This window comes from Mycolicibacter longobardus (assembly GCF_002102265.1).
Classification (GTDB): Bacteria; Actinomycetota; Actinomycetes; order Mycobacteriales; family Mycobacteriaceae; genus Mycobacterium; species Mycobacterium longobardum.
On sequence record NZ_LQPG01000025.1, the window covers coordinates 1 to 57,671 of the forward strand.

At 67.6% G+C, this 57,671-nt stretch carries 50 protein-coding genes and 2 tRNA genes (1 of these 52 running past the window's edge); 21 read left to right on the plus strand and 31 right to left on the minus strand.

What is annotated here, in order from left to right:
• The coding region (locus AWC16_RS13440; protein WP_234812264.1) for a VldE C-terminal domain-containing protein at positions 1 to 481 on the plus strand (481 nt) is incomplete at its 5' end.
• A gap of 29 nt (positions 482 to 510) precedes the next feature.
• On the opposite strand, the gene AWC16_RS13445 is transcribed toward AWC16_RS13440, so the two are convergent.
• The gene (locus tag AWC16_RS13445) at positions 511 to 1,740 is read right to left on the minus strand and encodes a L,D-transpeptidase (protein WP_085265259.1); all 1,230 of its coding nucleotides are present in this window, start codon (positions 1,738 to 1,740) and stop codon (positions 511 to 513) included.
• A gap of 157 nt (positions 1,741 to 1,897) precedes the next feature.
• On the opposite strand from AWC16_RS13445, the gene AWC16_RS13450 reads away from it, so the two are divergent.
• Both AWC16_RS13450 and AWC16_RS13455 read left to right on the plus strand, forming a co-directional pair.
• Positions 1,898 to 1,970: transfer RNA gene (locus tag AWC16_RS13450), tRNA-Lys, on the plus strand.
• 501 nt (positions 1,971 to 2,471) lie between these two features.
• Complete coding sequence (locus tag AWC16_RS13455) at positions 2,472 to 3,473, plus strand: hypothetical protein (protein ID WP_085265260.1); 1,002 nt, start codon at positions 2,472 to 2,474, stop codon at positions 3,471 to 3,473.
• 103 nt (positions 3,474 to 3,576) lie between these two features.
• On the opposite strand, the gene AWC16_RS13460 is transcribed toward AWC16_RS13455, so the two are convergent.
• A complete protein-coding gene (locus AWC16_RS13460; RefSeq protein ID WP_085265261.1) occupies positions 3,577 to 3,804 on the minus strand; it encodes a DUF3618 domain-containing protein in 228 nt (75 codons plus the stop codon).
• A gap of 92 nt (positions 3,805 to 3,896) precedes the next feature.
• On the opposite strand from AWC16_RS13460, the gene bcp reads away from it, so the two are divergent.
• The gene (gene bcp / locus AWC16_RS13465; protein ID WP_085265299.1) at positions 3,897 to 4,370 is read left to right on the plus strand and encodes a thioredoxin-dependent thiol peroxidase; all 474 of its coding nucleotides are present in this window, start codon (positions 3,897 to 3,899) and stop codon (positions 4,368 to 4,370) included.
• Here bcp and AWC16_RS13470 read toward each other — a convergent pair.
• The 4 genes from AWC16_RS13470 to AWC16_RS13485 form a co-directional block, all read right to left on the minus strand.
• The gene (locus AWC16_RS13470; RefSeq protein WP_085265262.1) at positions 4,367 to 5,728 is read right to left on the minus strand and encodes a dipeptidase; all 1,362 of its coding nucleotides are present in this window, start codon (positions 5,726 to 5,728) and stop codon (positions 4,367 to 4,369) included. The two genes, bcp and AWC16_RS13470, sit on opposite strands and share 4 nt — an antisense overlap.
• Before the next feature lie 82 nt (positions 5,729 to 5,810).
• Positions 5,811 to 6,200, minus strand: coding sequence for a holo-ACP synthase AcpS (gene acpS / locus AWC16_RS13475; RefSeq protein WP_085265263.1), 390 nt, complete (start codon positions 6,198 to 6,200; stop codon positions 5,811 to 5,813).
• 11 nt (positions 6,201 to 6,211) lie between these two features.
• Positions 6,212 to 15,454, minus strand: coding sequence for a type I polyketide synthase (locus AWC16_RS13480; protein WP_085265264.1), 9,243 nt, complete (start codon positions 15,452 to 15,454; stop codon positions 6,212 to 6,214).
• A 430-nt stretch (positions 15,455 to 15,884) separates the two neighbouring features.
• Positions 15,885 to 16,607 (minus strand): DUF1906 domain-containing protein, encoded by a 723-nt coding sequence (locus AWC16_RS13485; RefSeq protein WP_085265265.1) that lies wholly within the window; start codon positions 16,605 to 16,607, stop codon positions 15,885 to 15,887.
• A 107-nt stretch (positions 16,608 to 16,714) separates the two neighbouring features.
• Here AWC16_RS13485 and AWC16_RS13490 point away from each other — a divergent pair, with 107 nt between their 5' ends.
• The gene (locus tag AWC16_RS13490) at positions 16,715 to 17,986 is read left to right on the plus strand and encodes an MFS transporter (protein WP_085265266.1); all 1,272 of its coding nucleotides are present in this window, start codon (positions 16,715 to 16,717) and stop codon (positions 17,984 to 17,986) included.
• Here AWC16_RS13490 and AWC16_RS13495 read toward each other — a convergent pair.
• Together AWC16_RS13495 and AWC16_RS13500 are read right to left on the minus strand one after the other, a co-directional pair.
• A complete protein-coding gene (locus AWC16_RS13495; RefSeq protein ID WP_085265267.1) occupies positions 17,975 to 18,349 on the minus strand; it encodes a DUF732 domain-containing protein in 375 nt (124 codons plus the stop codon). The genes AWC16_RS13490 and AWC16_RS13495 overlap by 12 nt on opposite strands.
• Positions 18,350 to 18,538: 189 nt before the next feature.
• Positions 18,539 to 18,626: transfer RNA gene (locus tag AWC16_RS13500), tRNA-Leu, on the minus strand.
• Between the two features lie 407 nt (positions 18,627 to 19,033).
• On the opposite strand from AWC16_RS13500, the gene AWC16_RS25145 reads away from it, so the two are divergent.
• From AWC16_RS25145 to AWC16_RS13515, 3 genes are read left to right on the plus strand one after another with little or no spacing between them, the layout of a single operon-like run.
• Positions 19,034 to 19,438 carry an LAGLIDADG family homing endonuclease gene (locus AWC16_RS25145; RefSeq protein WP_234812265.1) on the plus strand — a complete coding sequence of 135 codons (405 nt, stop codon included), beginning with the start codon at positions 19,034 to 19,036 and terminating at the stop codon, positions 19,436 to 19,438.
• A gap of 34 nt (positions 19,439 to 19,472) precedes the next feature.
• Complete coding sequence (locus AWC16_RS13510; RefSeq protein WP_085265268.1) at positions 19,473 to 19,847, plus strand: hypothetical protein; 375 nt, start codon at positions 19,473 to 19,475, stop codon at positions 19,845 to 19,847.
• Positions 19,844 to 20,185 (plus strand): DUF3817 domain-containing protein, encoded by a 342-nt coding sequence (locus AWC16_RS13515; protein ID WP_085265269.1) that lies wholly within the window; start codon positions 19,844 to 19,846, stop codon positions 20,183 to 20,185. The genes AWC16_RS13510 and AWC16_RS13515 overlap by 4 nt, the downstream gene beginning before the upstream one ends.
• Positions 20,186 to 20,198: 13 nt before the next feature.
• Here AWC16_RS13515 and rdgB read toward each other — a convergent pair whose 3' ends face one another.
• The 4 genes from rdgB to AWC16_RS13535 form a co-directional block, all read right to left on the minus strand.
• The gene (rdgB, locus tag AWC16_RS13520) at positions 20,199 to 20,819 is read right to left on the minus strand and encodes an RdgB/HAM1 family non-canonical purine NTP pyrophosphatase (RefSeq protein WP_207572320.1); all 621 of its coding nucleotides are present in this window, start codon (positions 20,817 to 20,819) and stop codon (positions 20,199 to 20,201) included.
• Positions 20,816 to 21,595 carry a ribonuclease PH gene (gene rph, locus AWC16_RS13525; protein WP_085265271.1) on the minus strand — a complete coding sequence of 260 codons (780 nt, stop codon included), beginning with the start codon at positions 21,593 to 21,595 and terminating at the stop codon, positions 20,816 to 20,818. Before rph ends, rdgB begins: the two co-directional genes overlap by 4 nt.
• A gap of 68 nt (positions 21,596 to 21,663) precedes the next feature.
• Positions 21,664 to 22,053, minus strand: a complete 390-nt coding sequence (locus AWC16_RS13530) for a nitroreductase family deazaflavin-dependent oxidoreductase (RefSeq protein ID WP_085265272.1) — start codon at positions 22,051 to 22,053, stop codon at positions 21,664 to 21,666.
• Between the two features lie 3 nt (positions 22,054 to 22,056).
• Entirely contained in the window at positions 22,057 to 22,581 is a 525-nt protein-coding gene (locus AWC16_RS13535) for a methyltransferase family protein (RefSeq protein ID WP_085265273.1), read from the minus strand.
• Positions 22,582 to 22,671: 90 nt separating this feature from the next.
• Here AWC16_RS13535 and AWC16_RS13540 point away from each other — a divergent pair, with 90 nt between their 5' ends.
• Positions 22,672 to 23,268, plus strand: a complete 597-nt coding sequence (locus tag AWC16_RS13540; protein WP_085265274.1) for a TetR/AcrR family transcriptional regulator — start codon at positions 22,672 to 22,674, stop codon at positions 23,266 to 23,268.
• 21 nt (positions 23,269 to 23,289) lie between these two features.
• Here the strand turns inward: AWC16_RS13540 and AWC16_RS13545 are convergent, their stop codons facing one another.
• From AWC16_RS13545 to clpS, 6 genes are all read right to left on the minus strand, one after another.
• On the minus strand, positions 23,290 to 24,066 hold the full coding sequence (locus AWC16_RS13545; protein WP_085265275.1) for a cyclic nucleotide-degrading phosphodiesterase: 777 nt from the start codon (positions 24,064 to 24,066) through the stop codon (positions 23,290 to 23,292).
• Positions 24,067 to 24,144: 78 nt separating this feature from the next.
• On the minus strand, positions 24,145 to 24,951 hold the full coding sequence (gene murI / locus AWC16_RS13550; RefSeq protein WP_085265276.1) for a glutamate racemase: 807 nt from the start codon (positions 24,949 to 24,951) through the stop codon (positions 24,145 to 24,147).
• Entirely contained in the window at positions 24,948 to 25,595 is a 648-nt protein-coding gene (locus tag AWC16_RS13555; protein WP_085265301.1) for a rhomboid family intramembrane serine protease, read from the minus strand. Before AWC16_RS13555 ends, murI begins: the two co-directional genes overlap by 4 nt.
• Before the next feature lie 7 nt (positions 25,596 to 25,602).
• Positions 25,603 to 26,673, minus strand: a complete 1,071-nt coding sequence (locus AWC16_RS13560) for a P1 family peptidase (RefSeq protein ID WP_085265277.1) — start codon at positions 26,671 to 26,673, stop codon at positions 25,603 to 25,605.
• 5 nt (positions 26,674 to 26,678) lie between these two features.
• Positions 26,679 to 27,266, minus strand: coding sequence for an oxidative stress transcriptional regulator AosR (gene aosR, locus AWC16_RS13565; protein WP_085265278.1), 588 nt, complete (start codon positions 27,264 to 27,266; stop codon positions 26,679 to 26,681).
• A 30-nt stretch (positions 27,267 to 27,296) separates the two neighbouring features.
• Positions 27,297 to 27,611, minus strand: a complete 315-nt coding sequence (clpS, locus tag AWC16_RS13570; RefSeq protein WP_085265302.1) for an ATP-dependent Clp protease adapter ClpS — start codon at positions 27,609 to 27,611, stop codon at positions 27,297 to 27,299.
• A gap of 55 nt (positions 27,612 to 27,666) precedes the next feature.
• On the opposite strand from clpS, the gene AWC16_RS13575 reads away from it, so the two are divergent.
• The gene (locus AWC16_RS13575) at positions 27,667 to 28,977 is read left to right on the plus strand and encodes a nicotinate phosphoribosyltransferase (protein ID WP_272937813.1); all 1,311 of its coding nucleotides are present in this window, start codon (positions 27,667 to 27,669) and stop codon (positions 28,975 to 28,977) included.
• A gap of 18 nt (positions 28,978 to 28,995) precedes the next feature.
• Here AWC16_RS13575 and AWC16_RS13580 read toward each other — a convergent pair whose 3' ends face one another.
• A complete protein-coding gene (locus tag AWC16_RS13580) occupies positions 28,996 to 29,262 on the minus strand; it encodes a YdeI/OmpD-associated family protein (protein ID WP_085265280.1) in 267 nt (88 codons plus the stop codon).
• 44 nt (positions 29,263 to 29,306) lie between these two features.
• Between AWC16_RS13580 and AWC16_RS13585 the strand changes: the two genes are divergently transcribed.
• The gene (locus tag AWC16_RS13585) at positions 29,307 to 29,735 is read left to right on the plus strand and encodes a nuclear transport factor 2 family protein (RefSeq protein WP_085265281.1); all 429 of its coding nucleotides are present in this window, start codon (positions 29,307 to 29,309) and stop codon (positions 29,733 to 29,735) included.
• A 336-nt stretch (positions 29,736 to 30,071) separates the two neighbouring features.
• Here the strand turns inward: AWC16_RS13585 and AWC16_RS25575 are convergent, their stop codons facing one another.
• Complete coding sequence (locus AWC16_RS25575) at positions 30,072 to 30,203, minus strand: hypothetical protein (protein WP_264017220.1); 132 nt, start codon at positions 30,201 to 30,203, stop codon at positions 30,072 to 30,074.
• 53 nt (positions 30,204 to 30,256) lie between these two features.
• Between AWC16_RS25575 and AWC16_RS13595 the strand changes: the two genes are divergently transcribed.
• Positions 30,257 to 32,236 (plus strand): ATP-dependent DNA helicase, encoded by a 1,980-nt coding sequence (locus tag AWC16_RS13595; RefSeq protein WP_085265303.1) that lies wholly within the window; start codon positions 30,257 to 30,259, stop codon positions 32,234 to 32,236.
• A 28-nt stretch (positions 32,237 to 32,264) separates the two neighbouring features.
• On the opposite strand, the gene AWC16_RS13600 is transcribed toward AWC16_RS13595, so the two are convergent.
• Positions 32,265 to 32,657, minus strand: a complete 393-nt coding sequence (locus tag AWC16_RS13600; protein WP_165759225.1) for a PIN domain-containing protein — start codon at positions 32,655 to 32,657, stop codon at positions 32,265 to 32,267.
• 1 nt (position 32,658) lies between these two features.
• A complete protein-coding gene (locus AWC16_RS13605) occupies positions 32,659 to 32,895 on the minus strand; it encodes a CopG family ribbon-helix-helix protein (RefSeq protein WP_085265283.1) in 237 nt (78 codons plus the stop codon).
• A gap of 142 nt (positions 32,896 to 33,037) precedes the next feature.
• Between AWC16_RS13605 and AWC16_RS13610 the strand changes: the two genes are divergently transcribed.
• Together AWC16_RS13610 and AWC16_RS13615 are read left to right on the plus strand one after the other, a co-directional pair.
• Positions 33,038 to 33,388, plus strand: a complete 351-nt coding sequence (locus AWC16_RS13610; protein ID WP_133055938.1) for a hypothetical protein — start codon at positions 33,038 to 33,040, stop codon at positions 33,386 to 33,388.
• Between the two features lie 161 nt (positions 33,389 to 33,549).
• Positions 33,550 to 36,321: an AAA family ATPase gene (locus tag AWC16_RS13615; RefSeq protein ID WP_085265285.1), complete on the plus strand. Its 2,772-nt coding sequence runs from the start codon at positions 33,550 to 33,552 to the stop codon at positions 36,319 to 36,321.
• 30 nt (positions 36,322 to 36,351) lie between these two features.
• Here the strand turns inward: AWC16_RS13615 and AWC16_RS24365 are convergent, their stop codons facing one another.
• Positions 36,352 to 37,911, minus strand: a complete 1,560-nt coding sequence (locus AWC16_RS24365) for a DUF4179 domain-containing protein (RefSeq protein ID WP_165759226.1) — start codon at positions 37,909 to 37,911, stop codon at positions 36,352 to 36,354.
• A 165-nt stretch (positions 37,912 to 38,076) separates the two neighbouring features.
• Here AWC16_RS24365 and AWC16_RS13625 point away from each other — a divergent pair, with 165 nt between their 5' ends.
• The gene (locus tag AWC16_RS13625) at positions 38,077 to 39,519 is read left to right on the plus strand and encodes a neutral zinc metallopeptidase (protein ID WP_085265287.1); all 1,443 of its coding nucleotides are present in this window, start codon (positions 38,077 to 38,079) and stop codon (positions 39,517 to 39,519) included.
• Between the two features lie 35 nt (positions 39,520 to 39,554).
• Here AWC16_RS13625 and glgP read toward each other — a convergent pair whose 3' ends face one another.
• Positions 39,555 to 42,137 (minus strand): alpha-glucan family phosphorylase, encoded by a 2,583-nt coding sequence (gene glgP, locus AWC16_RS13630; RefSeq protein ID WP_085265304.1) that lies wholly within the window; start codon positions 42,135 to 42,137, stop codon positions 39,555 to 39,557.
• Positions 42,138 to 42,223: 86 nt separating this feature from the next.
• On the opposite strand from glgP, the gene AWC16_RS13635 reads away from it, so the two are divergent.
• Both AWC16_RS13635 and glgB read left to right on the plus strand, forming a co-directional pair.
• The gene (locus AWC16_RS13635; RefSeq protein ID WP_085265306.1) at positions 42,224 to 44,263 is read left to right on the plus strand and encodes an alpha-1,4-glucan--maltose-1-phosphate maltosyltransferase; all 2,040 of its coding nucleotides are present in this window, start codon (positions 42,224 to 42,226) and stop codon (positions 44,261 to 44,263) included.
• Positions 44,264 to 44,268: 5 nt separating this feature from the next.
• The gene (gene glgB / locus AWC16_RS13640; protein WP_085265305.1) at positions 44,269 to 46,476 is read left to right on the plus strand and encodes a 1,4-alpha-glucan branching protein GlgB; all 2,208 of its coding nucleotides are present in this window, start codon (positions 44,269 to 44,271) and stop codon (positions 46,474 to 46,476) included.
• A gap of 105 nt (positions 46,477 to 46,581) precedes the next feature.
• On the opposite strand, the gene AWC16_RS13645 is transcribed toward glgB, so the two are convergent.
• Positions 46,582 to 47,502 (minus strand): tetratricopeptide repeat protein, encoded by a 921-nt coding sequence (locus tag AWC16_RS13645; RefSeq protein ID WP_085265288.1) that lies wholly within the window; start codon positions 47,500 to 47,502, stop codon positions 46,582 to 46,584.
• A 156-nt stretch (positions 47,503 to 47,658) separates the two neighbouring features.
• Positions 47,659 to 48,840 (minus strand): acetyl-CoA C-acetyltransferase, encoded by a 1,182-nt coding sequence (locus tag AWC16_RS13650; protein ID WP_085265289.1) that lies wholly within the window; start codon positions 48,838 to 48,840, stop codon positions 47,659 to 47,661.
• Positions 48,841 to 48,921: 81 nt separating this feature from the next.
• Between AWC16_RS13650 and mce the strand changes: the two genes are divergently transcribed.
• Positions 48,922 to 49,413 (plus strand): methylmalonyl-CoA epimerase, encoded by a 492-nt coding sequence (gene mce / locus AWC16_RS13655; protein WP_085265290.1) that lies wholly within the window; start codon positions 48,922 to 48,924, stop codon positions 49,411 to 49,413.
• A 4-nt stretch (positions 49,414 to 49,417) separates the two neighbouring features.
• Here the strand turns inward: mce and AWC16_RS13660 are convergent, their stop codons facing one another.
• From AWC16_RS13660 to nucS, 3 genes are read right to left on the minus strand one after another with little or no spacing between them, the layout of a single operon-like run.
• Positions 49,418 to 49,714 carry a hypothetical protein gene (locus tag AWC16_RS13660; RefSeq protein WP_085265291.1) on the minus strand — a complete coding sequence of 99 codons (297 nt, stop codon included), beginning with the start codon at positions 49,712 to 49,714 and terminating at the stop codon, positions 49,418 to 49,420.
• A 14-nt stretch (positions 49,715 to 49,728) separates the two neighbouring features.
• Positions 49,729 to 50,823, minus strand: coding sequence for an NADH:flavin oxidoreductase (locus AWC16_RS13665; RefSeq protein ID WP_085265292.1), 1,095 nt, complete (start codon positions 50,821 to 50,823; stop codon positions 49,729 to 49,731).
• A 45-nt stretch (positions 50,824 to 50,868) separates the two neighbouring features.
• Complete coding sequence (gene nucS / locus AWC16_RS13670) at positions 50,869 to 51,540, minus strand: endonuclease NucS (RefSeq protein ID WP_085265307.1); 672 nt, start codon at positions 51,538 to 51,540, stop codon at positions 50,869 to 50,871.
• Between the two features lie 47 nt (positions 51,541 to 51,587).
• On the opposite strand from nucS, the gene AWC16_RS13675 reads away from it, so the two are divergent.
• Positions 51,588 to 53,192, plus strand: a complete 1,605-nt coding sequence (locus AWC16_RS13675) for an adenylate/guanylate cyclase domain-containing protein (RefSeq protein ID WP_085265293.1) — start codon at positions 51,588 to 51,590, stop codon at positions 53,190 to 53,192.
• Between the two features lie 6 nt (positions 53,193 to 53,198).
• Here AWC16_RS13675 and glsA read toward each other — a convergent pair whose 3' ends face one another.
• On the minus strand, positions 53,199 to 54,473 hold the full coding sequence (gene glsA / locus AWC16_RS13680; RefSeq protein ID WP_085265294.1) for a glutaminase A: 1,275 nt from the start codon (positions 54,471 to 54,473) through the stop codon (positions 53,199 to 53,201).
• A gap of 94 nt (positions 54,474 to 54,567) precedes the next feature.
• On the opposite strand from glsA, the gene AWC16_RS13685 reads away from it, so the two are divergent.
• Positions 54,568 to 56,085 (plus strand): DNA-3-methyladenine glycosylase 2 family protein, encoded by a 1,518-nt coding sequence (locus AWC16_RS13685; RefSeq protein WP_085265295.1) that lies wholly within the window; start codon positions 54,568 to 54,570, stop codon positions 56,083 to 56,085.
• The gene (locus AWC16_RS13690; protein WP_085265296.1) at positions 56,082 to 56,573 is read left to right on the plus strand and encodes a methylated-DNA--[protein]-cysteine S-methyltransferase; all 492 of its coding nucleotides are present in this window, start codon (positions 56,082 to 56,084) and stop codon (positions 56,571 to 56,573) included. The genes AWC16_RS13685 and AWC16_RS13690 overlap by 4 nt, the downstream gene beginning before the upstream one ends.
• Here the strand turns inward: AWC16_RS13690 and AWC16_RS13695 are convergent.
• Positions 56,570 to 57,671: the 3' portion of a PE-PPE domain-containing protein gene (locus tag AWC16_RS13695; protein WP_234812267.1), read on the minus strand. Its footprint extends 50 nt past the window's final position; the window shows 1,102 of its 1,152 coding nt (coding positions 51–1,152); its start codon lies off the right edge, out of view; its stop codon occupies positions 56,570 to 56,572. The two genes, AWC16_RS13690 and AWC16_RS13695, sit on opposite strands and share 4 nt — an antisense overlap.

Consider the following 57,671-nt stretch of genomic DNA (forward strand, 5'->3'; position numbering starts at 1 on the left):
ATGCCATTTCGCGCTCCTCCCGCCCCCGCCGGAGGACTGGGGGGCGCCCGCACCCGACCTGGCGACCAACTGGTCTATGCCGGCGCCGCATGCGCTGCCGCCGGGCGTCGTCAACGAACGCGGCATGCAGGTGAAGACCATCCTGGTCGCGCGCAGCATCAGTGAGGTGTTCCCGCAGATTCACAACATGATCGGCGTGCGCCCCGACGGCCAGCGCTGGCATCCGTCCGGCCTGGCGATCGATGTGATGATCCCCAACCCCGGCAGCCCGGAGGGCATCGCCTTGGGTGACCAGATCGTGGCGTACGTGCGGCAGAACGCCGATCGGTTCGCCATGCAGGACGCCATCTGGCGCGGCACCTACTACACGCCGGCCGGACCCAGCGGCCGCGGCAACGGCCACTACGACCACGTGCACATCACCACGTTCGGCGGGGGTTACCCCAGCGGCAACGAGGAGTACATCCGCGAGGACGGCTGACCGCCTTCGCCTGAAAGCCGCCTACGGCGTCAGCGCACCGGCTCTCTGGCGTTGCCGGCCTGCCACTGCGACCACGGGATGTTCCAGTCGCCGAGGCCTTCGTTGCCGGGCAGTGGCGGCCCGATCGTGTTGCTGATCTCCACCACGTCGCCGCGCTTGACGTGGTCGTAGAACCACAGCGCGTTGCTGGGGCTGACGTTGATGCAGCCGTGGCTGGCGTTGGCGTATCCCTGGACGCCCACCGACCACGGCGCCGAGTGCACGAAGATGCCGCTGTAAGAGATCTGCGTGGCCCAGTCGACGTCGGTGCGATACCCGTTGGGCGAGTTGACCGGCACCCCGTACGTCGACGAGTCCATGACGATGTGCGGGAACCGCTCGCCAACGATGTACGTGCCATTGTTGGTCGGGGTGCTGTCCTTGCCCATCGAGACCGGCATGGTCTTGACCACCTCGCCGTTGACGCGCACCACCATCGACTTCGTGTTGTCGTCCACGGTGGCGATGACCTCGTCACCGATGACGAAGTGACTGGCGGCGTTGTCCTGCCCGTAGACCCCGTTGCCCAGGTCCACCCCGTAGGTGTTCACCGCCACGTCGACATTGGTGCCCGGCTTCCAGAAATCCCTTGGCCGCCAACGCACGTCGCGATTGTTCAACCAGTAGAACGCGCCGACCACCGGGGGGTCGGTGGTGATCTTGATCGCCTTCTCGGCCGCCACCCGGTCGGCGATGTTCTCGTCGAACTTGATCGTCACCGGCTGACCCACGCCGACGACCTCGCCGTCGCGCGGCACGACGTAGGGCATGGTCAGGTTCTGCGGTGAATGGGTCTGAAACGTCATCTGCCGACTGGTCACGCCGCCGAGTCCGAGAGACTTCGCGTTGAGCGTGTAGCGCTTGTTGTAGCCGAGCTGCTCAGTGGTGGACCAGGTCAGCCCGTCGGGGCTGAGCTTGCCGTCGACCACCGCGCCGTATTCGTTGACCATGGTGACCGAATCCAGCACGCCGTCTTCTGCGGTCACCCGCACCGGCGCGTCCACCGCCACACCGACGGACTTGTCGGTCACCGAAGCGGTGAGTTTGGGGATCAGCAGGTCGGCGAACGGAGTGCCCTTGTCCGTGATGATCTTGGCCGCTTCCGCGTCGGCGTTACCGCCGCAGGCGCTGAGCCCCAGCACCGCGACCGGCACCATGAGCAATGCCGCCACCCGGGTTCTGAACCCCGGGCAGCGGTACGTCGAACCAACCTGACCCATGCCTTTTCCCACCTGACCGTGCCCAAACTGCTCGCAGGGCAGTCTAGTGGGTAATCGAGCAGACCGCTGTGCCGTGCGACCGCCCGCGCACGCAGCAGCTGATTTCGCCTCGTGGTGCAGCGCCTGTTATTGTCTGGGTCGCGGTCTTGACCGCTTAGCGCCGTTAGCTCAGTTGGTAGAGCAGCTGACTCTTAATCAGCGGGTCCGGGGTTCGAAACCCTGACGGCGCACAGCTCAGAGGATGTTTCCCTCTCCTCTGCCTCCGAATCCGACATATTCGTCGACGTCAAACGCGCTCCATATCCCCGGGCCGGCGGCGATTGTGGCCATCATCCTGTGAGACATCGGCATCCCCGCCTGTGTCCATCCTCACATCCTTCTCAGACGCTCCAACTGGACCCTGAACGGCGACTGCGTTCGCCAGCCACCTCCTTTCACATCTGCACCGGGAACCGCGAAAAATGCAGTTTCGAGCCAGCAAGTAGCGCATTTCGGGGCCGGGACGTGTTCCGACGCAGGCCATGATGGCTCGCAACATCGTTTGCCAGGTGCCCTGAACGAGCCCCAGCCACAGAGCGCGCGGCGGCAGACGCCTGGCGTTACCTAATGTTCATCTAAGTTTGCGTGACCTATGTTAGGTTTGCCTATGATAACCGCTATTCTCTGACTCGCAGGGTTCTGTTCCCTAACCCTGGGGTGCAGTACAGCAAATGACTACAAAGGAGCTACCTGTGGAACTCGTCTCACATCCCGATCCGACCACGCTCGCCAGCGGACGTGCGACCCGGATCGCGGCCGCCGGGATCGCCTTGGCGGGAGCGGGCATGATCGCCGTCAACCCGATTGCCCCGGCCCTGCAGGACTTCCGGCACCAAGACGTGCAGCTGGTCTCGTGGGAGTCACTGATCGAGCGGACCAATGAGAATCTGGCCGCGCTGACGGAAAACTCCAACGTCAACACGCTGCTGGAGCAGTACGCCAGCAACCAGAGCGACTACCTCCAGCTGATCATCGGAATGGAGGACGTCCCGCTGGACCACCGGGAGGGCATGTCCCCGCGCTTCGTCACCTCCGGCTTCGCCGGCATCAACGAGGCGCTCGACAAGATGATCAACGGGGCCGACGGGACCGTGGGCGGCGACCACGACAGGTACCCGGGTCTGGAACAGCTGATGAGTCAGATCTCCGAAGCCCTCCAGAACGGGAACGCCTTCGAGGCCTTCAACCACTTCAACATCTGGCTGCTGTACGGCCTGGAGGACATCGGCAAGGCCTTGGGTCCGGTGCTGTCCATCCCCGCGCTGGAGGCGATGAACCAGTCCAGCCTGCTGAACGAGTTCATCGGCCCCCTCGACGGTTGGACGCTCATCAAGCAGGCCAGCGATGCGCTGATGGCGCCGACAATCGGTGCCCTGTACCAGCTGACTCAGAGCCTCACCGCTGCATCCGGCGGCGACTTCGAGGCGCTGTTCAACCTGCCTGCTGACCTGCTGAACAGCTATCTCAACGGGTACGTCGTGCCCGAGACCGGTGACGTCTTCACAGGTCTGCTCACCGAAGGTGGCATCTACGACCTGCTGACGAACGAGTGGGCGGCGCGGGCGGCCGAGGCGCTGACGGTCGGCACCGCGCATCTGCCGGTCAACGTCGCTGAGTCTGCGGACGCCGGAGCTGACCTGTGGGGTGGGGACTTCCTGTCGAGCCTGTTCGACGGCAGTCTCTGGGGCGCCTGACAGTCACAGCGCACGACGGCCGGGAGGGACTTGGACCCTCCCGGCCGTTGCGCGTTTAGCACTATGCCGCGCAGGCGAGGCACCGCCGCCCCGCGGCGCGAGCTCAGCGGTTGCGGACTCTGCGTATCGCCAGGACGACGAGCAGGCCCCCGACACCGGCCAACGAGGCAATCACGGCGGGTTGCTTGACGATCTCCACTGCCCGGGCCTTGGCACGGTCGGCCAGGTGACGAGGGTTGGCCCGGTCCGCGAGAATGTCGACCGTCGACGCCAGCTGCTCGCGGGCCTTGTCGATGTCCTTCTTGATCGTGTCGGGATCGCGTTCCGCCACTGTCGTCCTCCCTGTCCGATGCTGCCCCTGCCGAACTACCCTAGAGCAGCCGGAGTCGGCCTCACGCTCCGGCGAGCAGAAAGGGGCAGTTGTTGACCGAGACCGCACGCCTGGCGCCCGGCGATAAGGCGCCCGCGTTCAGCCTTCCCGACGCAGACGGCAACATCGTGTCGCTGGCCGACTACCGGGGACGACGGGTCGTCGTCTACTTCTATCCCGCGGCATCCACCCCCGGCTGCACCAAGCAGGCCTGCGACTTCCGCGACAACCTGCGTGACTTCAACGGCGCGGGCCTGGACGTCGTCGGCATCTCCCCGGACAAACCGGCCAAGTTGGCCAAGTTCCGCGACGCCGAGGGGTTGACGTTCCCCCTGTTGTCCGACCCCGACCGCGCGGTGTTGGCTGCCTGGGGCGCCTACGGCGAGAAGAAGATGTACGGCAAGACCGTGCAAGGCGTCATCCGTTCGACGTTCGTCGTCGACGAGCAGGGCAAGATCGCCGAGGCCCAGTACAACGTGCGTGCCACCGGGCATGTCGCGAAACTGCGGCGGGATCTGGACATCTAGTCACGCTTCGCGCCCGCGAGATCGGTCGCGATCTCGCGTAGGGAGTCCAGCAACAGCGCTTCGGCGGTGGCGGCACGTTCCAGCACACCCAGGTGCAGGCTCTCATTGATGCTGTGCGCCTGGGTCCCCGGATCTTCCACGCCGGTGACCAGGATGGTTGCCTGGGGATAGGCGGCGGCGAACTCCGCGATGAACGGGATCGATCCACCCATGCCCATATCAATCGGCGGAACGCCCCACGCCTGCGTGAACGCGGCCCTGGCAGCGTCGTACACCGGCCCGGCGGCATTTATCGCGTAGGGCTGGCCCACATCGCCGGGGGTGACGGTCACCTGCGCACCCCACGGGGCATGTCGCTGTAGGTGTGCGGTCAGGGCGTCCAGGTGGGCGGCGGCGTCGCCACCGGGAGCCACCCGCAGGCTGATCTTGGCGCGTGCCCGTGGAATCAGCGTGTTCGACGATGCCGCAATGCTGGTGGTGTCGATACCGATGACGGTGATGGCCGGCTTGGCCCACATCCGCTGCGGCACCGACCCGGAGCCGATCTCGGTCACCCCGTCCAGCAGGCCGGTGTCGGCGCGCACTCGTTCCGGCGGGTAATCGACTGGTGCCGCGGTGCTTTCATGAAGGCCGGCGACCGCGACGTTGCCGTCGTCATCATGCAAACCGGCCAGCAGTCGCACCAGCGCGCTCAGCGCATCAGGCACCACTCCGCCCCACAATCCCGAGTGCAGACCGTGGTCCAGGGTGGCGACTTCCACCACGCAGTCGGCCAGCCCGCGCAGTGACACCGTCAGCGAGGGGATGTCGGTGCTCCAGTTGTCGGAGTCGGCGATCACGATCACATCAGCGCTCAGCGCGTCCCGGTGCGCAGCGAGCAGCGCCCCCAGCGACGGCGATCCGGACTCCTCCTCGCCTTCGACGAAGACCGTCACCCCGACCGGTGGATGGCCGCCGTGTGCCCGGAATGCCGCCAGATGCGTTGCGATACCGGCCTTGTCGTCGGCGGTGCCGCGGCCGTAGAGGCGCCCGTCGCGTTCGGTCGGCTCGAACGGCGGCGACGCCCACTGACCGGCGTCGCCTTCGGGCTGCACGTCGTGGTGGGCATAGAGCAGCACGGTCGGCGCGCCTTCAGGTGCCGGATAGTGTGCGATGACGGCCGGTGCACCCCCCTCAGCGACAATGCGTACCTCGGGAAAACCGGCCTGGCTCAGCAGATCTGCGGTCAGTTGCGCGCTGCGGTGTACCTCGGGCCGCCGCGCGGGATCCGCCCACACCGACTCGATGCGCACCAGGTCCTCCAGGTCGGCACGCACCGACGGCAGAACCTCGCGGACTCGCTGCACCAGATCGCTCATGGGTCACCCTTTCGCGCGAGCGTGCATAGAATGCCAGCTTTGGGCGGCGTGTCGTGTGCAAACACGCACGCTCGCGGGAACGTTAGGCCTCGAGGATGGCGACAGCTGCAGCGGTGTCGGCCTCGTGGGTCAACGACACGTGGATCGTCACATCCGCCAGGTGGCGGGCGATCTCACCCGACAGCCGCACCTTCGGGCGCCCCCACATGTCGGTGACCACCTCGATGTCGCGGTGAATCGCCTCCGGCAGCACCGGTTTCTGGGCGAACCGCGACCCCGACCACGCCTTGATCACCGCCTCCTTGGCCGCCCACCGGGCCGCCAGGTGCCGCGCCGCCGACGAACTCTTGTCGGAGGCGTCCCGGCGCTCGCCGGGGGTGAACGTCTCGGCGAACACGGTCCCCGGCTGGTCGACCTGCGCGGCGAAGTCGGGGATCGAAACAAGGTCGATCCCGACACCAACGATGCCCATAACCCGCGAGGCTATCCGATGTAGACGTCGCCGTCGCCGAGCCGTGCCGCCGGGTTGAGCAGCATGGCCGACTCCTGACGCTTCTCCGGGGAGTCGTGGTCGAATCGCCGGTCCGCGGGGCGCTCGTACATCGGCGTACCGCCGGCGATCGCCGAGGCCAGCCGGCGCTGACCGGCCAGCACACGCTCGGACGCCTGCTGCAGGTAGGCCTCACGCTGGCTCGGGTCCAGAGCGGCCAGGAACGCCTGCGGGTGCACCAGGGCGACCAGACCGGACACGTGGCCGAATCCGAGGCTGGTGACCAGCCCGGCCTTGAGCGGGAACTTCTCCCCCAACTCCAGGGTCTCCCGCACCCACACGAAGTGCCCCGCGGTCGCCAGCTCGTCGTCGACGCAGTCCAGGCTGCGGTTGGGCGGGATGACCCCGTCCCGCAGTACCTGGCACAGCCCCATCAGCTGGAAGACCGCCGCGCCGCCCTTGGCGTGCCCGGTGAGGCTCTTCTGGCTGATCACGAACAGCGGCGCGCCATCGGAGCGGCCCAGCGAGTCGGCCAGCCGCTCGTGCAGCTCGGTCTCGTTGGGGTCGTTCGCCAGCGTCGAGGTGTCGTGCTTGGAGACCACCGCGATGTCGTCGGCGCCTACGCCCAGTTTGGCCAGCGAGCGGGCCAGCATCGAGTCCTTGCCGCCCCGCCCGGCGCCCAGGGCACCCAGGCCCGGAGCCGGGATGGAGGTGTGCACGCCGTCGGCGAAGCTCTGCGCGTAAGCGACCACCGCCAGTACCGGCAGACCCATCTTGGCCGCCAGGTCACCGCGGGCCAGCAGGATGGTGCCGCCGCCCTGGGCCTCGACGAAGCCCAGGCGGCGCCGGTCGTTGGCCCGGGAGAACTTCGAGTCGCTGATGCCCCTAGCGCGCATCATCTCGGTGTCGGCGGTGGCGGCCATGTCACCGAAGCCGATGATGGCTTCCAGGGTCAGGTCGTCGTAGCCGCCGGTGACCACCAGCTCGGCCTTGCCCAGCCGAATCTTGTCGACACCCTCCTCGACCGAGACCGCCGCGGTGGCACAGGCGGCCACCGGGTGGATCATCGCGCCGTAGGACCCGACGTAGCTCTGAACCACGTGCGCGGCAACGACGTTCGGCAGAACCTCCTGCAGGATGTCGTTGGGCTTGGACCGCCCGAGCAGGTTGCCGTGGTACATGGTCTGCATCGAGGTCATGCCGCCCATGCCGGTGCCCTGGGTGCTGGCCACCAGCGACGGGTGCACCCAGCGCATCAGCTCGGTCGGGGTGAAGCCGGCGGACAGGAACGCGTCGACGGTCGCGACGATGTTCCACAGCGCCACCCGGTCGATGGAGGTGGCCATGTCCTGGCTGATCCCCCACACCGTCGGGTCGAACCCGGTCGGGATCTGGGCACCCACGGTGCGCGACAGCTTGCTCTTGCGCGGCACCCGGATCTCGGTGCCCGCTTTGCGGATCACCTGCCAGTCGGAAGAGTCCGGCACCGGGCGCACCACGGTGTGCTCCGGGTCGAACTCCACGAACGCCCGCGCGTCGGCCTCGCTGGACACCACGAACGAGAAGTCCTTGTCCAGGAACACACTGACCAGCAGCGGCGAGGCGTGGTCGGGGTCGATCGCGCCGTCATCAACAAATTCGCGAACTCCCACTCTTTCCACCACGGCGTCGTGGTAGCGCTCCACCAGCTCGGCCTCGTCGACCAGCTCACCGGTCGCGGTGTCGTACCAGCCCGGGGTCGGGTCGTCCTCCCACTTGACCATTCCGGTGGTCCAGGCCAGCTCCAGCACCCCGGCGGCCGACAGCTCGCCGGAGACCTCCATCTCGAAACGGGTGCGCGAGGAGCCCAGCGGGCCGAGTTCGGCGCCGCCGACGATGACCACCAGATCGGCCGGGTCGACGTCAAGGTCGTCCCAGGCCGGCGGGGGCGCCGGGGTGTAGCCGCGGGGCGGGCTCGGCAGCGCCGCAATGGTGTTCGCGGCGTCCTCGGAGTCCTCATCAGCTGACGCCTCGGCCGTCATCTCCTCGCGGGCCTTCGCGGCCAGCTCGGCCATGTCCAGGTTCGCCTCGGCCAGTCCGCCGGTCAGGTCGGCTTCGATCGGCGCGTTGGCCGCGGCCACCTTGGACTCGACGTTGCAGAGGTCCAGCAGCATGGCCGCCATCTGCTCGGTCGAGTAGGTGGTGACCCCGGCCTCCTCGACCGCGTCGACGATGACGTCGTTGTGGCCCATCAGTCCGGTGCCGCGGGTCCAGCCGATCAGCGCGTGCGCGAGGCTGACCCGCGACGCCCACGACGTCTCGGCCTTCCAGCGCGCCACCACCGCATCCAGCGAGGCCTTGGCCTCGCCGTAGGCGCCGTCACCGCCGAACATGCCGCGGTTGGGCGAGCCGGGCAGCACCACGTGCAGCCGCGAGGCGATGTCGCGTTCGGCGCCGATCTTCGACAGGCCGCCGATCAGCCGCTGCACCGCCCACAGCAGCACCTTCATCTCCATCTCGGCGCGTGAACCGGCCTCCGAGAGGTCGCCGGCCACCCGCGGTGCCGCGAACGGGAACAGCAGCGTCGGGGTCTGCGCGTCCTTGAGGTGAATCGACTGCGGCCCAAGGCTTTCGCTCTGCTCGTTACCGACCCACTCAACCAGTGCGTCGATGTCGGCGTAGGAAGCCATGTTGGCCGGTACCACCCACAGCGCCGCACCGAACCGGGCGTGGTCGCGGTAGAGGTTGCGGTAGAAGCCCAGCCTGTCGTCGTCGAGCCGGGAGGTGGTCGCGATGACGGTCGCACCGCCGTCGAGCAACTGCCCGACCACCGACGCGGCGATCGAGCCCTTGGACGCGCCGGTCACCACCGCCACCTCGTCGCTGTAGCGGCCCCGGCCCGGGTTTTCCGCGCCGGCGGCGATCCGGGCGAACAGCGAGGCGTGAATCTGCCGGCCGGAGGCCAGCGCCCGGCCCTGCCACCAGGTCGCCTGGGTGGCCACGACGTGGCCGGCGCCCTCGAAGCGCTCGGCGAGCCGCGGCCAGTCGGCGTCGATGTCACCCTCGTCGGTCAGCCACAGCCGGACCAGGTCCTCGCGGGCACTTGCCCAGCGGTCGTCGAACAGCACCGCCTTGCGCCCGTCGAACGCCGGCGCCACCAATCGTGGCCAGTCCGAACCCAGTTCGGCGGTCACCAAGTCGATCAGCTCGCCGTCGGTGGCGCCCGCCGGGGCACTCACCGCGTCGTCGAACCCGAGCTGACCCAGCACCAGCCGGGCCGCTGAGGCGAGCACGCCGTCGCGGCCGGTGATCTGTGCGGTGAACTCACCCAGCGCGGCGGCATCCACCGTCGCACCGCCGCCACCGCCCGCCGACGGCAGGCTCACCGCGACACCGTGACGCGCAGCGACCGCACCCACGGCAGCGTCGATGGCCTTGTCGACGGCGGCGCCGTCGGCCAGCGCGCCCTCATGCAGCCCGCCCAGGGGACCGCCCCGGACACTGCTGCCCTCGCGGGTGCCCAACGCCACCTCGACGGTGACGTGCTTGGCCCAGCCGTCGCCGAGTTCCCAGGTCTTCTTCACCCGCTCGGCGATGGCGCCGGGCCGCTTGCCCGACGGCCCGAGGATGGTGCGGAGCTGGTCGTTGATCGCGTCGCTCAGCACCGGGCCATACGGCTTGTAGGTGCGCGCCAGCTTGGTCACCTGCGACTTCAGCCCGGACAGGTCGGCCTCGGCGGCGCCGTCGATGGCACCCAGGTTCAGCTCCGAGCCCAGGTCCACCAGCAGCTGGTTGCGTCGTGACGACGCCCCGTCGGTGATGGACTCGATGGAGTCCAGCGCCTCGATCTGGTCGATGCGCATCTTGGCGCTCAGCGCGATCAGCGCCAGGGTGGCGTCGGCGGCGTCGAACGCGATGTCGTCGGGACGCGGAGCACCCGACGGAGCTGAGGCGCCAGCCGAAGCGACGGCGGGGGCGACATCAGGCTCAGTCCGCCCTTCCGGCGCGTCAGCGTCGGAATCCTCCGCGACCGGCTCATCTTCCGGCTCCGGGTCTTCATCGGTGGCGAACAGCACCGCGGCGTCGCGCTCGGCGTTGAGCACCTCGACGGTGCTGTGGGCGTACTCGGGCAGCTTCAGGGTGTTGGTGGCCAGCCCGGCGACGGTCGGGGCGGACTTCACCCCGATCTCGACGAACCGCTCAACGCCCAGGCCGCCGGCGGCCTGCTCGATGAACAGCAGGTCCTGCGTCTCGATCCAGCGCACCGGGCTGGCGAACTGCCAGGCCAGCAACTCGATGACGATCTTGCGGCACAACTCGCGCGGCTTCTCGCTACGCCAGGTGTCGTAGTCGGCCAGGATCTCGTCGAGCGGCTCGGCCGGAACCAGGTCGCGGATCTCCTGGATGAACTCACGGTCCAGGCTGAACGGCTTGGGCACCAGGTTCGGAATGTAGCGGCCGACGATCAGCTCGGGGTCCTTGTCCCGCGGCATCACCCGTTCCAGCGAGCGCCGGAAGTCATCCACGCCGATACGCAGCACCTCGGAGTGGAACGGCACGTCGATGCCGGGCACCAGGATGAACGACCGCTTGCCTCCGGTGATCTCGCGGCGCCGCTCCACCTCCTCCTCCAGGGCCTCCAGACCGGCGACCGTGCCGGCGATCGCATACTGCGAGCCGCGCAGGTTGAAGTTCACGATCTGCAGGAATTCCCCGGTGCGCTCGGCGATCTCAGCGACGAACGCGGTGACGTCGGCGTCGTCGAGGTCGATCTGCGACGGCCGGATGGCCGCCAGCCGGTAGTTCGAGCGCCCCATGGCATCGCGCGGCACGATGTCGTGCATCTTCGAGCCGCGGTGGAACACCACCTCGAGCAGCCCCTCCAGTTCGTACACGCCGCTGACACATGCCAGCGCGGTGTACTCACCCACGGAGTGACCGCAGGCGATCGCACCCTCGACGAACGCGCCCTGCTCGCGCATCTCAGCGACCTGCGCGGCCGCGACGGTGGCCATCGCCACCTGGGTGAACTGCGTCAGGTACAGCACGCCCTCGGGGTGCTGGTAGTGCACGCCGGAGGCGATCAGGCTGGTCGGGTTGTCGCGCACCACGTGCAGCACCGAGAAGCCCAGGGTTTCGCGGGTGAACTTGTCCGCGGAGTCCCACACCTTGCGGGCGGCCTTGGACCGGGCGCGGACCTCCATACCCATGCCCTTGTGCTGAATGCCCTGGCCGGGGAAGGCGTATACGGTCTTGGGTGCGGTCAGCCGTGCGGTCGCCGACATGACGAGATCCGAACCGATCCGCGCGCTGACCTCCAGAACCTCTGCGCCCAGGTCGATTCCGACCCGGTCGACTCGGAAGTCGACCTCGTCGCCGGGCTTGACCATGCCCAGGAAGCGTGCGGTCCAGCCGACCAGGCGGGCCGGCGGGCGGGCCTGCCCGTCGGTGGCGGTCACCACGTGCTGGGCCGCGGCTGAGAGCCACATGCCGTGCACGATGGGAGATTCCAGGCCGGCCAGCAGCGCGGCGGCCCGGTCGGTGTGGATCGGGTTGTGGTCTCCGGAGACCACCGCGAACGGCCGCATGTCGACCGGTGCGGTGACTGTGACGTCGCGCCGGCGGCGGCGCGGGGTGTCGGTGGCGTTGTCGGAGACCGCGCCGCCCGCCCGGACCGGGTCGGTCAATTCCGCGGCGCCGGTGCGTCCACGGATCGCGAACCGCTCCTCGAGGGTGGCCAGCACCGTTCCGTCGGCCGCCGACACGGTGACCGAGACCGGGACAACGCGGCCGACCTCGGTGTCGGTGGCCGCCGAAGCCGTTGCGGTGACGGTCAATTCAGCCGGCTCCGCGGGCAGCGGGGCCAGCAGGTGCGCCGCGTGGTCCAGGTGCACCAGCGACAGCAGTCCCTCGACCACCGGGAATCCGGTATCGGTGGTGGCCGAGCCGATGGCGGCGAACACCGCGGGCCAGCACCGGCCGACCAAGGCGTCGGGCACGGTGGACAGTCCCGGCGCCAGCGGCGCACCGAAGGTGGCGGTCACCCCGGTGTGGTCGGCGACCTGCTCGGGGTTCCATCCCACCGTCACGGTGGCCGCGCCGTTGGTCACCGGCGGCAGGGCGTCCGGGCCGTCCACGCCGGCGGCGATGGCCAGCACCGCGCGCATGGCGGCGGCGGCGTCTTCGGTGGAGACCAGCGGGGTGGCGCCGTCGACGACGGACGAGGGCACCGTGAAGCGGATGTTGATCCAGACGCCGGACAGCGGCACGCTGAGCACGACGTTGGAGTCCCCGACGACCTCCAGGCGCGCCCCGGTCGACGGGTGGGTGGCGGTGCGGTTCTCATGCACCTGCCACTCGTCGGAAGCCGCGATCCGGTGCACCGGGTTGGTGGCGGTGCGCCCCGCCCACAGCACGTCCGGGGCGTCGAGCAACACAGCCAGCGCGCCGGTCACGTCGGTGCGGCCCTGACGGCGCGCCGACACCGGGCGCGGCTGTACACCAGCCGCCAGCGCCTGGTCGATGGCGGCCTGCTCGAAGCGGTCCAGCAGTTCGCCGACCGGCTCGTCGACCCGGGTGATGCCCGCGACCGCGGTGATGCCCGGAATGATGCAGACCTGCTCGGCGGTGTAGCGGGCGTCGTGCGCCTGCCACAGCGAGTCGCTGCGCCACCAGCGGCGCACGTCCTTGTCGATCACCGGGACGAAGTTGACCGGCTTGCCCGGCGTCTTGCACAGCTGGGTGAAGAAGGGCGCGTCGGCCGGGTGCAACCGGACCGTCTCAGCCTCGGGGTAGCGGGCCAGCAGCGCGGCGATGGCCTCAGCCGGGCGCTCCAGAATCGCCTGTCCCTCTTCGGAATCGGCGAACAGTGTCTCGATCGGGCCGGATTCGAGCTCGTGCAGCCGGGCTTCGGCGCGCTGCAGCATCGAACCGAACCGCTCCCGCCAGGTGTCGGCCAGCCACGGGCTGTCCGGTGAGGCGGTGTCGGCGGTCGAGTCGCCCGCACCGATCGCCAGCTCCACGTAGCGGCGCAGCCACTGCGCATAGGTCATCTCGGTGACATCACCGAAGTACGGCTTGGCGGTGAGTGCCAGCGCGGCGATGATCTCGTCACGGCGCGCGGCGACGGCGTCGCCGTCACCGGCGACCTCGTCGAGCAGGCGACCGCAGCGCGAGGCCACGTTGTCGATCTCGTGGATGTCGGCACCCAGCTGGCTGCGAGAGGAAGCCATGCCGCCCTGGGCTTTTCCGGCGCCGATCCAGTGATCGGTGCCCTTGGTGTCGACCAGCATCTGCTTGACCGCCGGCGAGGTGGTGGCCTCCTTGGTGGCCATCGCCGCGGTGCCGACCAGGATGCCGTCAACGGGCATGGTCGGGAAGCCGTACTCTTGCGACCACCGGCCCGACAGGTACTCGGCCGCCCGCTCGGGAGTGCCGATGCCGCCACCGACGCAGAGCGTGATGTTGGGCTGCGAACGCAACTCCGAATAGGTCGCCAGCAGCAGGTCGTCGAGGTCCTCCCACGAGTGGTGGCCGCCGGCGCGACCGCCTTCGACGTGTGCGATCACCGGCGTGGTGGGCACCTCGGCGGCGATCCGGATCACCGACCGGATCTGCTCGACAGTGCCGGGCTTGAACACCACATGGCTGATGCCGGCCTCGTTGAGCTCGGCGATCAGCTCGACGGCCTCTTCCAGCTCGGGGATGCCGGCGCTGATCACCAGGCCGTCGAACGGTGCTCCGGACTGACGGGCCTTCTGCACCAACCGCTTTCCGCCGACCTGCAGCTTCCACAGGTAGGGGTCCAGGAACAAGGAGTTGAACTGGACGGTGCGGCCCGGTTCCAGCAGTGCGGTCAGCTCCGCGACCCGGTCGTTGAAGATCTCCTCGGTGACCTGCCCGCCGCCGGCCAGCTCCGACCAGTGCCCGGCGTTGGCGGCCGCGGCGACGATCTTGGCGTCGACGGTGGTCGGCGTCATGCCGGCCAGCAGGATCGGCGACCGGCCGGTCAGCCGGGTGAACTTGGTGTCGAGCTTGACCCGGCCGTCGGGCAGCTGGACCACCGACGGGGCGTAGCTCGTCCAGGGCCGGGCCACCTCCGGCACGGCGCCGATGGTGAACAGGTTGCGCTGCCCGCCGCGAGTGGCCACCGGCACGATCCCGATGCCCAGGCCGCGAATCACCGGGGCGGTCAGCCGGGTCAGGATGTCGCCGGGCCCCAGGTCCAGGATCCAGCGGGCGCCCGCCTCGTGCAGCGTGGTGATCTCTTCCACCCAGTCGACCTGGCCCACCAGGATCGAGTCGGCCAGTTGGCGGGCCAACTCCACGTCGAGGCCCACCTTGGCGGCCCAACCGGCGACGATCTCGACGCCGTCGGAAAGTCGCGGCGAGTGGAACCCGACCTCGACCTGCACCGGCTCGAAGACCGGCGCAAATACCGCACCGCCGCGCAGCTTGTTCTTGCGCTCGGCGGCCTCCTTCTCGGCGATCTGCTCGCAGTACAACTCGAAGCGCGACAGCTGCTCGGGGGTGCCGGTGATGACGACCGAGCGCCGGCCGTTGCGGATGGACAGCACCGGGGGCAGCACGGTGCGCACATCCTGGGCGAACTCCTCCAGCAGTTGATGGATGCGCTCCGGGTCGGCGTTGGTGACCGACACCATGGGCGGGCGGTCACCCAGGATCGAGATGCCGCGGCGCCGGGCCACCAGGGTTCCGGCGGCCCCCACCAGCTGGGCGATCGCCAGCAGCTGCACGTCGGCAGCGCCGCCGGCCTTCAGCGACTCGACGGCCAGGATGCCCTGCGAGTGCCCGGCCGTGGCGACAGGTGGGTTGGCCGACAGATCCAGCCCCTGGCGCTCCAGCGCCCGCATCGCGGCGATCTGGGTGAGCAGCACCCCCGGCACCGACACCGCGGCGGAGGTCAGCTGCTTGGCCGACGGGATCGGGTCCTCGACGGCCAGCGCCCGCACCCACTGCAGCGGTTCGAAGCCGATGGGCCGGACCACGACCAGTTCCTTGGCGATCGGCTCCAGCCGCAGGTCAGCCTCACCGGCCAGCGTGGCCAGTTCGGTCTCGATCCCGGCCGAGGACACCAGCTCTTCGAGCGACTCCAACCAGGCGCTGCCCTGACCGCCGAAGGCGACAGCGTACGGCTCGCCGGCCGTCAGGCGATCCACCAGGGCGGACGAGGCGCTGGCGAACGGACCCGAACCAGCGCCGTCGGCGGACACCCGGTCGTGTTCGTGGATCGTCACGTTATATATCTCCCCTGCTCTGGTTACGTCGCGTCTGTGTCGCCCACCGGGATCACACCGGTCTGGGCCGCGGGCTTTCGCGTCGTCGCGGCCGCGCTACAGCCGTAAGAGTGTCATAAGAACCTGTGCCGTTTCGGCAGCAAATTGGTTACTGGTGAGTTCTACGCTCGGGTAACCCACCTGCGGATATCACGCCGTTCGACGGCGCTCACAAACATCCGGTACAAACGTCCTGCATGCGCGGGGTTACGGTCGAGTAGCCACAACAATGCAGATCAAGGCTGCATTGTTATCTAATCGTTATGTTCGATTTTGGTGGGCCAACAGCCGTCGGCGACGACCACCGCCGCGATGCCGACCGGACACCGCGCTGCCCGCCACCCGGGAGCCAATCGGACCCTGGTTTGCCGGACCGTCCGCCCCGGCCCCGTCAGGCCCACTGGCCGAACTGGGGTTTGAGAATCTCGTTGACGTCCACACCGACGTTGCCGACTTGGCGCCGGTCGATCTCCACCTGGTGCAGATTGGCCGCCGGGTGGGCGACCCCGCCGGGCGAGCCGAAGTTGTGCTGCCAGAAGCAGGAGCCCAGACCGTCCTGTATCGCCCACTCGATGGTCTTGGAGTTGGCGTAGACACCGGTGCGCTGCGGGCCGATCACCGATGCCCAGCCCCGCAGGTAGGGGGCGACCTGCTCCTTGTACTGCTCGTATGACGGGTTGTCGTCGATGGAGGCGTAGATCGGGGCACTGTCTGGGCCGCCGGCCGCGGCGTGCAGCTGCGCGCCACGCTTGGCGTGCTCGACGCCGGCATCGTGGCCGCCCAGCCAGTCGGCGGTCGCCTGTTTGCCGAACTGGTAGCAGGAGACGATCGTCAGGCCGTTCTCGTGCAGGTCGCGCGCCTCGGCCAGCTGAATCGGCTTACCCAGCATCCAGTCCGCGCCGGGTCGGCGGTCCGAGACGTAGCGGATGGCGCCGGCTGCCCCGGCGGCCCGGATCTGGGCGGCGGGCAGGACCCCGGCCGAATAGTCCAGCAGGATGCCCAGCGGCGCCGCGTCGGCGATCGCGGCCAGCCATGCCGACGCCGCGGCACCGAAGCCGACCGCAGCGGGGGCCGTCGCAGCGAGTTTGAGCACGTCACGGCGTGATATCGACATGCGTCACAGCCTAGGACAGACCAGCCAGCGGCGGACCCGTGTGCGACCATGGCTGTGCTCCCAATGCCCCCGACGCCCCGAGAAGTTCCAAGAAGATAGGCCTGAGATTGCGACCCTGGATCGTGTGGGGCACCGGGCTGCTGTCCTATCTGGTGGCCGTGCTGGACCGGACCACTTTCGGGGTATCGGGCCTGGACGCCGCCGAACGTTTTCACGCGGGCCCGGGAATGCTGTCGTCATTCGTGATCTTGCAGCTGATCGTCTACGCCGCCATGCAGATTCCCGCCGGAGTGCTGCTGGACCGCTTCGGGCCCCGGGCGATGATCGCCACCGGTGTCGCCCTGCTCTCCGCGGCCCAGCTGACGCTCTCGCTGACCCATTCGCTGCCCACCGCGGTCGGCGCATACGGCGTCGTCGGCCTGGGTGATGCGTTCGTGTTCATCTCGGTGATCCGCCTGCTGCCCAATTGGTTTGCACCGCAGCGTGTTCCGTTGCTCACCCAGCTGACCGGGATCTGCGGCCAGTTCGGCCAGTTCCTTTCGGCGGTGCCGTTCCTGGCGATTCTGCTGCATGGCGGCTGGACGGCCGCCTACCTCTCGGCGGCGGGCCTGGGTTTGTTCGCGGTCGCACTGACGCTCGCCGTGGTGCGCGACGCGCCGGCAGGGGCGCCGGCCACTGTGCAACCGCGGACGTTTCGCGACGCGTTCGGTGAGGTCAAGACGGTCTGGTCCCGGCCCGGAACCAAGGTGGGCTTCTTCACCCATATGGGTACCCCGTTCTCGATCAGTGTGTTCGCGCTGATGTGGGGTGTGCCGTACCTGACTACCGCACAAGGCCTTTCGCGCGGTGTGGCGGGTGCTGCGCTGACACTGTCGGTGCTGACCTTCGTCGTGGTCGGACTGCTGGTCGGGACCGTCTCGGCGCGTCGACCTCAACACCGGTCGAGGATCGCACTGACGATGATGGCCTTGACCGCCTTGATCTGGACGGTGCTGCTGGCGCTGCCGCACCCTGCGCCGCACTGGTTGCTGGTGGTACTGATCTTGGTGATCTCCTCGGGCCAGCCGGTGTCGATTCTGGCCTTCGATTTCGCCCGAAGCTACAACCCGCCCGCCACGCTGGGCACCGCGCAGGGCATGGTCAACACTGGAGGTTTCATCGCCACGCTGTTGGTCATGCAGGTGATGGGGGTTGTGATCGCGATGGCCGGCGGCTATTCATTTGCGGCATTCCGGCTGGCCTGGACCGTGCAGTACGCCGTGTGGGCGGTGGCCGCGGTGGGTGTGGTGATCAACGCCGGCAAAGCCCGGCACTCGGAGGCTCTCGGTGAAACACACACGCTGGTGTCGCACGCGAGCCCCGACGGTTCAGCCGATTAACGAATACGGATCCGGCAACTGCGGACAATATGCTCGTCGGGCCGCATTGATGATGGCACGCGCTTCGCCGGGCGTCAGCTTCAGATTCGCGGTCACCGAATGCGGCACCACCCGCGGGGACCTGCCCAGCGCCGAGCAGATTATCCGGCCTTCCAGCACTAAGGTTTGGCGGAGCGACGCGCATCTGCCGGAACGGCAGATCTGCTTGTCGTAGTCGGGGCGCAGTCCCTGGTGTTCCAGTTCGTCGAAGAACACCTGGTCCTCATGACTGGGCTGGCCAGCTGCCACGGGCGCGGGTGCAACAGTCACGAAGCCGCAGACCAGTAACGCGCTCAACGCGGTTACGACCAGTCGCTTGATCATCGCGTTGCACCAATCCGGTTGGGACTATGCCTGCAATTCTGGCACCGATGAGCCCCCTGGCGATATGGCGTTACCGGTTCAAAATTCGGTTGCCGGAGCCTACCCCGGATTCGCTCGTCCCACGGCGGGGACGGCAGGGTGTTGTGCCCGGTGCGCCAACAACGGCGCCGACACTCATCGCAAAAAAATTGGTGCGGGCGGAGGGACTCGAACCCTCACGCTCTTTCGAGCAATGGCACCTAAAGCCATCATGTCTGCCTAATTCCATCACGCCCGCCGACGCAGAAATCGTACCCGTCCGGCAGACGGAAAACTCTGTCGGTGTCCCGAACTACGTTGGGATACAACGCGCGGAAAGGCACGATCATGCGATCCACGGAGGAATTCGTCGCTGTACAGCGGCTCATCGCCGCGGGCCTAAACGACTGCGCTATCGCACGACAGACCGCTATTCCGCGGCGCACCGTGTGTCAATGGCGACACGGTCCCAAGACTCGGCGCGCCGCCGCGAGTCACGGCCATGATTTCTCTCGCCTGCCCGCAGCTGCATACTGCTACCTCCTCGGTCTTTACCTCGGCGACGGTTGCATCTCCCAACACGCCCGAGCGTGCCGCCTGAGGATCACCCTCGATGCCAAGTACCCCGGAATAGTCGAGCGGTGCCGCAAGGCGATCGACGCCCTTATGCGAGGGCAACGCGCGGCGACCTATCACCGGTCCGACCATTGCGTCGAGGTTTACCTCTACTCCAAGCACTGGCCCTGCCTCTTCCCCCAGCACGGGCCCGGCAAGAAGCACCACCGACCGATCCGGCTGGAACCGTGGCAGCAAGCCCTCGTCGAGCAGGCCGCCGAGGAATTCATCCGCGGGCTGATCGACAGCGACGGTTGCCGGGTCGTGGCCAATGACCGCGGCGTGCGAAGCGTGCGCTACCACTTCTCCAACCGCTCCGACGACATCCGCGGCCTGTACTGCGCGGCGCTGGACCGCCTAGGAATCCCGTGGACTCAGAACAGCACCTACCAGATCGCCGTTTACCGCAAGGCCGCCACGGCGCGGCTCGACGAGTTCGTCGGCCCGAAGACCTGACGGAACTCCCACCACGGCGCGGTACCGTCAAGGGGTGTCCACTACACGGCGTCGGAGACCAGCACTGGTCGTACTGGTGATCGTCGCCTCCTGCTCCTGCCTGGCGCTGGGCTGGTGGCAGTGGACCCGATTCCAAGAGGTCAACGGCACGTTCCAGAACCTGGGCTACGCGCTGCAATGGCCGCTGTTCGCCTGGTTCTGCGTCTACGCCTACCGCAAATTCGTCCGCTACGAAGAAGCGCCGCCGGAGCCGCATCGAGCCGATACGGTGACCGAGATACCGGACGGGCTGCTGCCCGAGCGCCCTGCGGCCGCCGCCACCCCCACCGACGACCCCGCGCTACGGGAGTACAACGCCTACCTGGCGAAGCTGGCCGACAACGACCCACAGAAGAGGAACACCGTATGACCGAGACACCCGCCCAGGCAGCCCTCGCCGACAAGGTTCGCAGCGCGCTCCTGCCTTACCGGGTGATGGCGTGGGCAACGGGTATCTGGCTGATCGCACTGTGCTACGAGATCGTGGTGCGCTACGTGGTCAAGGTGGACAATCCGCCGACGTGGATCGGCGTGGTGCACGGCTGGGTGTACTTCGCCTATCTGCTGGCCACTTTCAACCTGGCCGTGAAGGTTCGCTGGCCGCTCGGCAAGACGATCGGGGTGCTGTTGGCCGGCACCATCCCCCTGCTGGGCATCATCGTCGAGCATTTCCAGACCCGGAACGTCAAAGCTCAGTTCGGCCTCTGACAGTCACGCCGAGTTACGCCAACGAACGCAGCGCCGGCAGCAGCAACTCCAGCGCCCGGCCGCGGTGCGATTCGGCGTCCTTCTCCGTAGGACTCAGCTGCGCGGCGGTACGGTCGCTGCCCGTCGGGACGAACACCGGGTCGTAGCCGAATCCTCCGTCGCCGTGCGGTTCCCGGGCGATGTAGCCCGCCCACTCGCCGCGCACCACCACCTCGTGGTCGGCTCCGGCGCCCCAGACCAGCGCGCACGCCGACACGAACGCCGCACCGCGGCGGTCGTCGGGAACGTCACGCAACTGGGCCAGCAGCAGGGCGGTGTTGGCCGCGTCGTCGCCGTGGGCACCTGACCAGCGTGCCGACAGCACCCCCGGCATGCCGTTGAGGGCATCGACGGCTAAGCCGGAATCGTCTGCAACACAAGGTAATCCGGTGGCAGCATAGCCGTCACGGGCCTTGGCCAGAGCGTTCTCCTCGAATGTCGCCCCGGTTTCCGGGGCTTCGGGATACGGTGCCACCTCATCCAGCGAGACGAGATGCACACCCGAGACCCCGGCGTGTTCCAGCACCCGGCTCAACTCAGCCAGCTTCTTGCGGTTGCGGCTGGCCACCAACAGCTGAGTCAACGGCGCGGTCAGCTTCCGAACGCCTTCTTCGGCGCCGGCCCCTCCGGCAACACTCCCGGATACGGCAGCGCCAATGCTTCACGTTGCACCACGAACAACTTCTCGCAGGCGCCCAACGCGGCATCCAGCATCTTGTCCAGGGTGGAGCGCGGGAACGTCGCGCCCTCACCGGTGCCCTGGATCTCCACCAGGGTTCCGGTGTCGGTGGCGACGACGTTCATGTCGACCTCGGCGCGCGAGTCCTCCTCGTAGGGCAGGTCGACGCGGACCCGGCCGTCGACCACACCGACGCTGACCGCCGAGATGGCGCACGACAGCGGGCGCGGGTCCGACAGCTTGCCGGCGGCCGACAGGTAGGTGACCGCGTCGGCTAGCGCCACATAGGCACCGGTGATCGCCGCGGTGCGGGTGCCGCCGTCGGCCTGCAGCACGTCACAGTCGATCGCGATGGTGTTCTCCCCCAGTGCAGCCAGGTCGATGCAGGCGCGCAGCGAGCGACCCACCAGCCGACTGATCTCCTGGGTGCGCCCACCGACCCGACCCTTGACCGATTCGCGGTCCGACCGGCTGTGGGTGGCCGCGGGCAACATCGCGTATTCGGCGGTCAGCCAACCGCGACCGGAACCCTTCCGCCAGCGCGGAACGCCCTCGGTGACGCTGGCCGTGCACATGACCCGAGTGTTGCCGAATTCGACCAGCACCGACCCGGCCGGGTTCGAGGTGAATCCGCGGGTGATGACCACCGGACGCAGCTCGTCGTCGAGGCGACCGTCTTCTCGTTTGGACACGCGACCAACCCTAATGGGTACCGATCAGCGAGTCCTGGTTCGGTGACTACTCGATCGGGATGCTGATCTCAGCTGAACGCGGGCTGCGCGGTGAAGTCAATGAAATCTGCGACATCCACGACACCCAGCACGCGGCTCTCCAAACGCCTGACACCCCTGCGGGCTGGGTCGTGCACCACCCTGGGCTCGGTGAGCGTCAGTTCGCGGCTTCGCGTTCGCAACCGACAACCACCGGCGACGAGAACGTTCTTGACCCAGTCCGCGTCGGCTCCGTAGGTCAGCGCCACACGGACGCCGGTCGCTGTCATGAAGACATTGACGGGGGTCTCATACACTCGCCCGGAACGGCGGCCCTGATGCCTGATGACGCCGAATCCCGGTGCCCACGAAGCAATATGGCGGGTGATCCGGTTCAGCCCGACCCGATTCCAGCGGGCAAGCCTTTTCGAGAACGGCATCGTTCACTCCTTCACTGAAGCCGGTACCCACGCGGTCACGCGTGGAATCCAACGCGGCACGTGGCGACGGTAGGTCTCGTACTCGGCGCCGAATCGCTTCACCAGATGGGGTTCTTCCAGGACAGGTATCGCGATGAGGACGGCGGTGCAGAACACGGCGAACCAGGCGAGCAGCCACGGGGACGCCGTGAGCGCAGCTGTACCGAGCTGGAGGCAGAACACCGCGGTCATCATCGGGTTTCGGACATGCCGATAGGGTCCGCGCACCACCAGGTTGACCGGCGACCCCACCGCCAGTGCGCCCTCACCGACACGGTCGAACAGCCAAACCGTCCAGGCCAGAAACGCCAGTCCGATACCGATGAACGCAACACCGATGAGGATCAGCAGCCAGCCGGTCGCGGTACCGCGATCGGGTAGCGCGACTCCGGTGACCGCCAGGATCACCGCCGGGATGAACACCGTCATGGTGGCGGGCGCAATCAGTACCGAGATCAGATGGTTCGCCCACAATGGTCGCTTCGACATGCCCAACCCCTTTCTTCAACATATGTTCAACATCGACCGTAGGCCGTCGGATACCAATACGTCAACAGGTGTTGAAGTAAGCTGCGTGTCGTGACGGAGCCCGGACGTGCCGGTCGTTGGCGCAGCGGACAGCAGAACAAGCAGCGCATCGTCGAGTCCGCGCGCGAGCACTTCATGCGCGACGGCTACGAGCGGGCCACGGTACGACGGATCGCCGCTGACGCCGGGGTGGATGTCGCGATGGTCTACTACTTTTTCGGCAACAAAGAAGGCCTGTTCAACGCTTCGGTCATCGACGTTCCGGAGCATCCACTGCACCAGTTGGCCGCACTCCTCGAAGAGGGGCCGGAAGATGTCGGCGCACGGCTGGTGCGACACTTCTTCCGGAGATCCGACGAAGGCACCCTGTTTGATCCGCTACTGACCGTGTGGCGTTCGGCGGCCATCCAGCCGTTGGCGCGCAAGCTTCTTCACGACACACTGGCCGGCCCGGTCGCAGAGCGCATAGCGGCGACGTACGGAGTGGACAACGCGGAACTGCGCGTCGAGTTCGTCGCGGCACACCTGGTGGGTCTGGCCTTCGCGCGGTACCAGCTCAAGATCGAACCGCTGGCCTCAGCCGGCGTCGAGGATCTGGTGAGATGGATCGGCCCGACCGTGCAGCGCTACCTCGCCGAACCGGACTGACGAATCGGTGTCCGGCCGAGTTCAGGCCCGCCCGATGTCGAACGACTCGTCGCACACCACCGCATGCACCGGACCGTCGAACTCGGCTTTGGCCTCGCCGATCACGTCCTCACGCGAGGTCCAGGGCGGGATGTGGGTCAGCAACAGCTGACCCACGCCGGCGGCTGCGGCGATGCGCCCGGCCTCGGTGCCGGACAGGTGCAGGTTCGGCGGGCGATGGGACTCGTGGGTCCAAGATGCCTCGCACAAGAACGCGTCGGCGTCCCGGGCCAGCTCGATCACCGCGTCGCAGTAGCCGGTGTCACCGCTGTAGACCAGCGTTGTGCCGGAGGGATCGGTGACCCGCATCCCGTACGACTCGGTCGGGTGACATACCAGCCTGGGCTCCACGCTCAGCGTCCCGAACGTGACCGGTTTGCCATCCACCCAGTGGTGGACGTCGAAGATGTCGGTGATGTCGTCGATCTCGCCGCCGTACGGAGAGGAGGCGGCGCCCATCCGCGACCAGGTGTCGCTGGGCCCGTAGAGCAGTCCCTTGTCGAAGGGCTTGGTCGCCACCGACGGGTGGTAGCGGCGCCAGACGAACAGGCCCGGCAGATCCAGGCAATGGTCGGCATGCAGGTGTGACAACAGCACGTGCACCGAACCCGGGTCGACGTGCCGCTGCAGCGCGCCGAGCACGCCTCCCCCGAAGTCGATAACCAGCGGCGGCGAGTCCGGCGCCTGCAGCAGGTATCCCGATGCCGGCGAATCCGGACCCACCACACTGCCGGAGCAGCCCAGTACGGTCAGTCGCACATTGCCTACTGTGCCATGTTCGCCGCGACCATGACGAAAACACCGGCGCTTTGCCCACGATTCGTCATCGAAATGCAGCTAACTCGACGGGGCGTGGTGATGGACGGCTCCGACGCCGGTGATGGCCGGGCCCAGGAACCGGGTGGCCAGTTCGGCAAACGCCTCCGGGTCACCGGTGGCCTCGAACACCCGAGTCGCCGGAGCAGCCTCGTGTGGGCGCAGCAGGTCGCGCTCGGTGAGCACCCGCAGCAGCTCCTTGGCGGTCTCCTCCGCGCTGGACACCAGCGTCACCTGCTCACCCATTGCCAGCTGGATCAACCCCGACAGCAACGGGTAGTGAGTGCAGCCCAGCACCAGGGTGTCGACCCCGGCGCGCTGCAGCGGCTCCAGGTATCCCTCGGCCAGCCCCAGCACCTGGCGGCCACTGGTGATGCCCCGCTCCACGAAGTCGACGAAGCGCGGGCAGGCCACCGCGGTGACCTCGGTGTCTCGGGCGGCGGCGAACGCATCCTGGTAGGCGTGGCTGGTGATGGTCGCCTGCGTCCCGATCACCCCGATGCGGCCGTTGCGGGTGGTGGCCACCGCCCGGCGCACCGCAGGCAGGATCACCTCGACGACAGGCACGTCGTAGCGCTCCCGCGCATCACGCAGGCACGCCGCCGACGCGGTGTTGCAGGCGATCACCAGCGCCTTGATCCCGCGCGCCACCAAGTCGTCGCCGATGGCCAAGGCATGCGCGCGGACCTCCGGGATGGTCAGCGGACCATACGGGCCGTTTCCGGTGTCACCGACGTAGATGATGTCCTCGTCGGGCAGCTGGTCGATGATCGAACGCGCGACGGTCAGCCCGCCGACACCGGAGTCGAAGATTCCGATGGGGCTCACGCGGCTGACCTCCGGCGCCGTTCACGGGCCTTACGTTCCGGGCCCGACAGCAGGTAGGCGGCCAGTACCCCGGCGAGCGCCCCGCACAGGTGGCCCTGCCAGGACACTCCGCCACATACGTTGAGCACCGGCACCGCGCCCCACAGAATTCCGCCGTAGAGAAACAGCACCACCACCCCGACCAGGATCTGCCAGACGCTGCGGATGAACCACCCGAACACCACCAGGAAGGCCAGCCAGCCGAAGATCAGGCCGGAGGCGCCGATGTGGTTGGTCGGCCCGCACGACGACCCGACGTTGCCGATCAGCCAGGTGCCCAATCCTCCGACGATCCACACGATCGCGGTGGCAAGCACAAACCGGGACATACCGAGCAGGGTCAGCAGAAAACCCAGCACCAGCGCGGGACCGGTGTTGGCCAGCAGGTGCCCCCAGTTGGCGTGCAGCAGCGGGGCGAACAGCACCCCCCACAGGCCATCGGTCTCCAGCGGCCGGATGCCGTTACGGTCCAGCCGGTTCCCACCGACCTGGTCCAGAGCCTCGACCAGGTAGAGCAGCGCGACGAACACCAAGATGGTGGTCCCGCCGGTGCGCCAGGTGGGCTTTCCCTCGGGCCGCGGCGCCGTCTCGCCCGGGGGGATCATGCTCACGTCACGACCTTTCCACGTTGTCGGTGGGCCTGGTGGCGAACGCCCCCGGCAACGTGCCCCGGTAGGTCGGTATGCCGGCCACCGGATCGGCCGCCAGCAGTCCCAGCAACACCGCGCGAGCCATACAGTCCGCCGCGGCGGCCCCGACCGCGGTGATCAGACCGGTCTCCGGGGACATCGCCGCGGGCGTTCCCGGCAGCGGCGGCACTTCGACGGCTCCGGTCGCCAGCGCGAACACCGTGTCGCCGTCCACCGGGGTGTGGGAGGGCCGGATGGTGCGGGCCAGCCCGTCCTGCGCGGCGATCGCCACCCGCCGGCACCCGGCCGGGCTGAGCGCGGCGTCGGTGGCCACCACCGCGATGGTGGTGTTGAGCGCCAGCGATTTGGGTTCCAGTCCGGCGAGCACCGTCAGCTCCTCCGACGGCGGCGCCGACATGCCGAATTCCTCGATCAGCAGGGCCGACCACGGCAACCCGGTGGTGGAGTCGATGAGTTCGCCGGTGGGGTTCACCACCACCAGCGCCCCCACCGTGACCCCATGTTCCCCAAGCTCCAGCGTGGTCGATGCGGTGCCCACTCCACCCTTGAAAACCCCGGCACGCGCTCCGGCCCCGGCGCCGACACTGCCCGACGCCGGACGGTCGCCGTGCGGGCCGGCAGCCGCAACGGCGGCCGCGTAGCCGAACTCCGCGGTGGGCCGTCTGTCCCAACCACCGACCGGCAGGTCGAAGATGACCGCGGCCGGAACGATCGGCACCACGCCGCCGTCCAGCTCCACCCCGCGGCCCTGCTCCTCCAGCCAGGTCATCACGCCGTCGGCGGCCGCCAGGCCGTACGCGCTCCCACCGGAAAGCACCACCGCGTCCACCCAACGCACGCTGTTGGCCGGATCAAGCAGGTCGGTCTCCCGGCTGCCCGGTGCGCCGCCGCGGCCGTCGACGGCACCGACTGTCCCCGGTGGCGTCAGCACCACGGTGACCCCGGTGGCCCAACCCGACCCGAGCGTGGCATCCGGATCGATCCGCTCATGGTGGCCCACCCGGATACCGGCGACATCGGTGATCGAACCCATGCCCGTCATCGTCTGGACCGTCCCATCAGGGCTACGACGAGGTATTCCTGCAGCACCGTGAGCCACTGATACACGTTGAGCTGACCGGCCCTTGGGTCACCGGGCGGCAACCGATCGGGTCCCTCCGGGCCGATGTCGAGCACCGTGCCCAGCGCGAGCCGGACATCATTGACCGCGGCGATCCAGGCGTTCGCCTGCTCCTCGGTCAGCTCGAAACGGCCGCCCTGCTCGGGCACGGTGGCCAGTACCTGCTGCGCGGCCTCGCGTTTGGCGTCGATGATCGCCGGTTCGTGCAGGCTGCGCAGCGCAGCGTTGAGAACCTCGGCATCGACCGGGGCGCCTTCGCCGCACTCCTCGGGGCGGTGGAAGTCCGGCAACAGCCGACGGGTGGTGGCGTCCTCCGGCGGTCGGGTGTTGCCGGGCCGCATCCCGGTGATCTGTTCGAGCTCGTCTGGCGGAGAAGAGAACTCCCGTGCATCGAGCATGCCGACCAGGGAGCCGACCAGACTCCGGAGCAACGTGGCCTCATGGACGGCCAGCGAGGATCGGAAGCGCGGGCCGCCCCCGGTTTCGACCCGCTTCCATTTGTGCACGGTGAAGTCCCGGTTCCCTTCGGTTGAGGCTCAGCGGTCCTGCTGCATGGTCGCCCACAACCCGGCGGCATGCAGTTTGGACACGTCGACCTCCATCGACTCACGGCTTCCGGCCGACACCACGGCTTTGCCCTCGTGATGCACCTGCAGCATCAGCTTGGTCGCATGCGGTTCGCTGTAACCGAACAGCTTCTGGAAGATGTAGGTCACATAGGTCATCAGGTTGATCGGGTCATCCCAGACGATGGTCACCCACGGCGACGCGGTCTCCTCGACCGGCTCGGCATGCCGCTGGCCGGTGCCTTGCGGTTTCACCGGGGTGGACGTCGCTGCTGACGTGGCCATACCGCTCAGGATACCGAGCCGAGGTGGGGTTGAGTCCAGTCGATACGGTTGGCGGGTGAACTCCTCGGCCCGGGGCGGCGGGCTGCTCACCGACAAGTACGAGCTGACCATGCTCGCCGCGGCGCTGCGCGACGGAACGGCCGGCCGGCAGACCGGCTTCGAGATGTTCGCCCGGCGGCTCCCCGAGGCGCGCCGCTATGGCGTGGTCGCCGGCACCGACCGGTTCCTCGCGGCGCTGCCCGGATTCGGGTTCGACGACGCCGCGCTGAGCCTGCTCTCGCAGTTCCTGGATCCGGAGACGGTGCGATTCCTGGCTGATTTCCGCTTCCGCGGCGACATCGACGGCTACCCCGAAGGCGAGTTGTACTTCGCCGGGTCCCCGGTGCTCAGCGTGCACGGCACCTTCGCCGAATGCATCGTGCTCGAGACACTGCTGCTGTCGATCTTCAACCACGACACCGCGATCGCCTCGGCGGCCGCTCGGATGGTCAGCGCGGCAGGCGGTCGGCCACTGATCGAGATGGGCTCGCGCCGTACCCACGAGCAGGCCGCCGTGGCCGCGGCCCGCGCCGCCTACCTGGCGGGGTTCGCCGGAACGTCCAACCTGGAAGCGCACCGCAGCTTCGGTGTGCCGGTGCTGGGCACCAGCGCGCACGCCTTCACCCTGTTGCACGCCGGAGCCGGCGGTGACGGCGAGTTGGCGGCGTTCCGCTCCCAGATCGCCGCGCAGGGTCTCGACACCACGCTGCTGGTCGACACCTTCGACGTCGCCACCGGGGTGGCCAACGCGGTCGCCGCGGCCGGGCCGGGACTCGGCGCGGTCCGCATCGACTCCGGTGAACTGGGAATGTTGGCCCACCAAGTGCGCGAACAGCTGGACCGGCTGGGCGCCACCGGCACCAAGATCGTGGTCTCCGGCGATCTGGATGAGTTCGCCATCGCGGCGCTCCGGGCCGCGCCGGTGGACAGCTACGGCGTGGGCACCGCACTGGTGACCGGCTCGGGCGCACCGACCGCCGGCTTCGTCTACAAACTGGTCGAGGTGGACGGCGCGCCCGTGCACAAACGCAGCACCGGCAAGGAGACGGCAGGCGGACGCAAGCAGGCACTGCGGGCCGCCCGGCCCAGCGGCACCGTCGTCGAAGAGGTGGTCTACCCCACCGGTCACCCGCCCGCCGTGGACGGCCCGGCGCGGGTGCTGACCGTTCCGCTGGTACGCGGCGGCGAGTTGGTGACCGAGACCGCGGCGACGGCGCTGGCCGCAGCACGAGAGCGCGTCGCGGCCGGGCTGGAAAGCCTGCCGTGGGAGGGACTGAAGCTGGCGCACGGTGAGCCGGCGATCCCGACCCGGCTGGCCCTCGGGTGACGGCTGGCGGTCGCCGCCCTACTTGCCGTTTCGCTCCCGGTGCTTGCAGCCGGGCCAGCAGCAGGGGCGCCGCTTGCCTTCCTCCAACTCCTCGCGAGTCCGGCGGATGCGGCGCTCGCGGGTGGCCTGCTGCTTGGCGTCTTCGACCCAGCAGATGAACTCGTTGCGCGCCAACGGGGTAATGCTGTGCCACGCGTCCAGTGCCGTGGGGCTGACCATCAGCCCGTCACGCAGGTCTGCGGGTAGTTCATGCACCGCCCCGCCGGGCAATTGCCGGCTGCTCATGGCCTCAGGGTAGTGGCGTTCCGCGGGAAATCCAGTGGAGCCGAGTGCGCCGGTGTCGCTACCGTGCGCGGGATGAACCTCGATGCGACGCGTTCGGCCACCGGTGGGCGCAAGCGTGGAACAGCCACGATGTGCAAGCGGTCCTGGCGCACCTTCACGACGACGTGCTGTTCACCTCCCCGGTGGCCGCGACGATGTTCCCCGAGACGGCGGAGGTGCTCCGCGGGAAAGACGCGCTGCGCCACTACTGGAAAGGCGCTTTGCGGCGCATGCCGGATCTGCGTTTCGTCGTCGAAGACGTCTACCGGGGCATCGACACCATTGTCATTAACTACCGCAACCAGAACGGCGGACTCGTCAACGAGGTCTTGCGATTCGGCGACGACGGCTTAGTCATCGAGGGGAACGGAACCTATCTCATAGGCGATCCGCCAGCAGCGCCGACACAAACCGACGCCACCGACTGGGTCTGACATACGGAATGTAGGGATTACCCGGCAAATCCGTTTCCGCCAGCTCTTCGAGCCACGGCTCAACCGGGCGCCCGGTTATCTTGCTGGCCTTCACCGCAACCCGGGCGGCGGCTACCCGAGTCTCAAAACTTCGCTCGGGCTTGCGTCCGTCCTCCGACGCCGCCGTCCCCTCTGCCGACACGGCTGCCCTCCTAACCACTCTCGCCCTCGACCGCACGCCTTGCGATCACCTGAACGATCTGGGCATCGTCGGCGGTGACCAGTGCAGATTCCAGCGACACATCCAAGATCTCCCAGCCCAACCCTACCTGGAATCCATCGTCGCTGAAGGTGCGCTCAAGCGACCAGGTCGTCCGCCGCCACCATTTCGCTGCGCCGATCGGCCCGGTTCTTCTGCCGCCACGTGACGATGACGCCGACTGCCGCCAAGCCACTGACGATCAACGTCACCCACGCTTGTGCCGGCATACCCGCTAATCTCCCAGCATGGGTTCGTTGGCGCACTTCACCCTGTGCACAACATGACTGACCCATCCGTTCCCGAACTGCTGGCCGCCGCGGTAGCCGCACTCGGCGGCAGCGAACGCGAGGGCCAGGTCCGCATGGCCGAGGCGGTCGCGAACGCCTTCGACACCGGAGAGCACCTGGCGGTGCAGGCCGGCACCGGCACCGGCAAGTCGCTGGCGTATCTGGTTCCGGCGATCGCGCGGGCGGTGGCCGACGAGAGCCCGGTGGTGGTGTCGACCGCCACCATCGCCCTGCAGCGCCAGCTCGTAGACCGCGACCTGCCCCGCCTGGCCGACGCCCTGGAACCTGCGCTGCCCCGTCGGCCCACCTTCGCGCTGCTCAAAGGTCGCCGGAATTACCTGTGCCTGAACAAGATCCACAGCGGTTCGGCCGAGGACTCCGATGAGGCGCCGCAGGAAGAGCTGTTCGAACCGTTCGCGGCCAGCGCCCTGGGCCGCGACGTGCAGCGGCTCACCGCATGGGCGTCCGACACCGACACCGGCGACCGGGACGACCTCAAACCCGGTGTCCCGGAACGGTCTTGGTCTCAGGTCAGCGTGTCAGCGCGGGAATGCGTGGGTGCCGTCCGCTGCCAGTTCGGCACCGACTGCTTCGCCGAGCGGGCCCGCGCCGTGGCCGCCGAAGCCGACGTCGTCGTCACCAACCACGCCCTGCTGGCAATCGACGCCATCTCGGAGACCAGCGTGCTGCCCGAGCATCAGCTGCTGGTGGTCGATGAGGCACACGAACTGGTGGACCGGGTGACGTCGGTGGCTACCGCCGAGCTGACCCCGGCCGCACTCAGCGTCGCGGTGCGTCGCGTCACCCGGCTGGTCTCGCCCGGACTGGTCCAGCGCCTCGATGCCGCGTCGCTGACGTTCGGCTCGGCGATCCACGACGGCACCCCGGGCCGGATGGACTACCTCGACGACGAATTGGCGACGTATCTGACTGCGCTGCGTGACGCCGCCGGCGCGGTCCGCTCGGCGATCGACACGGCGCCCGCCGATCCCAAGGCCGCGGCCGCGCGCAAGGAGTCCGTGGCCGCGTTGTCCGAGATCGCCGACACCGCAGCCCGGATCCTGACCTCGTTCGAACCGGCCATCCCGGAGCGCTCCGACGTGGTCTGGCTCAGCCACGAAGACAACCGCGGCTCGGTGCGGCCGGTACTGCGGGTGGCACCGCTGTCGGTGGCCGGCCTGCTGCACGACCGGCTGTTCGCCCGCGCGACGACGGTGCTGACCTCGGCGACGCTGACCGTCGGCGGATCTTTCGACGCGATGGCCGGCGCCTGGGGTTTGACCATCTCGGACTCCCCCGCCGCGCGCTGGCGGGGGCTGGATGTCGGCTCGCCGTTCCAGCACGCCAAAGCGGGCATCCTCTACGTGGCCGCGCACCTGCCTCCGCCCGGGCGCGACGGCACCGGAACCGATGCCCAGTTGGACGAAATCGCCCAGTTGATCACCGCGGCCGGCGGGCGGACCCTGGGGTTGTTCTCGTCGATGCGCGCGGCGCGGGCGGCGGCCGAGGCCATGCGCGAGCGGCTGGACACCCCGGTGCTGTGCCAGGGCGACGACACCACCGGTGCGCTGATCGAGCAGTTCGCCGACGACGCCGAGACGTCACTGTTCGGCACGCTGTCGCTGTGGCAGGGCGTCGACGTGCCGGGGCCGTCGCTGTCGCTGGTGCTCATCGACCGTATCCCGTTCCCGAGGCCCGACGATCCGCTGCTGACGGCTCGGCAGCGCGCGGTCAGCGCCCACGGCGGCAACGGATTCATGGCGGTGGCCGCCAGCCACGCGGCGCTGCTGCTGGCCCAGGGCGCCGGCCGACTGCTGCGCGGCATCGACGACCGCGGCGTGGTGGCCATACTGGACTCGCGGATGGCCACCGCCCGCTACGCCGGATACCTGCGAGCGTCACTACCGCCGTTCTGGGCCACGACCGATGCGGCAACAGTCCAGGCAGCGCTGGGTCGGTTGCGCTCGCCGTAGCAACCCGAAATTCCAGGGAATCCAGCCGTCACCGGCCGACGGGCCAATGTTCGACCGTGATGTCGGCCATGGGAAAGTCGCCGGGATTGCCGGTCGCCAAGCGAGCCTCGATTCCGGCCGTGGCGGCGGCGATCAAACAGTCTGCCTGGTGCAAAGTGACCCCTTGGCCGGCGAACTGCCGGCGCCACTGCCCAGCACGAATGCCTTCCGAGGGGCCCAGCGGAGCACACCGCAAGCCACGAAACAACCGTCGTGCGGCATCCTCTTCGCCGGGAAGCAGTCCACGCCAGATCTCCTCGACAGAGATAGCACAGGTCCACGGTTCATCGCCCTGGCGGCGCAGCGCACGCAGGCGGTCGCCGGCAGGACGGCCACGAAGGGCGTCGATGAGGACGGTCGAGTCGAGCAGGATCCTCGCCACGTCAGCCGACGCGACGTTTGTCGGCGCGCTGGCGGCGGACCCAGTCACCGGGATCGTCGTCCCATTCGTGGCCCTCGTCGGGGATGGCGCCGAGCGCGGCCTCGATGTCGTCCCACCTTCGCTCGTCATCGAGCCCGCGACGAATCAACTCCGCGATGAACGCGCTGCGTCGCCTGCGCCCGGCACGCTGATCGAGCTCGGCAACGAGCTCGTCATCCACCGTAATGTGCAGTCGCATGTGCTAACGATAGCCCACTCTGCCACTGCGTCGGTTGCGCTCCGTAGCGACCGGAAGTCGAGGGAAAACCCTGTATCGGGCCACCACTTTCGGCTACTAGCGTGCCATTTTGACAGTTTCCGTCAACGAAGGAGCGGCAACCATGAATCGCACTCCGCACCCGGCAACCGCCGCGGTCCTTATCGGTCTTATCAGCACTGGGGTGGCGATGGCCGCCCCGGCATCGGCTGAAGAACCTACCGGCACCTACTCAGTCGCGAGAACCGTCGTGCACAACGGGAAGACAGACCACGGAAAATGGTCGTTCACCCCCTGTGGCGAGGGCTGCGTCAACAGAAGCGACGGCATGGAAATGCATCTCCAGGGCGATACCTGGCGCGCCAATTTTGGCGAGAACTGCTGGGAAAGCATCGACGCGACCACTCTGGCCAGCGGCGACGGCGGCTGCGATGGGCACGTCGTCGTGACATACCAGCTGACCAAGACCGGCTGAACCCGGCGGTTCAGCGAGGCTCGAACCGCCGCATAGACCCGGCGGGGGCGGGCCACAGTGGCACGGCTCAGACCACCATCCCGCTGTGATCAAGATCGCGTATCGCCACCTCGCACCAAATCCGACAGCTTGCCGAGTATTGGCTGTTAACTTACTGACTTGTGGCGGATTCAGCGAAGGTGCGCGAGGCGCAATCGCGCGCGGTCTGCGCCTTCCTGGCGCAGATCGGCCCGGACCCGGCGGGCCTGCTGATCGAGGGCGAGCCCGGTATCGGTAAGACCAGACTATGGACCCACGCAGTAGCGTCGGCAACCGCAGCGGGTTTCCGGGTGTTGTCGGCGCGGGTATCTGACGCCGAGGCGAAACTGTCCTTCGCCACGCTGGCCGACTTGCTCGACGACGTCGATCCGATGCTGCTGGAGCAGCTACCGCCCGTCCAGCAAATCGCACTGAACCGAGTGCTGCTGCGCGGCGATGAGGGCCCCGCAACCGATCACCGAGCCGCGGCGACGGCGTTCCTGTCGGTGCTCAAGCTGTTGGCGAGCCAGACGCCGGTTCTGGTGGCAATCGACGACATCCAGTGGTTGGATTCGGCGAGTTCTGCCGCGGTGAGTTTCGCTGCGCGCCGGCTCAAAGGACCCGTCGCGATCGTGGCAACCTCACGCACCGGCGATCCCGACTGCCAGGACATATCGTGGCTGAACGCAGCCCTTCCGACCCAACTCACCCGGATCGTATTGCACCCGATTGGTTTGGGTGAAACCCGCACGTTGATCGCACACCAGCTGGGCCGCAACCTGGCGAAGTCGACGGTCACCCGAATCCACGATATTTCGGGCGGCAACCCGCTCTACGCGCTGGAACTCGCGCGCATGCTCGATGAGCAGCCCTCTCACGACCAGTGGGGCATGCCTGGCTCATTGACCGCGCTGGTGAACCAACGGTTGGCCACGGTTGACGACGACACCGCGCAGCTGTTGTTGGCGGCCGCCTGTATGGCAGCGCCCAGCGTTGCCGAATTGTCCCAGGCAACCGGCACTGCGTTGGAGCGGGCGATCGAGCTTCTCGAAGATGCCGAAGGAAAAGGCATCATCACGCTGGACGGCAACCGGGTAGCGTTCACGCACCCGTTGTTGTCCCACGGCGTCTACACCCAGGCCGGCGCGGCACAACGCCGCGCGATGCACCGCACACTGGCGACGCTGACCGAGCTGCCCGAGTTGCGCGCACGCCACCTGGCACTGGCCACCGTCAGCGCCGACGAAGCCACCCTGCAGGCCCTCGACGCCGCCGCCGATGCCGCTGCTGCCCGTGGCGCCCCGAGTGCCGCCGCCGAACTGATCGACTTGGCCATCGGCCTCGGCGGGGACACCCCGCTACGACAGCTGCGTGCCGCCGAACAGCATTTCCGGGCAGGCTCCTTCGACGAAGCCCGAATCGGTGTGCAATCGGTCATCACCACCCTGGAGCCCGGCGCACTGCGGGCGGCCGCACTGCTGCGGCTCGGTGCCATCGACGGGTACAGTGACCGGTTCGACCAGGCCGCCGATGTTCTCACCCAGGCGATCGCCGAGGCCGGCGATAACCCGGCGCTACGGCTGCGGGGTCTGATGCTGCTGGCCCTTGCCTTGGGCATGACCGGTGACATGGGCGCGTGCGTCGACCATGCGCGTCGCGCGGTCGAGGCCGCCGACCAACTCGACCACCAAGCACTGCGCAGCCAAGCGCTGGCGCTGTGGATCCACGTCGGCTTCATGTACGGGCTGGGCACCGACAAAGCTGCCCTGCAGACCGCGCTGGCGTTGGAGGATCCCAACATCCCCGCGCCGGTTACCGTGCAGGCCAGCGCCGTCGCGGCGGTCAACTGCGCGTGGACCGGCAATCTGCACGAAGCCCACACCCGCTTGACCGCACTGTCGCGACGCTGCGTGAACGCCGGCCAGGAAATGGACGTGGTGTGGACAGCCCAGTTCACCACAATGGTCGACCTGTGGCTGGGCCGCTTAGAGGACGCGTCACACGTCGCCGACGACGCCCTGGAACGCGCCGAACAGATCGGCAGCCCCATCAGCCTCATCGACGCATGGAGCTGCCAGGCCTGGGTAGCGGCCTACCGCGGTCGCGAAGGCGACGCCCGCCGAGCCGTCGATACCGCGCTCACCACCGCGCGCGACAACAAGATCGGCTTCAAGACAGCGGCCATCACTGCGGTCCTGGCCTTTCTGGAGGTGTCACTGCACCACTACGAGGCCGCGCTGAGCGCCCTCGAACCGCTGCTGGCGGCGTTCGACCCCGCCCACGACACCGAGATCATGGTGGGCGCTTGGCTTCCCGACGCAGTGGAGGCGCTCACCGCCGCCGGACGGCTCGATGAGGCCGAAGCACTGGTGGCAGCCCTGGAGACCAACGGGGCCAGGTTGAACCGGGCGTGGATGCTGGCCGTCGGCGCCCGAGCCCGCGCCCTGCTGCTGTCCGCACGCGGCGACCTGGAAGCCGCCACACACGCCGCCGAGCAGGCGATGATCCATCACGAAGCCCTGCCGATGCCCTTCGAGCGTGCCCGAACTCAGCTATTGCTGGGTCAGCTGCAACGCCGCCGCCGTCAGCGTGCGAACGCCGGGCGCAACCTGGCCGAAGCGTCAAGCAGCTTCGAGGCGATCGGCGCTCCGATCTGGGCGGCACGGGCCCGCGCCGAGCTGGCGCGGCTATCCGGCACATCTGCGCAGTCCATCGACTTGACGCCGACCGAACAGCGTATCGCCGAACGGGCGGCCGCCGGTCTGTCCAATCGCGACATCGCCGCCGAGTTGTTCCTGGCGCCCAAGACCGTGGAGCTACACCTGTCGCGCGCCTACCGCAAACTCGGCATCCGTTCCCGCACCCAGTTGCATTCCCGACTCAACGCCGCCAACGCTCCCCGGGTTTTGCCTTGATCCACCCGATGAACCGGGCGGATCAAAGGCTCAGCCGAATAACCCAAACCAGGGAATCGATATCAAATCCGGGCCACTATCGACCCACCAAGCGGGTGGATCGATACCAGTCCAGCCAATAGCGACATCCCAAATACCACCACGGATACTCTCATTCGCCGAATCAATGCCATCTAATAGTCCAGCCAATGCCTGATCCGGGTTCATAACGTTATTCTGCATAACCAACCATATGTTTGATAGGCTGAAGTCATCGCGGTTATTCAGGATCATCTCAATAGTATCTTTATTCACCTGCAACGCGACGGCGGCAGCATAGCCCACGGCGGTGGCTTTAAGTCCCAGCCCGGCAATTTGACCGTCGCCGAGTATCGAACTGAGGGTGGCGACTAGATTAGTACCGCCTACATAAAACTTAATTCCGTTGGAAAGTACGTCTATGAGCTCGCCATAATTATTGAACAAATAGCGCCCGATATCGTCGCCATAGTTGGAGAATAAGCTGTTGATCAACCCGTCGAATCCGATGGGCGCAAGGGGATACTTGGCAAGGTTCTCCAACAGGATTTGCAGCTGCTCGGGCCCCAGGTACGGAGCCAACGCATCCAAGATCCGCTTGAGAGCTTCCGGTATGCCTGAATCGGGATCTCCCGGGCCACCAGGATCGCCAGGGCCACCAGGATCTCCCGGGCCACCAGGGCCGATATCGGCACAGATGAGTCCACCGAAAAGCGGGCCGTTGCAATCGAGCTCGTACAACTGCACGCGGAGTGCATCAAGCAAATAGCTGTAGTTCTCCGTAAGGCGAATAAAGTTTCGCGCTACGGCCAACCCCTCGCTATAATGATCCAAATACCAACCGAGCTCTTTGTCGTAAGGAGTCTGATCCATTGCTAATTTGTACACGTAAATAGGGATATCAACGCCGAGATAACGCCAACTGAGATCATAATCAGGGGCAAGAGGTCCCGGCAATGGTGATAATTTGTCTAAGTCGACGGAGGGATAGGCATATTCGTAGACTCCAGTACTGTAAATGTTTTGAGTGAAATGAACATGAACATCATGATCCTGGGCCCATTCTTTGTTTAACTCCCAGATCGCGTTCCACGGATCAGTATTGTCGTAGTTACTTTGGGGGTGTGGGTCACCTGATGAATACCGAAGGTAATTGTATAGGAGACGATCGTACTCGTCGTCGGATTCAGGATCCCACGAAAGAAGTCGAGAATAAAAATAAGATGGCGAGTAGCCGCTCAAGTACGTGAACTTGCCGAGGTAGTCATTCATGAAACGCCAAATATCTTCATGGATATCATCGCGTATGTACCCGCTCGACCAGTCATCGGGATGCTCCAAGAGCCATTGATATATTGAGTTGAATGCTTGGATATCCTCTTCGGCTGACGTTTTGAGGATAGGGAAATGTTGTACCGCCGACGCGGTCGAGTTCAGCGCCGAAGCGCTAACGAGTCCGGGGCCGGCGACAAGAGCGGTGCAGGCGCCCAGTGCTACCGCAGCCGCGCCAGCCCTTCGCCCGAGCCTCCGACAACTTGTGCCAACTGTTGCGGCGTTGCGGCTGGTTCCCATGGTTCCGACCTCCCCATCATGCGTTCCACCTGTGTCTTTGCTGTGTAAGTAGTTAACGGGGAGGGGAGCAGGGGACGCAATAAGGGTTTTCCCTACACTTTCGGGGACAACCGACGCCCTACCGTCCACATCCAGGCCACAGGCACGGCCGCGAGAGGCAGATCGATGAGTCAACGACGTCCGAGGCATGTTCTGGCCGTTGGCTGCGCACTGCTGCTGTTGAGCGGATGCGCACGGATGCTGGACGGCACACCCGTGTCGGTCTTCGCCGATCCGTTCCGGGTGGGTGGCTTGCAGGCTGTCGACGGCCCCACCGGGTTGCGCCCCGAGGCCCCGCCGCCGGGCCGCGAGGTCGAAGGCACCGACGGCGGGCGGGTCGATCAGCTCGCCGCCCAGTCGGTCAGCGACCTCGAGGCGTTCTGGACCACGACCTTCCCCAACATCTTCGACGGTGAATTCCGGCCCGCGTCATCCCTGGTGTCCTGGGATCCCGGCCAGTTGCGCGGAAAGTTCTGCAACAGTAGGACTTTCCTGCTGGTCAACGCCGCCTACTGCTACCTGGACAACACCATCGGTTGGGATCGCCGACTGCTGTTGCCGGCGCTGCGCCGCGCCTACGGCGACATGGCCATCACCATGGTGCTCGCGCACGAGTACGGCCACGCGATCGCCCGCACGGCCGGCATCACCAAAAAACGCCAGACACCGACGCTGGTGGCCGAACAACAGGCCGACTGCCTGGCCGGTGTCTACCTGCGCTGGGTGGCCCAAGGCGATTCGCCGCGCTTCACGCTGAGCACCGGCGACGGGCTCAACGGTGTGCTGGCCGCCATGCTGGCGTTGCGCGATCCCCTGCTGCAGCCGGACGAGACGATCGGCGGCAACGAGCACGGCTCGGCCTTCGAACGGATTTCGGCATTCCAGTTCGGTTTCACCGAAGGCGCGGAGTCCTGCAAGGCCATCGACGCCAAGGAGATCGAGCAACGGCGCGGCGAACTACCCGTCCAGCTGCAGCACGACGAGACCGGCGAGGTACCGGTCAGCGAGGATTCGGTGCGGCTCATCGTCGACGCGATGAATGTCCTGTTCACCCCGGCCCGGCCACCACAGCTGACATTCGACGCCGCCGCGGCGTCATCATGCAACGACGCGCGCCCCAGCCCGCCGGCGTCGTACTGCCCCGCCACCAACACCATCGCCGTCGACCTGCCGGCCCTGCAGACCATGGGGACCCCCAGCAAGGACGAGAAGCTGGCGACGCTGTCCGGGGACAACACCGCCTATTCGGTGCTGGTCTCGCGGTACCTGCAGGCGGTGCAGATCGAGCACGGCGGGCTGGTGCTCGACAACGCCGCGGCCGCGCTGCGCACCGCATGTCTGACCGGGGTGGCCACCACCAGGCTGTCCCAGGGGGTCGAGACCTCCAACGGCGGCACCATCGCGTTGACCGCAGGCGATTTGGACGAAGCCGTCGCCGGGTTGCTCACCAACGGTCTGGCCGCCGGCGACATCAACGGCGAATCGGTGCCGGCCGGATTCTCCCGGATCGACGCCTACCGCACCGGGGTGCTGGGCGACTTCGACCGCTGCCTGGCGCGCTTCCCCTGACCGCTCACCACCACGGCGGTCGGGAGGGCGGCCGCTCAGGCCAGGGTGACCAGTCCCAGTTCAGCATCACCGGACAGCAACGGATGACTCGGCAACACCCGCACCGTGTAACCCACCGCACCGGCGACCGGCAGCGGACTGGTCGTGGAGAACACTTCGGTCCCATCGGCATCGGTGTGGGCATGCGACATCGCCACGGTCACCGGATCCAGCAGGGTGTCACCGGAATCCACCCGGCCCAGCACCGCCTGCACCACCACCTCATCCGGGCGCAGCCCGGCCAGTCGGACCGTCGCGGTCAACGTCAACTCCGAACCCAGCCACGGTGCGTCCGGCAGCCCGGTGCTGTCGACGTCGGTGATCTGGATGTGCGGCCAGGCCGCCTCCGCTCGGCGCCGGTAGTCCGCCAGTTGACGTGCCGCGCCAAAGGGCACGCCGTCGACCGGCTCACAGGTGCGCCGCCGCGACAGTGCCGCCGGGGCGTAGCACTGCTGGACGTAGTCGTGCACCATCCGCGAAGCCAGTACCTTCGGGCCCAGCGTCTGCAGCGTATGGTGCACCATCTCGAGCCAGCGCGGCGGCACGCCGCGGTCGTCGCGGTCGTAGAACTTGGGCACCACCGAGTGCGACAACAGATCGTAGAGCGCGGCGGCTTCCAGATCGTCGCGGCGGTTCTCGTCGGCCACTCCGTCGGCGGTCGGTATCGCCCAACCGTTCTGGCCGTCGAACCACTCATCCCACCAACCGTCGCGAATCGACAGGTTCAGCCCGCCGTTGAGGGCACTCTTCATGCCCGAGGTACCGCAGGCCTCCAACGGCCGCAGCGGATTGTTCAGCCAGACATCGCATCCGGAGTAGAGCCGACGCGCCATCGACATGTCGTAGTCGGGCAGGAACGCGATGCGGTGGCGCACCTCCGGGCGGTCGGCGAACCGCACCACCTGCTGGATCAGCGCCTTGCCGTCGTCGTCGGCCGGGTGGGACTTGCCGGCGACGATCAGCTGAACGGGCCGCTGCTCGTCGAGCAGCAGCCGCTCCAGCCGGTCGGGGTCGCGCAGCATCAGCGTCAACCGCTTGTAGGTGGGCACCCGGCGTGCGAATCCGATGGTCAGCACATCGGGATCGAACGCGTTTGCAATCCAACCCAATTCGGCTTCAGATGATCCGCGCTCAAGCCCGGATCGCAGCAGCCGAAGCCGGACCTCGTCGACCAGCAGCGAGCGCAGCCGCGAGCGGATCGACCATAACGCCACGGGATCTACTTGCTGCAGACGCTGCCAGGCCGCGGGCTCGCTGAACGAGTCGGGAGGGGCCACGTCGCGACTGAGCTGCAGCCAGGGCGGTGCCGCCCAGCTGGGGGCGTGCACGCCGTTGGTGATCGACCCGATCGGTACCTCGTCGGCGTCGAAGCCGGGCCACAGGTCGTTGAACATTCCCCGGCTGACCCGGCCGTGCAGCCGCGAAACACCGTTGGCGCGCTGCGCCAGCCGCAGACCCATGTGGGCCATGTTGAACGTGTCGGGATCCTCTTCGGCGCCCAACTCCATGATTCGCTCGACGGGCACCCCGGCCACCAGGGCGTCACCCCCGTCGTCGAAGTAGCGGCGCACCATGTCGGTTCGGAACCGGTCGATTCCGGCCGGAACCGGGGTGTGGGTGGTGAACACCGTCGCCGAGCGCACCACCGCCAACGCGGTGTCGAAATCCAGTCCCTGCTCGGCGATCAGCTCGCGGATGCGCTCGACCCCGAGAAAGCCCGCATGCCCCTCGTTCATGTGGAACACCTCCGGGGCGGGCGTGCCCTGCAACCGGGTGAACTCCCGGATCGCCCGCACCCCGCCGATCCCGGCCAGGATCTCCTGGCGGATCCGGTGCTCCTGATCGCCGCCGTACAACCGGTCGGTGATCCCCCGCAACGGGTGCGGGTTCTCCCCGATGTCGGAGTCCAGCAGCAGCAACGGCACCCGGCCGACCTGCGCAACCCAGATCCGCGCCCGCAGCCGGCCCGCGCCGGGCAACGCCACCTCGATCAGCACCGGTGTACCGTCGGGCTCCACCAGCAGCCGCAACGGCAGTCCCTGCGGGTCCAGCGACGGGTAGGTCTCCCGCTGCCACCCGTCGGAGGTCAGCGCTTGACGGAAATAGCCCGACCGGTAGTACAGCCCGACCGCGACCAGCGGCACCCCGAGGTCCGACGCCGACTTCAGGTGGTCGCCGGCCAGGATCCCCAGCCCCCCGGAGTAGTTCGGCAGGGCTTCGGCGACACCGAATTCCATCGAGAAGTACGCGATGGCTTCCGGCAGCGCCGCCCCGCCGTCCTGCTGGTTCTGGTACCAGCGGGGCTTGCTCAGATACTCGGTGAGGTCGGTCGACAGCGCATCGAGGCGGGCGGTGAACGCCCCGTCGGCGGCCAGCTCGTCGAGCCGCGCGGGACTGACCGCCCCCAGCAGCGCCACCGGGTCACGCCCACACCCGTCCCACAGCTCGGGGTCTATCGCGGCGAACAGTTCCTGGGTCGGCTGCTCCCACGACCAGCGCAGGTTCATCGACAGTTGCTCAAGCGCCAACAACCTGTCGGGCAGGTGAGCGCGAACGGTGAACCGGCGGAGGGCCTTCACCTGTTGCACCTTAGTCGGCCCGAGGGACGGCGAGGTTAACCGACGATTACCGTGGGCGCATAGGCCCGACGACGAACGGAGTGTGGGTGGCTGGCCGAGTCGAGGTCGACGATGTCGAACCGGTCATCTCGTGCGGTCGCTACCCGGCCAGGGCCGTGGTCGGCGAGACGGTGCCGGTCAAGGCGACGGTGTGGCGTGAAGGCCACGACGACGTCGCGGCGACGCTGGTGGTGCGCTACCTCGGCCGTCACTATCCGATGCCTGGAGAAGCGCCGCCCCGGAAATCGACCGCCGCACCGCTGCACATCCGCATGCAGACCGGGTTCGACGCCTACGTCTTCCACGGTGACTTCACCCCCGACGCCGTGGGCCTGTGGACCTTTCGGGTCGAGGGCTGGGGGGATCCCGTGCAGAGCTGGCGAAGCGCGGTGACCGCCAAGCTCGACGCCGGACAGGGCGAAGCCGAGCTGTCCAACGACCTGTTGATCGGCGCCGAGTTGTTCGACCGCGCCGCTGCCGTGGTGCCGCTGGCACAGCGCAAAGCGGTGCTGGCGGCCGCCGCCGCGTTGCGCGCCCCGGGTGATCCGGTACGTCGGGCCGCGCCGGCGCTCTCGGCGGAGGTCGGCGAGTTGCTGGCCCGTTATCCGCTGCGTGAGCTGATCACCCCCGGCTGCGACTACCAGCTCTGGGTGGATCGGCCGCTGGCCCGCCGCGGCGCGTGGTACGAGATGTTCCCGCGGTCGACCGGAGGCTGGGACGCCAAGGGCCGCCCGGTGCACGGCACGTTCGCCACGGCAGCCGCGGAGCTTCCCCGGATTGCTGAGATGGGTTTCGACGTGGTGTACCTGCCGCCGGTCCACCCCATCGGCCGGGTGCACCGCAAAGGCCGCAACAACGCCGCGACCGCCCAGCCCGGCGATGTCGGGTCACCGTGGGCGATCGGCAGCGCCGAGGGCGGCCACGACGCGGTCCACCCCGACCTCGGCACCATCGACGACTTCGACTCCTTCGTCGCCACCGCGCACCGGCTCGGCATAGAGGTAGCACTGGACCTGGCCCTGCAGTGCGCACCGGATCATCCCTGGGCTGCTGCGCATCGGGACTGGTTCACCGAACTGCCCGACGGCACCATCGCCTACGCGGAGAATCCGCCGAAGAAGTACCAGGACATCTACCCACTGAACTTCGACAAGGATCCGGCGGGCCTGTACGCCGAGGTGCTGCGGGTGGTCCGTTTCTGGATAGACCACGGGGTGAAGGTCTTTCGGGTGGACAATCCGCACACCAAGCCACCGGATTTCTGGATCTGGCTGATCGCCACCGTCAAGAACATCGACGCCGACGTGCTGTTCCTGGCCGAGGCGTTCACCCCGCCCGCCCGCCAGTACGGGCTGGCCAAGCTGGGCTTCACCCAGTCCTACTCGTATTTCACTTGGCGGACAACGAAATCCGAGCTGACCGAGTTCGGCGGCCAGATCGCCGAGTTCGCCGACTTCCGCCGGCCGAATCTCTTCGTGAACACCCCCGACATCCTGCACGCGAGCCTGCAGCACGGCGGCCCCGGCATGTTCGCCATTCGCGCGGTGCTGGCGGCGACACTGGGCCCGACGTGGGGTGTGTACTCCGGCTTCGAGTTGTTCGAAGACCGCGCGCTGCACGAGGGCAGCGAGGAGTACCTCGACTCCGAGAAATACGAACTACGCCCCCGCGACTTCGCCGGCGCCGTCGCCGAGGGCCGATCCCTGGAGCCGTTCCTCGCCCGGCTCAACGAGATTCGCCGGTTACATCCGGCGTTGAGTCAGCTGCGCACCGTGCACTTCCACTACATCGACAACGACGCGCTGCTGGCTTACAGCAAGTTCGATCCGGCAACCGGCGACACCGTGCTGATCGTGGTCAACCTGAACCCGTTCACTCCCGAGGAAGCCACGCTGTACCTGGACATGTGGGCGCTGGGAATGGAGGACTACCAACGGTTCTGGGTGCGGGATCAGATCAGCGGAGAGGACTACCACTGGGGAAAGGACAACTGGGTGCGCCTCGATCCGGACCGAGCCGTCGCGCACATCGTCAACATGCCGCCGATCAACGCCCGTGCCCGCACCGAACTGTTGCGCCGCAGGTGAACACGATGACACGGCACCTGGCGCCCGCACCGGCCGAGCTGGCCCGGCTGCTGTCGGGCAACCACCACGATCCGCACTCGATCCTGGGCGCCCACGAGTACGGCGGGGTCACGGTTGTCCGGACGCTGCGTCCACGCGCCCGCCGCGTCGTGGTGCTGGTGGGCGCGGACCGCTTCGTCATGCACGACCTCGGGTCCGGGCTGTTCGCGGTGAGCCTGCCGTTGACCGGCCTGATCGACTACCGGCTGGAAGTGCACTACCCGGAATCGGCGGAGTTCGCCGAGCCCACCGGCGTGTGCACGATCGCCGACGCGTACCGCTTCGCGCCCACGCTGGGTGAGGTGGACCTGCACCTGTTCACCGAAGGCCGCCACGAACGGCTCTGGGAGGTGATGGGGGCCCATCACCGCACCTTCGCCACCGCCAGCGGCGACGTATCCGGCGTGTCGTTCGCCGTGTGGGCGCCCAACGCCACCGGGGTGAGCCTGATCGGTGATTTCAACGGCTGGTCGAGTGACGACGCCCCGCTGCGGTCGCTGGGCTCGTCCGGGGTCTGGGAGCTGTTCTGGCCCGACTTTCCCGCGAGCGGTCTGTACAAGTTCCGCGTGCACGGCGCCGACGGCTCGGTCAGTGAGCGAGCCGACCCGTTCGCCTTCGCCACGGAGGTGCCGCCGCGCACCGCATCGGTGGTGAGCACCAGCGACTACACCTGGCAGGACACCGACTGGATGGCGCAGCGCTGCCGGCGCGACCCGGTGGCCGAGCCGATGAGCACCTACGAGGTGCACCTGGGCTCCTGGCGGCCGGGGCTCAGCTATCGGCAGCTCGCGGTCGAGCTGACCGAATACGTTGTGCAGCACGGTTTCACCCACGTCGAGCTGCTGCCCGTCGCCGAACATCCGTTCGGCGGATCCTGGGGTTACCAGGTGACGTCGTACTACGCCCCCACGGCACGCTTCGGCAGCCCCGACGACTTCCGAGCCCTGGTCGACGCGCTGCACGGCGCCGGCATCGGCGTCATCGTGGACTGGGTGCCGGCGCACTTCCCCAAAGACGACTGGGCTCTCGGCCGGTTCGACGGAACCCCGCTCTATGAGCACTCCGATCCGCGACGCGGTGAGCAACTCGACTGGGGCACCTACGTCTTCGACTTCGGCCGCCCGGAGGTACGTAACTTCCTGGTCGCCAATGCGCTGTACTGGCTGACCGAGTTCCATGTAGACGGGCTGCGGGTGGACGCGGTGGCATCCATGCTCTACCTGGACTATTCGCGGCCCGACGGCGGATGGACCCCCAACATCCACGGCGGCCGGGAGAACCTGGAAGCGGTGCAGTTCCTGCAGGAGTTGAACGCCACCACGCACCGGGTGGCCCCGGGCATCGTGACCGTCGCCGAGGAGTCCACCTCCTGGCCCGGCGTCACCCGGGACACCAGCCTTGGCGGGCTGGGGTTTTCGATGAAATGGAACATGGGCTGGATGCACGACACGTTGGCCTACCTCGGTCATGACCCGGTGCACCGCAGCTACCACCACCACAACATGACGTTCTCGATGCTCTACGCCTACAGCGAGAACTACGTGCTGCCGGTCAGCCATGACGAGGTGGTGCACGGCAAGGGCACGCTGTGGTCGCGAATGCCCGGCGACGACCACCACAAGGCCGCCGGCCTGCGGACTCTGCTGGCCTACCAGTGGGCGCATCCCGGCAAGCAGTTGCTGTTCATGGGTCAGGAATTCGGCCAGCGCGGCGAGTGGTGCAACGAGCGCGGCGTCGACTGGTTCCAGCTTGATCCCCAGGTCGAGCCGGACGGCTATTCCACCGGCATCCTGCGCCTGGTCGGCGACCTCAACGCGCACTACCGTGCCCTGCCCGCCTTATGGAGCCAGGATTCCGACCCGCGGGGCTACTCCTGGATCGACGCCAACGACTCGGCCAACAATGTGTTGAGCTTCCTGCGTTACGGCGCCGACGGGTCGGTGCTGGCCTGTGTGTTCAACTTCGCGGGCGTCGCTCACGGCGACTACCACCTGGGCCTGCCCCGGGCCGGCCGCTGGCGGGAAGTGCTCAACACCGACGCGGTCGGCTACCGCGGTTCGGGCGCTGGCAACCTGGGCGGGGTCGACGCCACCGAAGATCCCTGGCATGGCCGACCGGCCTCGGCGGTGCTGATGTTGCCCGCACTGTCCGCCCTGTGGCTGGCACCCGAGTAGCCTCCCCCGCGCGAGCAGACACAGAATCGCACGCATCCGCGTAGCGGAGTGCGATTCTGTGTCTGCTCGCCAGGGGCACTCGCCAGGGACACTCGCCAGGGACACTCAGAACAAGGCGTTGGCCAGGTTGCGCCGGCCCGCGACCACCTCCGGGTCTGCCGGGTCGAACAGCTCGAACAACTCCACGAGCCGGGTTCGCACCGCTGCGCGCTCGTCACCGGAGGTCCGGCGCACCAGCCCGATCAGCCGGTCGAACGCCGCGGTGACGTCCTGGTTGAGGATCTGCACGTCGGCGGCGGCCAAGGCGGCCTCGATGTCGTCCGGGGCGGCGTCTGCCAGTGCCGGTGCATCGGGCTGCCGACCGGTCGCCCGCTCCAGGAAGATGAGCTGGCGCAGCGCCGCCTTGGCTTCGACGTGGTTCGGGTCTTTGTCCAGCAAGGCCTCGTAGGAGGCGCGAGCCGCGCCGAAGTCACCGGCGTCGAGCTGGTCACGCGCCTGCGCCAGTGCCGGGTCCACCTGCTCCGGCTGTTCGGCGTCGCCGCCGCCGCCGCCGGGGAGCTTGCCCGCGGTGGCCGACAGCAGCGAATCCACCCAGCGGCGCAGCTGGTCGGGCGGCTGCACGCCCTGAAAGCTGGTGATCGGCTGGCCGCCGGCCAGTGCCACCACGGTGGGCACGGCGTCCACGCCGAACACCTGCGCCACCCGCGGGGCGACGTCGACGTTGACCGTGGCCAGCGACCACTTGGCGGCCGAACCGGCGTTGTCGGCCTGCGCCAGCCCGGCCAGGGTGTCGACCAGCTGGATGCAGGCTTCACTGCGCGGCGACCACAGCACCACCACCACCGGCACCTGGTTGGACCGGACCAGCACCTGTTCTTCGAAGTTGGCCTCGGTGATCTCGGTGGCACCCGGGGGCGCCGCGCTGCCCCCGGCGGCGCCACCGCCGGGCGGTGCCGGCTGTTTGAGGCCGGACAAGTCCACTGCGCCGGCCAACGCCGGGCTGATCGGAGGTCGAGGACGCGTCACGTCGTCAAGTCTGTCACGCCGTCACCGCGGCACCACCGAAGGCCGTTCCCGGGCCCGACAAGGCTCCCCTATGACCAAAATCACACTTCGGTCTTGGCGTGGAAAAACCAGCTGTTCCAGCAACCTACGCAACCGTAGGGAAACGGCCGTCCGACGCTATCCGGCGCGCAGGATCAGCGCGTCACCCTGGCCGCCGGCACCGCACAGCGCGGCCACCGCGTAGCCCGAGCCGCGCCGCTTGAGCTCGAGGGCGGCATGCAGTGTGATCCGCGCCCCGGACATCCCGATCGGATGCCCCACCGCGATCGCCCCGCCGTGCACATTGACCACGTCGGGGTTGACTCCCAGTTCCCGGGTCGAGGCCAGCGACACCGCCGAGAAAGCCTCGTTGATCTCCACCACGTCGAGTTGGTCGACCGAGATTCCCTCACGGGCGATCGCCTTCTTGATGGCGTTGGCCGGCTGAGATTGCAGGGTCGAGTCCGGCCCCGCCACCACTCCGTGCGCCCCGATCTCGCACAACCAGTCCAGGCCCAGCTCCTGCGCTTTGGCCTTGCTCATCACCACGACCGCGGCGGCGCCGTCGGAGATCTGCGACGACGAGCCGGCGGTGATGGTGCCGTCCTTGCGGAACGCCGGCTTGAGACCGGCCAGCGATTCGGCGGTGGTGTTGGCCCGGATGCCCTCGTCCTCGGCGAACTCCAGCGGATCCCCCTTGCGCTGAGGGATCTTCACCGGCACCACCTCGTCGGCGAACACACCGTCCTTCCATGCCGCGGCGGCCTTGCGGTGCGATTCGGCCGCGAACTCGTCCTGCTCGGCGCGGGTGAACTTGTCTTCGTCGTTGCGCTGCTCGGTGAGCGCACCCATCGGCTGGTCGGTGAACACGTCGTGCAGACCGTCGTAGGCGAGGTGGTCGCGCGCCGTCACATCGCCGTACTTGTAGCCCTCGCGGCTCTTGGTCAGCAGGTGCGGCGCCTGGGTCATCGACTCCTGGCCACCGGCCACCACCACGTCGAATTCACCGGCACGAATCAGCTGGTCAGCCAGGGCGATGGCGTTGATTCCGGACAGGCACATCTTGTTGATGGTCAGCGTCGGCACGTCCCAGCCGATGCCCGCACCCACCGCTGCCTGCCTCGCCGGCATCTGCCCCGCACCGGCGGTCAGCACCTGGCCCATGATCACGTACTGCACCAGCGACGCCGGCACCTTCGCCTTCTCCAGCGCCCCGGCGATGGCGACGGCGCCCAGGTCGCTACCGGAGAAATCCTTCAGCGAACCCATCAGCCGGCCGATCGGGGTGCGGGCCCCAGCAACGATCACCGATGTCGTCATGACTACCTCCCGGACGGGTATGAAGGGCCGATCTTTCCGGTCGGCGCAGCACGATGTTTCCGCTCAGGTTACCGTTACGTTATGACGACCGAATCCGTCGCTGGCTCCTTCGAGGTACGTCCCGCCTTGGCCTCCGCCTTGGTGACGGCGATCGATCACGTCGGTATCGCGGTTCCGGATCTGGAAGCGGCCAAGAAGTGGTATCACGACCAGCTCGGGATGATCGTGCTGCACGAAGAGGTCAACGAGGAGCAGGGCATCGTGGAAGCGATGCTGGCGGTGCGCGGTGCCCCTGTCGGCAGCGCCCAGATTCAGCTGATGGCACCGATCGACGAGTCGTCGACGATTGCGAAGTTCTTGGACAAGCGCGGCCCCGGCCTGCAGCAGCTCGCCTACCGGACCAGTGACATCGACGCCCTTTCCGAGCGGCTGCGCGAGCAGGGCGTCCGGCTGCTCTACGAGGCGCCCCGGCGCGGCACTTCGAACTCACGGATCAACTTCATCCACCCCAAGGACGCCGGCGGGGTGCTGGTGGAGCTGGTCGAGCCGGCCGCGAACGCGGAAACGCACTGAGTTTCTAGGACCACTTGCGGGTCGGACCCCGATTGCTGCGGTTCGCCCAGCACGGCGTGTGCCAATGCCGCCGATCCTCACCCGCTGAACCGCTGGACCCAGCCAGCCACACCACCACATGGGCGATACCGCGCCGAATCTCGTGATCACATCCCGGGCACCGGTAGATCTTGACGGCCCGCGAACCCGCGATCGCCTGAACCACGTACTCGTAGCCGTCGGGACCGGTCTCCACCCGCTGTTGGAGCGACAGCGACCGTAGCGGCTGGTGCCGGCGCGACGGATCGCGGCGACGAGCCATGCCCCTCCTCGTGATCAGGCGAGCGCGGACAGCGCGGCCGCCGCGTCGTATCCGTCGAACCCGTCCAGCTCATTGTGGCGCAGCCGATTCACCCAGGTCGGGTCGGCGAGCAGCGCCCGCCCGATCGCCACGACATCGAACTCGCCGGCCTCGAACTGCTTGACCAGGCGGTCGAGCGGCGCCGGCCGGATCACCTCACCCCGCTTCTCGCTGCGGAACTGCGTCTCCAACCCGACCGACCCCACCGCGATAACCGGTTTACCGGTGACCTTCTTGGTCCATCCGGCCAGACTCAGATCGGTGTCCTGGTCGGGGAATGCGGGCACGTAGTGCCTGCGGGTCGACGGGTGCAGCACGTCGACGCCGGCCCGCACCAACGGCGTCAGCAGTTCTTCCAGTTGTGTCGGGTCATCGGCGATGGACGCGGCATAGTCGGTTCCCTTCCATTGCGAGAAGCGGAAGATGATCGGATAGTCCGGGCCGACCGCAGCACGTATCGCCGCGACCACCTCCGCCGGGAACCGAGTCCGCTCGGCCAGTGATCCGCCATAGCCGTCGGTGCGACGATTCGTGCGCTCCCAAAGGAATTCGTCCAGCAGGTAGCCGTGGGCACCGTGGATCTCGACGGCATCGAAGCCGACGTCCCGGGCGGTGGCCGCGCTGCTCGCGTAGAGCTGTGCGACCTCCGGGAGTTCGTCGGTGCGCAGCGCCCGGCCCCGTGGTTCGCCGCGCCCGTTGATACCCGACGGTCCGACAGGCTGCACACCGTCGGCGTCGGCACGTTCAATGCCCTGGTGCCACAGCTGCGCGGCGACCGTGGCGCCCTCGGAGTGGACGCCGTCGACGACGCGTCGCCACCCGGCCAGCACCTCGTCGCCCGCCAGCGTCGGCACGCTGAACGGGTAGCCCGCAGCCGGATCGGGCAGCCGAATCCCCTCGGTGATGATCAGCCCGACGCCGCCGGCGGCGCGCCGACGGTAGTACTCGGCGACATCGCTGCCCGGGATTCCGTCCGGCGAGGCCTGGCGGGTCATCGGCGCCATCGCGAACCGGTTCGGCACCGTCAGCGAGCGCACCGTCAGCGGCTGGAAAAGATCATCGATCGCCATGGGTCCTCCAACGCGCAACCGCGCGCCCCTATTTCCGACGGGCCGTCAGAACAGCCGGTATTCGTCGCTGTCCATGCCGCGCATCGCGTCATAATCCAATGTCAGGCAACGGATGCCGCGGTCGGTGGCCAGGGTGCGGGCCTGCGGCTTGATCTGCTGAGCGGCGAACACCCCGCTGACCGGCGCCAGCAGGCTGTCGCGGTTGAGCAGTTCCAGGTAGCGGGTGAGCTGTTCCACGCCATCGATCTCGCCGCGCCGCTTGATCTCCACGGCTACCGCGCGGCCGTTCTCGTCGCGGCACAGCAGGTCCACCGGCCCGATGGCGGTCATGTACTCCCGTCGCACCAGGGAGTAGCCCTCGCCGAGCAGTTCGACATGCTCGGCCAGCAGTGCCTGCAGCTGCGCCTCGACGCCGTCTTTCACCAGCCCGGGGTCGACGCCCAGTTCGTGGCTGGAGTCATGCTCGATCTCTTCGATGGTGATCCGCAGCTGGTCGCCGGTCTTGTTCGCCACCACCCACACCGGGAACTCGCCGCCGGTCTCCTCGGTGAGCCGGCAGGGCGGGCTCATCCAGTTCAACGGCTTGTAGGCACGGTCGTCGGCGTGCACGCTGACCGACCCGTCGGCCTTCACCAGCAGCAGTCGCCGGGCCGACGGCAGGTGCGCGGTGAGCCGTCCGACGTAGTCGACGGTGCATTGGGCGATCACGAGTCGCATCCGATCCACCTTAAAGCCCATGGGCGAGCAATTATTCTTACGCCACGATGAAGCCGCCAAAGACGACTGCGCAGCGCCTGGGCCGAATACTGGAGCTGCTGACCCGCCAGAGCGGCCGGCTGCCCGAGACCCCCGAATACGGCTCCTGGTTGTTGGGCCGGGTGTCGGAAAGCCAGTATCTGCGGCGGATTCGCATCCAGTTCATCATGACCGTCGTCATCGTGGGGACGAACCTGATCGGTATCGGCGTGGCCATGCTGCTGGTGACGGTCGCCTTTCCGGTGCCCAGTGTGTTCTCCGACGCCCCGAAGTGGCTGACGTACGGGGTGGTGCCGGCTTACGTGGTGACCGCACTGGTTTTCGGCACCTACTGGATCACCCGGCACACCATCAAGAAGTTGCGCTGGGCGATCAAGGAGCAGCAACCGACCCGCGTGGATGAGAACAACGCCTTCCTGGCGCCGTGGCGGGTGTCGCAGGTCGTGCTCGCGTTGTGGGGCGTGGCGACGGTGCTGTTCACGGTGCTCTACGGGTTGTCCCACAGCATCTTCATCCCGATCATCGGCTTCACCCTGAGCATCTGCGGCACCTTGGTGGCCACCGCCTGTTACCTGTGTACCGAATTCGCCTTGCGGCCGGTGGCCGCCCAGGCACTGGCCGCGGGACCGCCGCCTCGACGAATCCTGTCGGGCATCATGGGCCGGACCATGATGGTGTGGCTGCTCACCTCCGGTGTACCGATTCTGGGTATCGCGCTGACGGCGCTGTTCGCGGTGGTGCTGAAGAACCTGACAGTGACCCAGTTCGGCGTCGCCGTGCTGATGGCATCGGTGGCGACGCTGATCTTCGGATTTCTGCTGATGCTGGTTCTGGCCTGGCTCACGGCAACTCCCGTGCGGGTGGTGCGCGCGGCACTGAGGCGAGTCGAGCGTGGCAACCTGCAAGCAGACTTGGTGGTGTTCGACGGAACCGAACTCGGTGAGCTGCAGAGCGGTTTCAACGCGATGGTGCACGGGCTGCGGGAGCGGGAACGCGTGCGGGACCTGTTCGGCCGCCATGTCGGGCGCGAGGTCGCCGCCGCCGCGGAACGCGATCAGATACAGCTCGGCGGCGAAGAGCGCCATGTCGCAGTCATTTTCGTCGATATCGTGGGCTCGACGCAGATCGTGACCGCCAAGCCCGCGACCGAAGTGGTCGCCCTGCTCAACCGGTTTTTTGCGGTGGTCGTCGACGAAGTCGACCGTCATCAGGGGCTGATCAACAAGTTCGAGGGTGATGCGACCCTGGCGATCTTCGGCGCCCCGAACCATCTCGACCAACCGGAAAGCGAAGCGCTGGCCGCTGCCCGGGGCATCCTGTCCCGGCTGGCCGTTGAGGTGCCGGAGATCCAGGCGGGCATCGGCGTGGCTGCCGGGCAAGTCGTCGCCGGAAATGTCGGCGCCAAGGAACGTTTCGAGTACACCGTGATCGGCGAACCTGTCAACGAGGCCGCCCGGCTGTGCGAACTGGCCAAATCCCAACCGCTGCAACTGTTGACCACGGCGAAGACCCTGTACGGCGCCAGCATCAGCGAGCAAGCCCATTGGGTGGTGGGTGATTCGATCGTGCTGCGCGGCTATGACAATCCCACGGTGCTGGCCGGCCCGCTGTAGTTACGGCTACTCCGCGCACTCCTGCGTCGCGGCCAGGGCAGCCTCGACGCTGTCGAACACCAGCCCGGCGTAGATCGACCGGTCGGGCGTCACCGACCCGCTGGGATCGACAAGGAGACCCCGCTTGCCCAGACCGCGCAACTCGTCGGCCAGCCCGGCGAGCAGGGCACGCGCCGGCTCGTTGATCGTGTGCAGGCGCGAGACATCGAGGATCGCGGTGTCGAATTCGCCGCAGTCGTGAGCGGCGGTGCGGGCCACCTGCTCTGCCCCGGCGAAAAGCAGGTCGCCGTGCACTTCGTATACCCGAACTCCGGGTCGGGGCATGTACACCCCACGGATGGCCGCATGCGCTTCGCTGCTCACCGTCAGAAAGTGCAGCCCCAACTGCTGGGAAAGACTGCGGCACACCAGCATCCCGCGCACGCTGTTGCCCTTGTCGTCGATCCGCGGCGAATAGACGCCGATACCGAGCTGGCCGGGCAGCACCGCCACGATGCCACCCCCCACACCGCTCTTGGCCGGCATACCGACCGCACTGACCCACGCGCCGGCGGCGTCGTACATGCCGCAGGTCACCATGACCGACAGGGTGCGTCGCACCACCGCCGCGTCGGTCACCTGGCGCCCGGTCAGCGGGTTCAGCCCGCCACGGGCGAGCGTCGCCGCCATCCGGGCCAGATCGGTGCTGGTGACCTTCAGGGAGCACTGGCGGATGTAGAGGTCCAGCGCGTCGTCGGGGTCGGCACCCAACGCTCCGAAACTCTCCAGCAGGTAGGCGATCCCGCGGTTGCGGCTGCCGGTGGCCCGCTCGGAGCGGTAGACCTCCTCATCGAAGTCCAGAGCGCGTCCCGCGCAGGCACCATAGAACTCCCGGACGAGGTCGAACCGGTCGTCCACGGTCTTCCCCGGCACCAACGAGCACGCCACGATCGCGCCGGCGTTGATCATCGGATTCTTTGGGACGTTGGTGACCTGGTCGACGCTGATCTTGTTGAAGCCCTCGCCGGAGGGCTCCACACCGATCCTGGCATCCACGTCCGCCTGACCCAGCTGATCGAGTGCCAGCGCGTAGGTCAACGGCTTGGAGATCGACTGCATGGTGAATTGCACGTCGGCGTCCCCGGATTCGTAGACGTAGCCGTCCGCCGATGACAGCGACAGCCCGAACCCGGTCGGATCAACGCAGGCCAGTTCGGGGATGTAGCCGGCCAACGTCCCGTCGTTCACCCCGACGTGCTCGGCGCGGATCCCGTCCAAGTACCCCTGTACCAGTGCCGTCACGTCCCGATGGTAGCCCGGAGTGACGCGAACGGTCCGGCACTGTCGTGTCGCTTTTCCGCTAGTGTCGGCGCCGGTCGCGTGTCATCGTTACAAGGTGTACGACGACTTCGACCGCTGCTATCGCGCCGTGAAGTCCAGTGACGCTCGGTTCGACGGCTGGTTCATCACCGCTGTGCTGACCACCCGGATCTACTGCCGGCCCAGTTGCCCGGTGCGCCCACCCCTGCCGCGGAATGTGCGGTTCTACCCCACCGCCGCTGCCGCTCAGCGGGCCGGCTTCCGGGCCTGTAAGCGGTGCCGGCCAGACGCCTCGCCGGGTTCTCCGGAATGGAATGTCCGCGGCGATGTGGTGGGGCGGGCGATGCGCTTGATCGCCGACGGGACCGTCGACCGGGAGGGCGTGACCGGGCTGGGCGGCCGCCTCGGCTATTCCTCCCGCCAGCTGCAGCGGCTGCTGCAGGTCGAGGTCGGCGCAGGCCCGTTGGCACTGGCCCGTGCGCAGCGAACGCAGACCGCCCGGGTCCTGATCGAGACCACGGACCTGCCGTTGGGCGACGTCGCGTTCGCCGCCGGGTTCGCCAGCATCCGGCAGTTCAACGACACCATCCGGACCGTGTGCGCGACCACGCCTACGGTGCTGCGCAGCCAGGCCGCCGCACGCTCGCAGACCCGGCCGGACCGGGACACCCCCGGACCGGGGACCCTGTCGCTGCGACTGCCGGTGCGCACTCCGTTCGCGTTCGAGGGCGTCTTCGGGCATCTGGCCGCCTGCGCGGTTCCCGGCTGCGAGGAAGTACGCGACGGCGCCTACCGACGAACTCTGCGTCTGCCCCACGGCAACGGTGTCGCCACTCTGCGCCCGGCCGCAGATCATGTCCGATGCCAACTGGTCCTCGACGACTTCCGGGATCTCACCGCCGCCATCACCCGGTGTCGCCGGCTGCTGGACCTCGACGCGGATCCGGAAGCCGTCGTAGAAGCCCTTGCCGCCGATGCGGAGCTGGCGCCGCTGGTGAGCAAGGCTCCGGGGCAACGCATTCCGCGCACCGTGGACGAGGCCGAACTCGCGGTGCGGGTGGTGCTCAGTCAGCAGGTGTCGGTCAAGGCGGCCCGGACCCATGCCCGGCGCCTGCTGCTCGCACACGGTGAGCCGATAGGCGATCCGGACGGCGCTCTCACACATGTCTTTCCGTCGGTGCAGCGGCTTGTCGAGATCGATCCCGAGCAGCTGGCCCTGCCCCGGGCACGTCGTGAAACGCTGCTCGCCCTGGTCGCGAGACTGGCCGACGGCACCATCGGCCTTGGCGCGGGCTGCGATTGGGACCGAGCCCGCCATGAGTTGATGGAGCTGCCGGGGATCGGGAGCTGGACCGCCGAGGTGATCGCCATGCGCGGACTGGGCGACCCCGACGCTTTCCCGGTCACCGACCTGGGGGTGCAGGTGGCCGCCCGCCGACTGGGCCTGCCCGAGAATCCGCGAGCGCTGCTGCAAAACAGTGCCCGCTGGCGACCGTGGCGCTCCTATGCCACCCAGCATTTGTGGACGAGTCTCGATCACGCCGTGAACGACTGGCCGCCGACTTCGCCCCCGACTTCGAAGGAGATCGCATGACCTGCCAGCGCATCATCGACAGCCCGATCGGGCCCCTGACCGTGGCCGGCGAAGACGGGAAGCTCAGCCATCTGCTGATGCTCGACCATTCCCACGCCCCCGATCGCACCGGGTGGCGCCGAGACGACACCGCGTTTCCCGATGTGGTCGAACAGCTCGGGGCGTATTTCGCCGGGGATCTCACCGACTTCGACCTGGCCTACGAGATGATCGGTACCGACTTCCAGCGCCGGGTGTGGACCGCCCTGCTGACCATTCCGTACGGCCAGACCCGCTCCTACGGGGAGTTGGCCGACCAGATCGGGGCGCCGAAGGCATCTCGCGCCGTCGGCCTGGCCAATGGCCGCAACCCGATCTCGATCATCGTCCCGTGCCATCGCGTCATCGGCAGCAACGGCAGCCTGACCGGTTACGGCGGCGGTATCGACCGCAAGCGGGCCCTGCTGGATCTGGAGCGACAGCACAGCCACGCCACTTTGTTCGACTAATCGGGCATGGGGTACTCGGTTTGGTCGATGAACCCTTGGAAGAACTCGAACAGACCCGTCAGGGCCTCGCCCAGCGTCGGGTTCGGGGTGTCGATGGCGCCCACGATGTAGCCCTCCTGAATGAGGCCCGCCAGCGACGGGTGCTCGATCAGGGGGATGATCTGGTAGTTCTCCGGGTCCAGCAAGGTGGCGATCGCATTGTTGATCCCCTGCTGGACACCGTTACCCAGCGCGGACAACACATCGCCCAGGTCGAGGTGGGTCGGGAACAGCCCGGCCGCGGCGGGCACGTCGACGTCGCCGGGCGGCCAGCCGTGCTCGATGTTGCCGTATCCGAGGTTCACCAGGATCCGGGTGACGGGTTCCAAAAGCTCATAGAGGGGCTGGCCCAGAATCGGCACCAACTGCAGCGGGGCCAACAGCGGCAGCAGCTCCGAGGAGATCATGTGGAAGGTGGTCAGCGAATCCGGGTCCGAGGTCGGCAGCTGGATTGCCGAGTCGATCTGGTCGGTCGTCGCACTCAAGAGCACGGAGTGCCCGTAGAGGAATCCCAGTGCAGCATTGAGGTCCGTCAGCGGATTGAAGTACGTCGCCTTGAACGACACCGGATCGTATTCATAGTTGTAGACGTCGGTGTGGTACAGATCCGTGGGAATACCACTGGTACCCGGGGAGCCGATCAGCACGAACCGGACCAGATCGTTGGAGACGCCCTCGTCGGCAAGTCTTTCCATCAGGCGCACGGAGATCGAGGCGCTCTGCGAGTAGCCGAACACCACGACCGGGTTGTCGGCGTCCACCTCGCCACCGTTGATCTCATTCATGACCGCGTTGTAGAGAATCTGCCCGCCGACCGCCTGCGAGGTCGAACTGACATTCTCCGGCGTCCACAGAGACACCAGCTCGCCGCCGAATCCGTGCGGCTTCAAAAACAGATTGTCGGCGGCCTCCAGATACCGGTCACTCGGTTGCGGCATGCCCGTTCCGCCCATGAGGAACGCGATTCCGTCGCCGAGGTCCGTACCGTTGCCGGTCAGCGTGATCGCGGCCGAGTACGCGCCGGTCGCCGGCGACGCCACCGGCGCGCCTGCGAAGAAG

What these genes read in the sequence shown, in the direction of transcription:
- AWC16_RS13665 (WP_085265292.1), bottom strand. Translation starts at nt 50,823, where the DNA reads ATGGCGATCGATGATCTTTTCCAGCCGCTGACGGTGCGCTCGCTGACG.
- AWC16_RS13675 (WP_085265293.1), top strand. Translation starts at nt 51,588, where the DNA reads ATGAAGCCGCCAAAGACGACTGCGCAGCGCCTGGGCCGAATACTGGAG.
- AWC16_RS13515 (WP_085265269.1), top strand. Translation starts at nt 19,844, where the DNA reads ATGACCGAGACACCCGCCCAGGCAGCCCTCGCCGACAAGGTTCGCAGC.
- AWC16_RS13485 (WP_085265265.1), bottom strand. Translation starts at nt 16,607, where the DNA reads ATGTCGATATCACGCCGTGACGTGCTCAAACTCGCTGCGACGGCCCCC.
- AWC16_RS13445 (WP_085265259.1), bottom strand. Translation starts at nt 1,740, where the DNA reads ATGGGTCAGGTTGGTTCGACGTACCGCTGCCCGGGGTTCAGAACCCGG.
- AWC16_RS13535 (WP_085265273.1), bottom strand. Translation starts at nt 22,581, where the DNA reads ATGTCGAAGCGACCATTGTGGGCGAACCATCTGATCTCGGTACTGATT.
- AWC16_RS13470 (WP_085265262.1), bottom strand. Translation starts at nt 5,728, where the DNA reads ATGAGCGATCTGGTGCAGCGAGTCCGCGAGGTTCTGCCGTCGGTGCGT.
- nucS (WP_085265307.1), bottom strand. Translation starts at nt 51,540, where the DNA reads ATGCGACTCGTGATCGCCCAATGCACCGTCGACTACGTCGGACGGCTC.
- clpS (WP_085265302.1), bottom strand. Translation starts at nt 27,611, where the DNA reads ATGGCCACGTCAGCAGCGACGTCCACCCCGGTGAAACCGCAAGGCACC.
- glgB (WP_085265305.1), top strand. Translation starts at nt 44,269, where the DNA reads ATGACACGGCACCTGGCGCCCGCACCGGCCGAGCTGGCCCGGCTGCTG.
- AWC16_RS13660 (WP_085265291.1), bottom strand. Translation starts at nt 49,714, where the DNA reads ATGGCTCGTCGCCGCGATCCGTCGCGCCGGCACCAGCCGCTACGGTCG.
- AWC16_RS13610 (WP_133055938.1), top strand. Translation starts at nt 33,038, where the DNA reads ATGAATCGCACTCCGCACCCGGCAACCGCCGCGGTCCTTATCGGTCTT.
- AWC16_RS25575 (WP_264017220.1), bottom strand. Translation starts at nt 30,203, where the DNA reads ATGCCGGCACAAGCGTGGGTGACGTTGATCGTCAGTGGCTTGGCGGCA.
- AWC16_RS13595 (WP_085265303.1), top strand. Translation starts at nt 30,257, where the DNA reads ATGACTGACCCATCCGTTCCCGAACTGCTGGCCGCCGCGGTAGCCGCA.
- mce (WP_085265290.1), top strand. Translation starts at nt 48,922, where the DNA reads ATGACGACCGAATCCGTCGCTGGCTCCTTCGAGGTACGTCCCGCCTTG.
- AWC16_RS25145 (WP_234812265.1), top strand. Translation starts at nt 19,034, where the DNA reads ATGCGAGGGCAACGCGCGGCGACCTATCACCGGTCCGACCATTGCGTC.
- AWC16_RS13555 (WP_085265301.1), bottom strand. Translation starts at nt 25,595, where the DNA reads ATGATCCCCCCGGGCGAGACGGCGCCGCGGCCCGAGGGAAAGCCCACC.
- AWC16_RS13625 (WP_085265287.1), top strand. Translation starts at nt 38,077, where the DNA reads ATGAGTCAACGACGTCCGAGGCATGTTCTGGCCGTTGGCTGCGCACTG.
- AWC16_RS13495 (WP_085265267.1), bottom strand. Translation starts at nt 18,349, where the DNA reads ATGATCAAGCGACTGGTCGTAACCGCGTTGAGCGCGTTACTGGTCTGC.
- acpS (WP_085265263.1), bottom strand. Translation starts at nt 6,200, where the DNA reads ATGGGCATCGTTGGTGTCGGGATCGACCTTGTTTCGATCCCCGACTTC.
- AWC16_RS13580 (WP_085265280.1), bottom strand. Translation starts at nt 29,262, where the DNA reads ATGAGCAGCCGGCAATTGCCCGGCGGGGCGGTGCATGAACTACCCGCA.
- AWC16_RS13560 (WP_085265277.1), bottom strand. Translation starts at nt 26,673, where the DNA reads ATGGGTTCGATCACCGATGTCGCCGGTATCCGGGTGGGCCACCATGAG.
- AWC16_RS13605 (WP_085265283.1), bottom strand. Translation starts at nt 32,895, where the DNA reads ATGCGACTGCACATTACGGTGGATGACGAGCTCGTTGCCGAGCTCGAT.
- AWC16_RS13690 (WP_085265296.1), top strand. Translation starts at nt 56,082, where the DNA reads ATGACCTGCCAGCGCATCATCGACAGCCCGATCGGGCCCCTGACCGTG.
- AWC16_RS13530 (WP_085265272.1), bottom strand. Translation starts at nt 22,053, where the DNA reads ATGCCGTTCTCGAAAAGGCTTGCCCGCTGGAATCGGGTCGGGCTGAAC.
- AWC16_RS13650 (WP_085265289.1), bottom strand. Translation starts at nt 48,840, where the DNA reads ATGACGACATCGGTGATCGTTGCTGGGGCCCGCACCCCGATCGGCCGG.
- AWC16_RS24365 (WP_165759226.1), bottom strand. Translation starts at nt 37,911, where the DNA reads ATGGGAACCAGCCGCAACGCCGCAACAGTTGGCACAAGTTGTCGGAGG.